The organism is Nodularia chucula CCY0103 (assembly GCF_963923915.1).
GTDB lineage: Bacteria > Cyanobacteriota > Cyanobacteriia > Cyanobacteriales > Nostocaceae > Nodularia > Nodularia chucula.
In genome coordinates this window covers 1-57,671 of the sequence record NZ_CAWUOL010000006.1, presented here as the reverse complement: position 1 = coordinate 57,671, position 57,671 = coordinate 1, and the positions used below count along the sequence as shown (strand labels likewise).

Sequence of the window (57,671 nt, the reverse complement as noted above, 5' to 3'; positions counted from 1 at the left end):
TCTCAGATGACCGCTCGCAAAATGGACCAGCGCGTTTCTATACCTTTACTCTTGACACAGCCACATCTGCGGTGACATTTACTAATGTCACTCCTTTACGAGATGCTGAAGGTAATTTCTTTGCAGCCTTGAGTGTTGACCCTGAAGGTATTGCTTTGAGTCAGGATGGGACAATTTTTGTTTCTTCTGAGGGTGAGGTCAATATCAATGCAAGTCGAATTACTGACCCCTTTATTAAGGAGTTTTCTTTCACAGGGGAGAAAATTCGCTCTTTACCAGTTCCCAGTAAATTTTTACCAGTTATAGAAGATACCAATGGTAACGGCATTATCGATGCTGGTGATACGCAAATTTCTGGGGTGCGGAATAATTTAGCTTTTGAAAGTCTGACTATTACACCAGACCAAAAGACTCTCTACACCGCTACCGAAAATGCTTTAATTCAAGATGGTGCTAGGGCTTCAGTTACTAGTAGTAGTCCTTCCCGAATTTTGCAATACAACTTGCTTTCAGGACAGCCAGAGAAGGAATATCTCTATATTACTGACCCGGTGGCGACAGAACCAATACCAACCACGGGCTTTAGTGATAATGGTTTAGTGGATTTACTGGCTATTGATAACCGTGGTACTTTGTTGGCATTAGAACGCTCTTTTTCTCTGGGTGTTGGTTTCACTATCAAAATCTATGAAGTTAGTCTGCAAGGTGCAACTGATATTAGCTTCTACAATGCTTTGAATGATTTAAGTCCAGAGGAATTAGCAGCTATTCAACCTGCACAAAAACGCTTGCTGGTGAATCTGGATGATTTAAATCTAGAGACTGGACTAGATAACATCGAAGGTTTAGCCTTTGGCCCTACTCTCCCGGATGGTCGTCAGTCTATTGTGTTGGTGAGTGATGATAATTTCAATCCGGCGCAATTTACCCAAGTTGTGACTTTAAGTGCAGACCTCATCCCTACTGCTGCACCTAGAGTTGAAACTCGTCCCGATTTGTTGGATGATCCCAGTTTACCTGTCAGTCAGCGTTCTGATGCTGATGATCCGGCTATTTATGTCAATGCCAACAACTCGGCTGATAGTCTAATTTTGGCAGCAGTGAAAAATGGGGGACTACGGGTTTATGACTTGTCTGGTAATTTATTGCAGACAGTTAACCCTGGTGGGATTCGCTACAACAACGTTGATTTGCAATACGGTTTTAATTTAGGTGGTGAGTCTGTAGATATTGCCGTAGCGAGCGATCGCCAAAATGATACGCTAGTATTCTTTAAGATTAACCCCAATCCCACAACACCGGGTGAATACTTAGAAGTCGTCACAGATAGCAGCGTTGGTACTCTCTTCCAAGAAACACCTTTCAACCCCCCTTATTCTGTATCGGCTCGTGGTGCTTACGGTATCGCTGTTTACCGCAGTCCCATTAGCAATGATTACTACGTCTTCGCCAATCGCCGCCAAACTGGAGATGTCGCCCAGTACAAACTGATTGATACAGGTAACGGCAAAATTGGGGTAGAACGAGTTAGAGAGTTCACTATACCCACCACAGCAGGATTTGACCCCCAAACTGAGGGTATGGTGGCAGACCAAGAAACAGGCTTCCTCTACATCGGTCAAGAAAATGTCGGCATCTGGAAATTCCAAGCCGAACCCAATGGTGGCACAACTGGCAAACTCATTGATCAGGTTAAAGAATTAGGTGGTAGCAATCTTACCCCCGATGTGGAAGGACTGACGATTTACTACGGTGCTAACGGCACAGGCTATCTACTAGCATCCAGTCAAGGAGACAACACCTTTGCTATCTATAACCGCCAAGGTAACAACGAATACTTGGGACGCTTTGCCGTTGGTAGCAATGGCGCAATTGACAGCGTGCAAGAGTCAGACGGCGCAGATGTGATTAACGTCCCCTTGGGCGCTAACTTCCCATACGGTTTGTTTGTTACCCAGGATGGTAATAACGACCCTGCCAAATTAGTTGAAGATGATGGCGAACTAGAAAACGTCAATAGCAACTTTAAGTTTGTCCCTTGGGAAAACATTGCTCATGCTTTCCCCAATCCACTCAATATTGACACCACTACTTACAATCCCCGTAATCCTATGGCACAACCCAGACTTACCAACTACGACTTTCAAGACCTACCCACATTAGGCACAACCAGCGTCGGAGAAGATATTCTCCTTGGTGGTTTCTCAGGGCTGTATTTCCAAGGAGTTGCTGCCAATGGCAACCTGAAGTTTGTCACCCACACAGACCGTGGTCCCAATGGCGAACCCACCGGTTTCAACAGACCATTTTTATTACCCGATTTCCAACCAGAAGTTATCAGCTTTGAACTCAATCAGTCCACAGGGGAAATTACCATTACCAAACGCATTGGGCTATTTCGCGAAGATGGTACAACTCCATTAACTGGATTGCCTAACTTACAAGCTGGGGCTGGTGGTCTGGCGTACACCGATGAAATTGCTGTGGATTTAGACAATAATCCCCTACCTAATGATCCTTTCGGTGCTGACTTAGAGGGAATTGTCGTCGCCCCAAATGGTGACTATTGGATGGTGGATGAATATCGTCCGGCGATTTACCACTTTGACAGCAACGGTAAACTCATTGATCGCTTTATCCCCCAAGGCACTGCTACAGCAACCGACCCAGACCAACCAGTCGGCACTTTCGGCACTGAGGTATTACCAGAAGTTTATGCCCAACGCCGCAATAACCGGGGTTTTGAAGCTGTGGCATTGGAAGGTAGTAAACTTTACGCCTTTATTCAAAGTCCCATTGATAATCCTGATGTCACCAATGATGCCACCTCCAGAAATTCTCAGAATTTAAGAATTTTGGAATTTGATGTCATTTCCCAAACTGTCACGGGTGAATATCTATATCTGCTTGATGATATTACAGGTAGTGGTAACGCCAGAACAGACAAAATTGGCGATGCTGTTTCATTAGGTAATGGCAAGTTTGCGGTGATTGAACGAGATGATAGGTCTGGTGCAGATGCTAACAAATTGATTTACGAGATTAATTTAGCCGCAGCGACCAATATTCATAACTCGGCTAACTTGACTTTGCCAGATGGTAAGACTATTGAACAACTTTCCCCGGCTGAGTTAGCTGCTGCCAATATTACCCCTGTAACTAAGAACCTCATTGCCAATGCAGCGCAGTTGGGTTACACCGGGGTGGAAAAATTAGAAGGTCTGGCATTGGTAGCACCCAATACTCTAGCCTTATTGAATGATAACGATTTTGGTGTAGCTGGGCCTACTCCTGCAAGACTGGGGATTCTGGAGTTACCCAATAACTTGACAAGTACACCCCAAGTTACACTCCTCGGTTTTGCTTCTCTCCCGGCTGATACCTTTGCCGAAGGGCCAGCATCGGGAAATGCCATTACAGGTAATACCAACGGACGTGATGTACCTTTTGCCCAGCAGCCGATTCAAGGATTTAGTGCTGTCCAAGTTGCTGATGATAATTCCTTCTGGTTTCTGTCTGATAATGGGTTTGGGAACAAGGCTAATAGTCCTGATTATTTATTGCGGATTTATCGCGTTGACCCCAGTTTCCGGGGTACAGAGGGCGGTGATGGTAGCGTCAATGTTTTGGATTTTGTGCAACTATCCGACCCTGACAATAAAATTCCCTTCCAGATTGTCAATGAAAATACTACTGAGCGTTTATTAACCGGTTCAGATTTCGATCCTGAGTCTTTGGTAGTTGCAAAAGATGGGACTTTCTGGATTGGTGAGGAATTTGGCCCTTATCTGTTACATTTCGATGCCAGTGGTAAGCTGATAGAGGCTCCCATTGATACACCGAATTTTGTCAGTTTAAATACTCTGGATGGTCAACCACCGATTGTGATTGGACACCGGGGAGCCAGTGGGGAATTACCAGAGCATACTTTGGGCGCTTACAAATTGGCAATTGAACGAGGTGCTGATTTTATTGAGCCTGACCTAGTTTCTACGCAGGATGGGGTACTGATTGCCCGGCACGAACCTAATTTAATTGCTACTACTGATGTGGCCTCACGTCCAGAATTTAGCGATCGCCTCACCACTAAAATAGTCGATGGCGTTGCCGAAGAAGGTTTCTTTGCTTCTGACTTCACCCTAGCGGAAATCAAGACCCTACGGGCAATTATGCCCCAAGGTTTCCGCCCTCAAGTGTTTAACGGTCTCTACGAAATTCCTACTTTAGCGGAAATCATTGAGTTAGTTCAGCAGATAGAAGCTGATACAGGTAAGAAAATCGGCATTTACCCAGAAACCAAGCATCCGACTTTCCACGATGATTTGGGTTTGTCTCTGGAAGAACCCCTGTTAGCAACTCTAGAAGCAACTGGTTTCACTGACCCCAGTCGGATTTATATCCAATCCTTTGAAGTCGGCAATCTCAAGGAACTGAGTCAACTAACTAATATACCTTTGGTTCAGTTATTCGATGCCATTGATATCAATCTTGATGGTTCACTGATTGAAACTCGCCCTTACGATTTCGTAGTTAGTGGCGACCCCCGCACCTATGCCGACCTACGGACAGCAGACGGTTTACAAGAAATTGCCACCTACGCCTCTGGTATTGGACCCTGGAAACGGATGATTATCTCGGTTCAGGGTGTGGATTTAAATGGTGACGGTCTAGCCGATGATGTCAACGGTGATGGCGTTGTTAACGATGCTGATAAAACCCTCACAGCACCCACAACCTTAGTCAAAGATGCCCACACCGCAGGGTTGCTGGTACATCCTTATACCTTCCGCAATGAAGGACCTTTCCTGGCTGCTGACTACAACGGCAATCCAGAACTAGAATACAGACAATTCATCGGTTTGGGTGTCGATGGCTACTTTACAGACTTTCCAGGAACAGGCGATCGCGTCCGTGATCAATTAACTGGGCAGTTTGTCATCTCTCCTGATAACCCTGCTTTAATTCCCCCTGAGTTTGCCACCTTAGATGGTTCTGCACCTTTGGTAATTGGACACCGGGGGGCTAGTGGTTCACGTCCAGAACATACTCTAGAAGCATACAAATTGGCGATCGCTGATGGGGCTAATTTCATTGAACCTGACTTAGTAGCTACGAAAGACGGATACCTAATCGCCCGTCATGAAAATGCCTTAGCCATCCTCAATGATGATGGTTCAGTGAATCGAACTGACACCAGTACTGATGTTAACGAACGTCCAGAATTTGCAGACCGTTTCACTACCAAAGTTATTGATGGTCGCACTATCAGGGGTTGGTTTAGCGAAGATTTGACCCTAGCAGAAATTAAAACCCTCAATTCCATTGAACGTATACCAGATTTACGGGGAACCAACTTTGATAATGATGGGTTGAAAGTTCCCACCCTGCAAGAAATCATTGATTTGGTGAAACAGGTAGAAGCCGAAACCGGGCGCAAAATTGGCATTTATCCTGAAACCAAACATCCCACCTTCTTTGCTTCAGAAGGCACACTGTTAGATGGTTCACCCATCAACATGAATCTAGGTCAGATGATTGTTGATACCTTAGTAGCCGAAAACTTCACTGACCCCAGCCGGACATTTATTCAGTCCTTCGAGGTAGGCAATCTCCAGGAACTAAAAGAGTCGATCATGCCAGCCGCCGGCATTGACATTCCCCTAGTTCAACTAATGGGTGGTGCTAATGGTAGACCTTATGACTTTATAGTCAGTGGTGACCCCCGCACCTACGGCAACCTTACCCAGCCCACAGAATTAGCTATAATTGCTACCTACGCCGCAGGTATTGGCCCCAACAAACGCTTAATTGTCCCAGCTGGTGCAGGTGGAGTTCTCCAAGCACCCACTACCTTAGTACAAGATGCCCATGCAGTCGGGTTAATTTTACACCCCTACACCTTCCGTGATGAAGGTATTTTCCTCGCACCAGACTACAACGGCGACCCGAAACTAGAATATCAACAGTTTATAGACTTAGGCGTTGATGGTTTCTTCAGTGATTTCCCTGGTACAAATAGCTTAGTCCTACAACAAATCATCGGCGATCCTGTTTTCTCTAACTTGGCAGGTTCTCGCGGTTTTGAAGGCATGGCTATCAGCCTGGACAAGAAAACCATCTATCCCATGTTAGAAGGTACTGTTTTGGGTGATCCGGCTAATTCCTTACGCATCTATGAATTTGATGTCGAATCCAAACAGTACCAGGGTTTAGCTGGCTACTACCGGATGGAACAACCCAATCATGCGATCGGTGCATTAACGGTCATCAATGAAAATGAATTTCTGGTAATTGAACGGGATAATAATCAAGGTGCATCTGCCCAGTTCAAGAAGATATTCAAGATTGATTTATCTCAAACAGATGCCAATGGCTTTGTACTCAAAGAAGAAATCGTTGATTTACTCAACATTAGTGACCCCAATGATTTAAATGGAGACGGTGATACTAAATTTACCTTCCCCTTTGTCACCATTGAAGCCGTCGTTGTAATTGATGAGAACACACTCCTACTAGCTAACGATAATAATTATCCCTTCTCAGTAGGCAGACCACCTAGCATAGACAACAACGAAATCATTCTCTTAGGTTTAGACAAGCCTCTTAATTTAGCCACTCCCGTAGTTAGTATAGTCGCCACAGCTCCCGATGCCGCAGAAACAGGTAATCAACCAGGAGTATTCCGTATCTCCCGTGTGGGTAACACCAGCAAATCCCTAACCATTAACTATAGTGTTGATGGTACTGCTACTAATGGTGTAGATTACAACAGTCTCAGTGGTACAGCTACTATCGCCGCCGGTCAAACCTTTGTAGATGTGACAGTAATTCCCGTAGATGATAACTTAGTTGAAGGTGATGAAACAGTTATCCTCAGTTTAGTAGACCAAGCTGAATACGTTCTTGATATCAACACAGCCACAGTCACCATTGCCGACAACGATTTTGTGCCACTGGTAAATAATTCTGGCAGCGATACCTTTACGATTCGCGGTAGCAGTGACACAGTACAACTCCAAGTTAGTCTCACCAGAACCAGACCAACTCAGGAGAATGAACTGGGTGTATTTACAGTGGATGATGCTGAAGGTACAATCAACGGTATTGCTCCAGGGGAAGCAGGTTATGCCGAAGCTGCATTAGAACGGGCGCAAGCAATTTTCTCTACTGTCCATAGATTACCTACTGGCTTTAGTCGAGATAGCATCACCCGGTTAGTACAATTCAACTCTGGGGATAACCTGAGATTTTATGTAGTACCAAATGGCACAACCGATGAAGTCCAGGCTGGAGTCGTCCCCATCACAGATGTATTATTTGCGGATGCTTCCACTCAAAGAATTACTGATTTAGGCAACGATGAATTTTCTCTAGCTTGGAAGGTTAAACCGTTGAGAAGCGAAACTTACCAGGATTTTGAGGTGAAGATTCAGGCTACTGACCAACCATTACCTTTAGGTGCTGCTGTGCAAAGTGGCGCACAATCTGAGTTAATTGATTTACGAGGAATTACCCAATCAGTGCAAGGGGAATTTATAGTCAACCGAGATGCAGCCTTAAACAACTACGTCAGTTTCTACCGAGTCACGGATGAAAATGGCGGTATCGACATCAACGGCGATGGTAACGCAGACATTCTCCCTGGAGAAGCGGGTTATGCCCAAGCTGCTGTGAGTGCGCGTGTTCCAGGTCTTGACCTCACAACCAATAACCGCCGGACAAGCACTTACACGGCGACTTTAGAGGCTGGCTCGTTGTTAGCACCATTTATTATTGCTGATGGTAGACCAGGAGATATGAATAGCCCTGTTTTCTTCCCATTCTTAGGTGCTAATCCCGGAGGAATCGATAACATTACCATGTTAGGAAATAACGTCTTTGCCTTTGAGGATATGCAACATGGTGACAAGGACTTTAACGATATGATTGTCCGCGTTAATTTGACTGTTGGCTAATTTGCAGTTAACTTGATAAACATTCATCAGAGTCAATACCAAGTATTATGGTGTGGCTCTGATTTTTTTTAGATGGGATAGTGCGAAACAACTTAATCTTTTGTATCTTGAACAAGAAAGAGATTATACGATAACTTTACGTTTAATGACTATTTATGGCGCCTATATTACAGATAAGGCGCAATTTTATAGTTATCGGTTAGAGTAGTTTCGATTGAGTCTTATTCAAATTGATTATTTAGGCATATTGTTAATGTTTGAACGTGATGCATTAGTGGCACAATTGGGTGAGCCTTACACTAATCATGTAATTGCGCGCTTTAATCGTTTTGCATTCATTCGGGATGAGTTGCTTGAAAACATAGTAGCCAGCGCACTTAGCGAGACTTGGGGCAACGACAATTTTGTGTTGAAGTACTACCTTGCCGTTCACGTTGCATGGAGCGTCGAACAAGGTAATTTTACTCATAGTGCTAATCAACTATATGTAACAGCAGGTCATTTACAAACAAGGTACGGGACTCCAATTTATTTGGTTTTTGAACAAAATAGAGTAAACCAACCACCTTGGTATTTAGTAACTGCTGGTTCTCAAATTTCTGCGCCTGAATTACCAGTTCCACCTGAAATTCCAGAACCTTTGATAATCAGACCAGGTGCGGAAATTGTGATGATGCATGACCATATTCTTACCGATCATCCAGAACGCATTCCGTTTCTTGAGAGTACACCCAGAGTTGCTCAAATGTGTGCTATTGCAGGATCTATACAATGGTCTATCAATCGCAATTTGCAGTTTTCATACTGGTACTACGGCAAAATGCACTATCTAGTACCACTCTATCTACAGACCCGCGAAGACATAACTCATGCTCCTGATGCAATTGCGCCAATACAAATTAATGCCAATAGCTTATTAGTTCGCACTGTGCTAGAACCACATATGGCATATGCAAAAGCTCGTGTAGCTGTCAAACGTCATGATCAGCTTCCTTCTTGGTTACTATCAGCATGGCAGCAATATGCAGAGCAAACATCTGAGGCTACGCTTGAAGATCCTGAAAATGCAGATGGAATATCTATTGAGAGTGCGAACGCAGCATAACAGGGAGCAACGCGGTTTTGTGAGGTGCGGAAAATTGGTAATAGAAGTGCAATCGCCTGTCTTACAAAATTGTGGCTTGAGGTGAGCATATCAGGTTACTTTGTTAATAAATAAGGAAGTTGAAAACAAAATGGAAGACGAATTACGACCTAAGTATGATTTCACCCAAATGAACGGAGGAGTTAGGGGCAAGTACGTCGAGCGATATCGTACAGGAACAAATTTAGTGCTTTTAGATCCTGATATAGCCCAAGCTTTCCCCGATGATACCGCAGTAAATGAAGCGTTGCGGCTATTGATTCAAGTTTCCCAGCGTCAACAGTCCAACACTGCGGTGTAGCAGACAGAATGAGAAAAGATATTTCAGTATTAAAACATACAATAATTATGCGATCGCGCCGCCAAAAAATCTTCTCGACTTGGCGGGACAAATTTATTAACGTGGGGTTAGCTACACTAGACTAAAACCAATTTTCCCATAGTTACCCTATGCAAATCACCCTCAATCTCGATGACTCCCTTCTCAACGAAGCCCTGCAACTTACCAATCTCACAACTCAAGAAGAACTGATTAAACTCGCTCTGCAAGAACTTGTGCGTTCGCGAAGTGGCTCCTCTGGAACATCGCGCCGCCAAAAAAACCTTCTCGACTTGGCTGGACAAATTCATTTTGATCCAAATTTCGACCATAAAGCTTTGCGCGAAACTCGTCATGTTGCTGATTGATACATCTGTTTGGATCAGTGTCTTCCGCGATCGCAACGGTCAAGTTCGTTCACAACTCGAAGCTCTGATTGCTGGGCGGGAAATTTTCCTCACCCGATTTACTCAGCTTGAATTGCTGCAAGGAACATTGAATGAACAAGAGTGGACTCTCCTCTCCACTTATCTCGAAGCACAAAACTACATTGAACTTACATCTCATTCCTGGCAAACGGCTGCTCGCATTTACTATGACTTGCGCCGAAAAGGACTCACCGTTCGTAGTCCAATTGATTGCTGTATTGCTCAAGCTGCGCTGGACAATAATTTACTTTTGCTCCACAATGACCGTGACTTTGAAACTATTGCCCAAGTGCGATCGCTCCAACACCTTCGCTTTCAACCTTAAGGCTTTCTTAAGAGTTCAGAAATATCAATTTTTAAGAGGGGATCGGAACTCATAAATACGCACAAGTTCTTGAGGATATTCCAAAGAAACCGCTATGCGATCGCATTAGCCATTCTTGACAAGACAATGCATTTGCATTACCTTGAAGATAGACTTTAAAGGTTCGCTATGGCTGTAAAACTATCCCCATGCTCAGAATCTACCCTAACTGACCGTTATCAGACTACAGTCCCTGATGCCGTTCGTAAAGTCCTTGGCTTGAAAAAGCGGGATAAAATCTGCTATACTATCCAGTCTGACGGTCAAGTGATGATTTCTCGCGCTGAACAGACGGAAAGCGACCCTGTACTGGGGAAGTTTTTGAATTTTCTAGCACGAGATATGGAAAAAAACCCTCAGCACTTAAAAGCAATTAGCTCAGATTTATTCAACCGTGTTCAGTCCTTGGTATCTGAAGTTGATATTGATCTTGATGCAGCACTCTCGGACGAGGATGAATAAGTGTGTCTGTAGATCAGCCACTGGTAATTAATGGGTGGAATATATTTGCCCATTCTCTATTTCTCAACCAGTTTGAAGAACTTCTGACGCAGGTTGAGCATTTGCGTCAAAGGTATCCCCAAGACTACAAGAAGAAAAACGCCACAAAACGTCTAGCGGCGATCGCAAAGTTGGCATTTGATATTATTCCTCAAGATCCAACACGTAGTGATTACCGCCAAGGCGCTACACTGGGAGATGATTACAAACACTGGTTTAGAGCTAAATTTTTTCAGCAGTACCGACTGTTTTTTCGATATCACCAAGAGAGCAAAATTATCGTCTTCGCCTGGGTTAACGATGAAAACTCTAAGCGAGCATATCATAGTAAGACAGACGCTTATCTAATTTTTCAGAAAATGCTGGAAAGTGGTCATCCTCCAAATGATTGGAATGAATTACTTCAAGAAGCAAAATATGAAACTAATCGTTTAGAGAAAGTAATCAACGTAGAAATATAGGCTTGAGACTTTGGGATTTGAAGAACGAATCGGATCAAAATCACAATACTAGACTGCGCTTCATTTCCCTGGTTGCAAGCAGGGTAAATTTATTTTAAGTATTATGGCTCTGTCTGAATATATACCAGAATTTAGTGCTATAAGTAAGTGAGCAGTATCTATAGGACTCCTATTTGAGATTTTAACAATCTCAGTACAAGATAAAAAGGGTTTTTCCCACTCCCTACCTATGCAAATAGGCTGAAAAATCAAAGTGGATTACTATATCTAGATAAGTCTAGAAAATTAGCATCAGTTGAGGTTGTGATGTTAAATGCACAAAACTAACTAATATACAAGCATTCAAATTTAACCAATTCATAATCTTTTCTCAAAGTATTTCCATTATCTTCTTAAGAGGGTTAATTGTAGTGGCAACAAACATTGAAGGTAACATGATGCCAGTTTTACAAGTGGGCGATCGCCAGATGACGGCAATAGAAGTATTACCATTGCTAGAAAAATACCAAATGCTGCCAGCCCTGATCAAAGAAATAGTGCTTGACCAAGCGATCGCACCAATTTCATGTACACCAGAAGAAGAAAAAATCGCTGGTGAAAAGTTAGCCCAACATTATCAAATTACCTCTGATGAACTGTTTCAGCGTTGGTTAAAACAAAATAATCTCAGTCTAGAACAGTGGAATGCGATCGCCATTCGCCAATTTAAAATCGAAAAATTCAAACATCTCACCTGGGGAAACGATTTAGAATCCTATTTTTCCCAGCGCAAACACCAACTGAATCGAGTAGTATATTCACTCATTAGAACCAACGACATTGGTATTGCTCAAGAAATATATTTTCGCCTCCAAGCCGGAGAACAAACATTTGCCGAATTAGCCAAAGAATATTCTCAAGGAACCGAAGCCCAAACAAATGGTTTAATCGGTCCAGTAGAATTGCAAACCATCCATCCAGCATTAGCAAAAATGCTATCTACAAGCCAACCACAGCAACTATTACCGCCAACCCAACTAGAAAACTGGATAGTTATAGTCCGCCTAGAAAAAATGTTACTCACACAGTTAGATAATTCCCTGCGTCAACGCTTACTTAATGAACGATTCAATACTTGGTTGCAAGCCCAAATCACAGAGCAAAATTGCCAGATTCGCCAACTAGATTCGGCAACATCTCAGGGATAAAACTAACAATATAAATTTATCTTTTAGGTGATGAAGACATTTCTATATATATTTATCAAAGCATGACTTATATTACCAGTTCCTTCCAAGAATTTATTTCCAAGTTAGACGGGTTTGAGCATCTACCAGAATCAGAAATTACCCAGCTATCTCAAAAAATCCAAGCCTTGCGATATCGCATCGGACAAAAAATTATTGGCAAAGAAAACCTCACCGAACAAATTACAATTATTTACGAAGGCAAAGTTAGACTATTAGGATATCATCCCCAAACTCAAACACCAACAACATTAAAATTGTTACCACCAGGTGCAATCATCGGTGAGATTAGTATATTACGAGATGTAGCCTGTGAAACTGCGATCGCATCCACCGAAGTTATCTGTCTCTCCTTAAGCAAAACCGAATATTTGCGCCTCCTCACTTCCTACCCCCACTTTAGCAACGCACGCTTAAACCGCAGTCATCTGATAGAAGTATTTGATATCCTGGGTTCACAAGTAGAAAAACAAGCCAACGCCATCCTTAATTTTACCGAACTTGCAGAACAGGCCTTATCCACAGCTAAAATACATTACATAAATCCAGGAACCACCTCCCTTAACCAACTAGATAGAGAAAATATCTGGTTTGTTAGCAGTAATAATTCAGTCACAAACTTTCCTTCCGGTTCCCCCTTAGAATTAACCAAAACCATAGAAGTTAAAGGCACAAATCCCGCACGTCTCATTGGATTATCTCCTGAAAACCTGTCATTTTTAGAGAACCATCAGCCCAAGGTTCCTGTTAATTATCCCCCAGCAAATAGCACCGAACAGCCAGAAATTCCCTACGCCGATTACCAAGAAATTCCCCCATCGGAAACCTCTCCAGAACCCGGTAGACAAAAATATCAAAATTACCCATTTGTCAAAGGTAAAGGCGAATTAAACAGCACCATTGCCTGTTTTCAAATGCTCTCCAAACACCTAGCAATTCCCCATCGCCGGGAAGTAATTCAGCGCTTCTTAAATGAACAAATCAAACGCCAAGGTAATATATCCTTTCCTGCTTGTGCTTACGTCGCCGAATTTATCGGACTCAAATCGCAATTAATCGACTTACCCGTTGCTGCAATCACTCGCATTCCCACACCAGCACTCATTTATTATGGTGATAGTTATGCTGTCTTATACGAAACCAATCCTCACACCATAGTTGCAGGTGTTCCATCCCAGGGAATTGTCAGATGTAAACCTGCGGAATTTGTCAGCAAATTAGATATAGATGAAAACAATTTACCTCCCCAGGTAAAAGTTTTATTACTCACAGCGACAAAAGAAACACCCCAAGAACGCTTTGGTATTCAATGGTTTCTTCCTTATCTCTCCAAATATCGACAAGTTCTGATAGAAGTATTTATTGCTTCCTTCTTTGTACAATTAGCCCAGTTAGCTAACCCCTTAGTTATTCAGTTAATTATCGATAAAGTCATAGTTCAAAATAGTATTAGTACCCTGAATATATTAGGCGTGTTACTGTTAGTAGTTGGCATCTTTGAAGCCTTACTGACTACATTAAGAACTTACTTATTTGTCGATACCACTAACCGCATTGATATGGGCTTGGGGTCAGAAATTATTGATCACTTACTCCGGCTACCATTGCGCTACTTTGAACGCCGTCCTGTAGGTGAACTAGCAACGCGGATTAACGAATTAGAAAATATTCGCCAATTTCTCACAGGTACAGCCTTAACTGTCGTATTAGATGCAGTATTTTCGATAATTTATATTGTCGTTATGCTGTTTTATAGTTGGCAATTAACCTTAGTAGGTTTAGGGACAATACCGATATTTATCATCATCACCTTAATTGCTTCTCCCACAATTAGTAAACAATTACGCACCAAAGCTGAACGGAACGCCCATACTCAATCTTATTTAGTTGAAGTTATGTCGGGTATCCAAACAGTAAAAGCGCAAAATATTGAACTGCAATCGCGTTTTTCCTGGCAACAACGTTATGCTAAATATGTAGCGGCTGGTTTTAAAACAGTTATTACGTCCACCTTGGCTAATTCTACCAGTAGTTTTCTGAATAAACTCAGTGCATTATTAGTATTGTGGTTAGGTGCTTATTTAGTTCTGCAAGGAGAATTAACTTTAGGGGAATTAATCGCTTTTCGGATTATTTCTGGTTACGTCACCAGCCCGATATTAAGATTAGCTCAACTGTGGCAGAGTTTCCAAGAAACTGCTTTATCCCTGGAACGTTTAAGCGATATTGTGGATACACCACAAGAAGGTGAAGAAGACCGCGAAAATATTCCCCTACCCGCAATTTCTGGAAGCGTGAAATTTGAAAATATTTCCTTCCGATTTGCGACTAGTGGACCTTTGCAACTTTCTAACGTTAATCTCGATATTCCATCGGGTAAATTTATTGGGATTGTTGGTCAAAGTGGTTCCGGTAAAAGTACATTAATGAAATTACTGCTGAGATTATACGAAGTCGAATCAGGCAGAATTTTAATTGATAATTATGATATTTCTAAAGTCGAACTTTATTCCCTACGGCGACAGGTGGGTGTAGTTCCTCAAGAAACACTGTTGTTTGATGGAACTGTTCAGGAAAATATCGCTTTAACAAATCCTGATTCCACCACTGATGAAATTATTGCAGCTGCGCGCATTGCTGTGGCTCACGATTTTATTATGTCCTTACCCAATGGGTACAATACACGAGTGGGAGAAAGAGGTGCAGGACTTTCAGGAGGACAAAGACAAAGAATTGCGATCGCACGTTCTATTTTACAACGACCCCAACTATTAGTCTTAGACGAAGCCACCAGCGCCCTAGACTATCCCACAGAAAGACAAGTTTGTTTAAATCTCGCCCAAGCCTTTCAAGGTAACACCGTATTCTTTATTACCCACCGCCTCAACACCGTCAGCCATGCAGATATGATTGTTGTCATGGATAATGGCAGAGTTATAGAACAAGGAAACCATCGAGATTTAATGGCTGCTAAAGGACATTATTTTTATCTTTATCAGCAACAAGAAGTGAATTTGTAACTCTCAGGACTTACGCACACTCCACCAATTCTTGGCGTACTTGGCGACTTGGCGGTTCATTAAATTAAGCCTTTTGGTAATTTCTGAGTAAGTCCTAACTCTATTAATCATTCTTTCCCCCACAAATAAAATCACCATGACTCTACTTAATGGCAATCATAACGGTAATTCTCAAAACGGTGTGAAAGCAGATTCCTCTAAAGCGACATCTTTCGCTAATGCTGAATATACCAACTTTGAACAATCAGTTGTCTTACGCCAATCGCCCATTTGGTCACGTGCAATTATGATGACCTTAATAGGTCTAGCTTGTTTTGGCATCACTTGGGCTTATTTCGCCAAAATTGAGCAAGTCGTCCCAGCTACTGGACAACTGAAACCAGAGGGGACAGTCAAAGAAGTTCAAGCTCCTGTAAATGGAGTAGTAAAATCTGTTCATATTAAAAATGGAGAAAAAGTCAAACCAGGAGATTTGCTACTGACTTTTGAGACTCTGGCTACAGTTGCAGAATTAGAGGCTTTAAAAGAAATTCGCACTGCATTAATGGCAGAAAATGCAACTTATCGGCAGTTAATGTCAACGAGTGATCCCACAGTAACCGACGGAGAATTTTCACAACTTCAGTTACCAGCAGATACCGAGTTTTTGCTCAAAAGTAGAACAGCATTACTTAAAGAAAATGAATTATTACGCTCTGAATTAAATAACATAAATACAGTTGCTGGCTTAGGAATTGATGAACAAAAACGATTACAATTTGCTCAAAGAGAATTAGACTCTCGCTCGGCTGCGGCACAGTTAGAAGTGGAGAAAACGAAGAAACAACTGGCTCAAATCCAAGAGAGAAAGAATAATACTCAATCTAGTTTAGTTATTCAACAGGGTATTTTAGATAAAATTAAAACTCTCGCGGAAGAAGGTGGTATTTCTCAGCTACAATATCTCAATCAACAACAACAAGTGCAAACCCTTAGTTCAGAAATAGCTCAATTAGATGAGGAAATGCAACGTTTACGGTTGGGAATTGAGCAAGGACAACAGGAACATAAAAATACTGTAGCTGCTTCTGGAAAAAATGTATTAGAAAAAATAGCTGATAATAAAAAACGTATTGCTGAAATTGATAGCCAATTCACCAGAATCCTATTAAGCAATCAACAAACATTGGCAGATATAAATAATAAAATATCTCAGGCTCAGTTAAACTTTGAATATCAAGAAATTCGTGCTACTGTGGCGGGGACAGTTTTTGACTTACAAGCAAAAAATCCAGGTTTTGTCGCTAATGCTAGTCAAACTTTACTGCAAATTGTCCCTGATGATCAGTTTATTGCCGAGGTATTTATTACGAATAGAGATATTGGTTTTGTGCGGGAAGGAATGAAAACTGATGTGAGAATTGATTCTTTTCCTTTTAGCCAGTTTGGTGATATTAAAGGACAAGTAGTTAGTATCGGTTCAGATGCTTTACCCCCAGACGAAACACACAGATTTTATAGATTTCCGGCAACGGTGAGTTTAGATAAACAATATTTAGATATTAATGGTAGGAATATATCTTTGCAGTCGGGAATGTCGATTGTGGCTAATATTAAGGTACGGGAAGAAAGGACTGTGATGAGTTTATTTACGGAAATGTTTACTAAACAGGTTGATAGTTTGAAAGAGGTACGTTAAATAGATAGGATTTATACCAATTCTTGGTGAGGCTGCATATTATTTTGACCCCACCAGGGGAACTGGATTTCTGTTTAATAGGACTTACGCAAAAATTGCCGAAAAGCTTAATTTATCGTTCTCGTAGCGTGCGCGAAGCGCATACCGCCAAGTCGCCAAGAACGCCAAGAACTTGTAGAGTGCGCGTAAATCCTGTTTAAAATGTATTTATGCATCTTTATCTTAAATTGGTATAAGATAGAGACTATTTTTAATACTTAAAAATCAGGAAAAATACCAGATTATGCCTAGTTGTGCAATACCTCGCCTAGTATTGATTTCTTCTGCTTCTCCTTTAGGTGATGTGTTGCTGGGGGAGCAACAAGTACAAGCTACAAATGGCAAGATTTTTGAGTTAGATATTTTACCTACACACGATATTCAAGATGGTATTATTACACCTGCTCAAGTTTTAAAAATTATTGGTGCTGCTAAAGCAGTAATGTTCGATTTGCGGGGTACACCAGATAAAGTTGTAGCTTGCTTACAACAGGCGTTTGTGGCTACTCAACAACAAGATATTGCCTTTATTCCTGTGTTTGGTGGTGGGCCGAGTGTGATGGCGCTGACACGGATGAAGGAGTTCGCCTATACTAATTTACCAAGTACAGATTATCGTCGCATCAAACAATTTGGAGATTCTTTGACATCTACAGCAACTCAGATGTCACCGCAAAAAATATATCATTCTCAAAATTTAGCTAAATGCGTTAGTTATTGGACAAATGCTGGTGTGGAAAATCTAGCAAATTTGTTGCGCTTTGTAGCTAGTGAGTATGCCGGTGTGGAAGTAACGGCAAAAGAACCAATTATTTACCCAGATGCAGGGTTTATAAATATTGCTATAGGTCAGCGTTATCCATCCTATACAGATTATATTACTGCCCATCCCCTCAACCCAGACCTACCCACGGTAGCAGTGCTGTTTTACGGTGGGACAAGTATGAGTGCAAATTTAGCTGGGGGAGAGGAATTTTTTAATGAACTGGCGAAACAAGCCAATGTTTTGCCATTCTTTGCTGATGGGATTAAAACTACCGAGGCGATCGCACATCACTTTTTTCATGATCATAAACCGATTTGTGATGCGATCGCTTCCTTATTATGGTTTCGTTTAGATGGTGGCCCTTTGGGTGGAAATGCCCATAAAACCATTAGTCTTTTAAAACAACTTGATGTCCCTTACCATGTCGCCTCTACTTCCAATAATCGGGAAATTACGGATTGGAAAAACAGTCCCCAAGGACTTCCCCCTGTAGAAACTTTATCAACAGTAGCCTTTCCCGAAATGGATGGTGCTATTGATCCCGTATATCTTTATGGACTGGACAGCGAAAATACCAAGATTGGTCAAACTCATTCGCCAGTTCCAGGTAGAGGAACAAGATTTGCTAACCGCATTCTCCGCCGCATCGCCCTACGTCGTAAACCCAATTCAGAAAAACGCATTGCTATTGTTATCTTTAACTATCCACCCAGCGAAGGTACTTTAGGTACTGCATCTTTTCTGGATGTTTTCGCTTCTGTAGAAAATATTCTTGGGGAATTAGCAAACGCAGGTTACAAAGTCACCCCACCCGATAGCGGAACTCTCAAGGATATGTTTCTCCATCGAGGACTGGTGCATAATGGCGAATTTACTGGACATCAGCTGACAGCCCAAAACGCTTTACGTATTCCGTTAAAAACTTATTTAAACTGGTACAATAAGTTACCTGAAAATCTGCGAGATCAAACAGAGAAACTCTTTGGTATGCCCCCAGGAGACTTAATGGTGGATGGCGAAGATATCCTAATTGCAGGTATAGAATTTGGCAATGTGGTAGTTGCAGTCCAACCTTCACGGGGGGTACACGAAGACCCGGCTAAGGTACATCATGATGAAAGTTTACCAGCCCATCATCAATATAATGCTTTTTATCGTTGGTTAGAAGAAGCCGACGGTTGGAATGCTGATGCAGTGGTACATATTGGCACTCACGGCACATTTGAATTTTTACCAGCCAAACAGGTGGGGTTATCTGGAGAATGTACCACAGATGCACTTTTGGGAGATTTACCCAATACTTATGTTTACCACGTAGTCAATGTTTCTGAAGGCACAATGGCTAAACGGCGCAGTTACGCCCAATTAGTCAGTTATGCTTCTCCCACTTTTGTACCGGCGGGTTTGTACGAACATTTTAACCAGTTGGAAGATTTATTAGATGAATACTCAGAACAACAACGCCATAGCTTACCGCGTATTCTGAGTATTTTACGGCAAATTATCGCTGTGTGCGAGCAACACGATGTCCCTTTAGATTTAGCAGATGAATTGTGGAGTCAACTTCAGGAAGAAGTACCAGCACAATTCGACTTGATACCCTATGAAGCAGCGTTAGAAAAGCTGCACGTTGATTTATTTGAACTGAAGCGGGTGGCAATTCCGATGGGTTTACACACCTTTGGACAAAAGTTACAGGATGAGGAATTAGTTGATTATTTACATTTAATTGCTCGTTATGACCGTAGTGAAACTCCAGCTTTACCCAGATTATTAGCTCAAAAATACAATCTTGATTATGACCGATTATTAGATACGGCTGATTCTCGTTGGCAAGGATTATCTGATCAAAGTCGAGAAATTATTCACGCCATGTTACAGGGAACATCTGCGCCTGATGAAAAATTAACACCAGCCCTGACTTATTTACAAAATATAGCCAATTTAGTCAGCAGTACCGACGAAATTAAAGGACTTTTACACGCCCTAAATGGCGGTTACATTGAACCTGCTTGTGGTGGTGATCCCGTGCGAACTCCGACAACTTACCCCACAGGACGCAATACCTTTCAATTTGACCCCACCAAGTTACCTACAGATAGTGCTTATGAAAGAGGCGCTGCGATCGCAGATGAAACAATTCAGCGTTATTATCAACAACATCATACCTATCCTGACGCTGTAGGGGTGATACTTTGGGGATTTGAAACCTGTAAAACTTTAGGGGAAACCATCGGTCAAGTATTACGTTATATCGGCGTTAAGGTGGAACGGGGTCAAGGCTACTTCATGAAACCCGTAGTCATTCCTTTAAGTGAACTAGGTCGTCCCCGTGTTGATGTCACTGTCAATATTTGCGGCTTTTTCCGTGATTTGTTTCCTAACTTGGTGGGTTTAATTGATTTGGCTTTTCAGACTGTAGCCCAGTTGGATGAACCCTTAGAGATGAACTTCGTCCGTCGTCACACTCAAGCCTTGGCGGAAGAAATCCATGATCAACATTTAGCCGCTTCCCGAATTTTCGGCCCTCCTCCTGGGGAATATGGAAATAGCCTGAGTACCTTAATTGAAACTGCTGCTTGGGAAAGTGAGGCGGATTTAGGTGATATGTATATCAAGCGCACACAGTATGTTTACGGAAACAATATCAATGGGTTAGCAGCACCGGAAATATTCAAAGCAGCTTTGAGTCACAACAAATTTATTACCCAGGTGCGAGACTCCCATGAATTTGAAGTTACCGACTTAGATCATTACTATGAATATTTTGGGGGAATGGCACAAGCTACAACTGTAGTCAGTGGTCATCGTCCTGATGTCGTCATTGCTGATACTACCAAAGAACGTATCCAGGTAAAAACCATTGCTGAAGCAGTACGCCAAGGGGTTGTTAGTCGGTTGCTAAATCCCAAATGGATTGACGGAATGCTCAAACATGACCATCAAGGAGGACAGGCGATCGCAGATCGAGTAGAGTATCTTTTAGGCTTAGATGCCACTACCCAAAGTGTCGGTACTGCTACCTGGAGTAAAGTAGCACAAAAATTTGTATTTAATACTGAGATGCGCGATCGCTTACGGGCAAATAATCCTTATGCTGAAGCGGAAGTAATTAAGAAATTATCTGAGGCTAATTATCGCGGCTATTGGCAAGCTACACCAGAGGAACAAGCACAACTCAAAGCAGCCTATACAGATATTGACACTTGGATTGAAAATCATCAGTAACTGGGATGAGAGAATTGTTCAATTTTGCTACTAATGACTGCTCAAACACTAAAATTAACTCCGCACAACTCAATTTACACCATACTAACAAGTGGTTGTTAAAACTCGCCCAATTTTTTCTAATGCCCAGTCTATTTCATCTTGAGAAATAACTAAGGGTGGGGCAAAACGAATAACATTATCTCTAGTCTCTTTGGCTAATAAACCCTCTTTAGCTAAAGCCTTACAAAAACGTCTAGCACCACCAGCTTCTGGATATAATTCCATGCCAATTAATAAACCTTTGCCACGGACTTCTTTGATATATGAACTCTCAATGGATTGTAATTTCTCTAGAAAATATTCCCCTAGCTCTAAGGCTTTTTCTGGTAATCTTTCTTCAAGAATTACATCAAGTGCTGCAATTCCAATAGCAGCAGCTAAAGGATTTCCACCAAAGGTACTACCATGATCTCCTGGCTGAAATACACCCATAACTTCCTCTGTAGAAATAAAGGCAGAAATGGGATAAAATCCGCCAGATAAAGCTTTGCCTACAGTTATGCCATCAGGCTGGACATCCTCGTATTGATAAGCAAACATTTTACCTGTTCTTCCCAAGCCAGTTTGGATTTCATCAAAAACTAATAAGACATTATGATGGCGACAGATTTGTTCAGCTTGCTTTAAAAACCCATGAGGAGGAACAATAATGCCTCCCTCACCCTGAATTGGTTCCACCAAAAAAGCAGCAGTATTAGGAGTAATCGCTTGTTCTAATGCTTGGGAATCACCAAACGGAATAACTTTAAACCCAGTAGTTAAAGGCCCAAATCCATCTTGATATTGTTCTTCTGTAGAAAAGCTAATCAAACTAATAGTGCGTCCCGAAAAATTATTTCTACAAACGATAATTTCTGCCTGATTTTCTGGTATACCTTTAACTCTATAAGCCCATTTCCGAATTGCTTTGATAGCTGTTTCCACAGCCTCGGCTCCCGAGTTCATAGGTAGCACTTTAGGCAAACCAGAAATCTGGCAAAGCTTCTGATAAAATTTTCCTAATTGGTCATTACGAAAAGCTCTGGAGGTTAGGGTAACTTTTTGAGCTTGTTGGATCATCGCTTCCAGAATTTTGGGATGACAATGCCCTTGATTTAATGCTGAATAAGCCGAAAGAAAATCGAGGTATTTTTTACCTTCTATATCCCATATCCATACACCTTCTCCTTTAGTAATAACTACATCTAAAGGATGGTAATTATCAGCACCATATTGTTGTTCTAGTTCAATATAATCCTGGGTGTTAATAATATTGAAGTCGGAAATTCCCAGCATTAAGTTTGCTGCTTGCATATTTGCTCCGGATAGTTTTAAGTTGTTGAAATCAAATTTAAAAACATCTGAAAGATTATCAGTCGAATCAAAGATTCAACAGATATGAGGAGAAGAAAGAAAAAATTTAGCTTTGTCTTTCGTTTTATAGTTCCCAATTCCCGGATACTATTCACGTGACAGCAAAGACTTTACTCCTAACATTAGTCAGTCAAGTCAAAGACGAGCAATATTATTCAAAGTATAGGGATTTTTTCTTGAAATCTCACCTAGCCAGTAATCATTGACCAGCCATTTGCTCATCTTCCAGATACGCAACTTGTGTAGAAAATTTTTGTCTAGTTTTAGTGAATAAAACCAGTTGCCCACTCTGTCTGAATGTAAAATTTTACTGGCATAAAAACCGATAGGTAAAGTGTCACGTTTTCGTTGCTAACTGTGTCTTCGTCTGCATCTTGCGGACAAAAATTTTCATATTCTAATGAAATATTTCAAGTTAGTCAAAAAAGCAGTTTTTCCCCTGCTTTGACATTCAGAATATCATTAAATCCCTAGTCTTTCAATCCTGGGGAGGGGGATAAAAAAATTACAACACCAAATTAGCACCTGCTCTGGATTCCAAAGTAAGATGTGTATCTATCATTATTTGGGAAGCTTAATCAAGCACTAACTCGGTTTCAGCAAGATTTATTTACAATGTGTTATGTCTTACCGTTATCTTGGTGGACAGCCAATAACAAAAGAAAATGAAGACGTAAGATTAAATAATAGTAAAAATACTGGTTTACTCAGAAATAATGTAATATGTAAACTAACATAAATTAGTTAGGACTTACGCAAGAACTCTCTGAAACTCTCTTAACTTAGTGTCCTTTGTGGTTTGTTTCTTCTTAATTTTGCGTAAGTTCTGTTAGTTATTAGGGGTGTAATTAGTGCAAATAAGAAATATTTTTAGTAATCTAGCGATCGCAGGTACTTTATCAGTATCTATTACTCAACCAGTTTGGGCGAATGTCAATCAAATTACTGATGTAGCAATTAACGAAACACCTGATGGAATTGAGGTAATTCTACAAACCAACAACGGCGAACTCTCATCAATTCTGACATCAACCGACGGGGAAAACTTTGTCGCCGATATCATTAATACCCAGCTAAACCTAGAATCTGGTACAGATTTTACCATCAATAATCCTGCACCGGGAATTGTACTTATAACTGTCACTGCTCTAGATACTAATAGTGTCAGGGTAACAGTAACTGGAGAAACCGCACCACCAGTTGTAAAGATTGACCAAATTAATCAAAATTTCCAGCTAAATATTGCCACCACAAAAGTTACAGAATTAGATACAGATATTGAACTTGTGGTTACAGCCTCTCGTCGCAGCACACCACTAGAAAATACTCCAGCCACGGTAGACATTAAAACGCAAGCAGAAATACAACGGGAACAACCCTTAAATAGAACTGTAGGTGATGCCCTGCAAACTCTACCAGGAATTGTGATCAACCGCTTGGGTTTATTAAGTGGTTCTGCCAATATTCGTGGTTTAACTGGGGAACGTATAGGAGTATTAGTTGATGGAGAACGCCTTCCTAATTTAGAATTTGGGCCGGACTTGGGAAGTGTAGACCCCTTTCGTGTCCAACGCTTAGAAGTTCTCAAAGGGCCAGCTTCATCGGTATATGGTGCTGATGCTTTTGGTGGCGTAATTAATATTATTACCACCACACCCCGACCCGATGCGCCGTTTGGAGTGCGTAGTTTCGCCTTTGCAGGTGGCTTTGCTGAATACGGCGGGAATTTGGAAATTACAGGCCCCAACTATGTAATTGGTACTTCTCGACGCGTAGCGGGTGACGCGAAAGATGGCGCGGGTAACTTGATTCCTCCCCAGGGAACAGCTTATGAAGTTTTTGATATTTACGGGACTGGTAGAGTTGATTTAGATGAAAATCAACGATTAGAGTTGCGTTTTGACCGCTATCGTCAAGACAACGCTGATTTAAACGGATTTCCCACTCCACCATTTATCTCAGCCGAAAATGTATTTAGAAACCGCGATCGCTATTCTCTCAGTTATATTAATGAAAACCTAGATGGTGGTACAAGTTTTAACTTACGCACTTATTACCAAAAAAGCGCCCGTCGTTTCGACAACGCCACCCAAGTAACAATCGCCATACCTCCCACCTTTCAACCACAGACAATTACAACACCAAGTTCTACATTCACTCTAACTGAAAGTTATGGTTTTTCTGGTTCTGCTGATACACCCTTGGGTGAAGCCGGAATTTTAACCTACGGTATTGATATTAGCCAAGATAATTCCATTTCTGATAACCTGATTAACAACACCACAGGGCCATTAGGAACAAGCAACTTTTACGGTGCTTTTGTCCAGTCAAATTACAACCTAGCCGATAATCTCACGCTGGCTGGTGGTTTACGCTACGATATCTTTAACTTTCGTGAAAGTATAGATTCAGAAAATAACACTAACGCTATAACTTTTAATCTTGGTAGTGTTTATCGCTTCACTGATACTTTAGCTGCAAGAATTAACTTTGCCCAAGGCTTTCGTCCTCCCAGACTATTAGACTTATTTGGGAGTGATAGCGACAGAACATTTTTTGCTCCAACTCGCGGTAGAGTTTTAGCAGACCCCAACCTCAAACCTGAAAGAGCAAATAATTTTGATATTGGTTTAAATTACGCTAGTAATACAATCAGAGGTGGAATAACTTATTTTCGCAACGATATTTCTGACTTTATCGGATTTAATAGTATTACTCCACCACCACCCACAGGATTTGGACCTCCTCCGGCGACAATTCAAGTTGCGAATAAAAATGTTTTATTACAAGGAATTGAACTTAGCACAGCTTATCTGTTAAGTCGTAATTTGAGTGTAGAAGGTAATCTGACTTATGTAAACGGTGAAGATAGATCAGGTACGCCTTTGAGTCAGTTAGAAGTATTTCCAGTGACGGCTTTATTACGTTTATTATACGACGACAATCAATTTAGTGGTTATCTACAATCACGTTTTTATGGTGGTCAAGGAAATGTTTTGTTATCAAATAATCAAATTGGGTCGGGTAGTCCAGCAGCAACAGTATTTGATTTAGCTATTGGTTACAGAGTTACGCCTAGTACACAACTATCTTTAAATGTGGAAAATTTATTTAACGCCGAATATATCTATCCCACAGTTAATTTTCCGGCACCAGGAATTAGAGTTTTAGCAGGTATACGTGCTGAGTTTTGAGGAATAAGATGAAAGTTGGTTTGTGTTCAGTTTATGGATTTTTTAGTCTAATGCTTTGTCTCATTATGATGGGTTTAAAAACGAACCGCCTTCGCGCAGCGTATGCCCCTTGGGCTTTAGACGCAAAGTACGCCAAGAAAGAAAAGAAGGAAAATTGAATAATTAATTTACCCAACAAAATTAATGACATAAACTACTATGTTCCTCACACTTTTTTAACTCTTACTCTCTGCGCCTCTGCGTCTCTGCGTGACACCATAAAATTTTCAACTATGAAAACACCAATTTCCCATACTCAAAACAAACAACTTTGGCAATTAAAAGATTACGTATTTGCGGCGTTTATGACTATTGGTATTGCCATTTCTTCCATCCTTACCGTACCTCTAACTCTTGCTATTCCCTTACCAGGAATTAGGACGATTGTCTGGGCCCCTTTAGCGGGAATTTTCTTAACATTGGGTATGGCGAGGTTACAACGTCGGGGAAGTGTGGCTTTAATGATTGGTAGTTTAGCAATACTATTAAGCCGCATCTCTTTAGTAATTACTGCTTTTTTAGTTGCAGCATTACTATTAACTGAATTAATTATGTGGACAAGAGGCGGTTACAAAACCAAAGCTAACCGTTTACTGGGAAACATTATTTTTTTCAGCACAACCACAGTCGCAGGTGCTTTAGTTGGTGCTTATGTCGCTGGAGAAAATTTTGCTGCTTGGTTAACTCAATCTTGGATATTAATCCCCATGACATTATTATCTGGTGTAGCTGGTGGGGTTGGTTGGTGGTTAGGTGAATTAGTCATCAAGCAATTACAACGTGCTGGGAAGTTAGATGTTGATATCTAAATCTGTAGTTCATAGGGAAGGATTTCTAACCAAGGTTAATCCCTTACTAAAAATCACTTTCACCATGATTACAGTTAGTATTGCTTTTGCTTTACGAGATTTATTAGCTGCATCTTTACTGGTGGGAGTATTATTGCTTTTATTGCTGTTATCTGTGCGAATTAAACTCAAAATTTTACTCACAGCAATTTTAGGTTTGATTTTATTTACAGCCTTAGCAACATGGACTTTAGGGGATTTTCGCGCAGCTATGATTAATTCCCTGAGACTTTTAGCAATTTTGTTACCCACTCCTTTACTCTCAGCCACAACCTTACCTGCGGATTTAGTTAAAGCTTTACAAGCGATACGTTTACCAGCTTTTTTAGTATTAGGAATTATGTTAACTTGGCGATTTTTGCCAATTATCTATCAAGAAGCGCAACGCATTATCGAAGCTAATCAATTACGTGGAGTTGATTTACCTCGTCAACCCCAGCGTTGGTTTAGCAGTTTATTTGTGCCGTTGATTTTTCGCATTGTCACCTATGCTGATGATGTGACTGTTGGTTTAGAAACTAGAGGCTATGATCCCAATTCTCCTAGAACTCAAGCTAAACCCCTACAATGGCGATTTGGTGATACTATATTTACAGTGGGTGCAGTATTCCTACTGGTAATTGTGGGATGGTTGCAGTGGCAAAGTTATTAGAAACGGTAAATCTCTGTTTTACTCACATTGGTAAAAATCAACCCACACTCCAAGATATCAATTTAGAATTATATCCGGGGGAAATAGTCTTTTTAGGTGGTGCTACTGGTAGTGGAAAAAGTACACTGCTTAACTGTTTGACGGGAATTTCACCCCATCACATTGGCGGTAAGTTAACTGGAGATATTTTATATGAAAATAATTCAATTTTAGAGCTTTCTGTGAGAGAGCGATCGCACTATATTGGTACAATTCTCCAAAATGTGGAAACCCAAATTTTTACCGATAAAGTTATAGATGAGGTAATTTTTGGCTTAGAAAATCTCAGTATATCTCCAGATATTATTGCACAGCTAACTCATCAAAGTTTACAAGAATTTGGTTTACTCCCCCAGGAAAACTGGTTAATTAGTCAACTATCCGCCGGACAAAAGCAACGTTTAATCATTGCTTGCGTTTTAGCTATGAATCAACCAGTGTTGTTATTAGATGAACCTTTTGCTTATCTTGACCGTGGAGGAAGTGAATTATTACTACAATTACTAAAAGAGCGATCGCACCAGGGACAAACAGTGTTACTAATAGAACATCGCTGGGATTTAGTCAACGAGATATGCCATCGCACTTACTATTTTGATCAAGGTAAAATTCATTCAGGAACAGTTAAAAGTTTTTTTCCTCAACTTTCTGTAACTTCATCACCAACTTTATCTCATATCATCCTGCGAACCCATCAACTCAGTTGGGGAGGATATCTACCTTTTCCCGACTTAGAATTATACAGTGGGGAAATTATCTTACTTCAAGGTGAAAATGGTTGTGGAAAAACAACGCTCCTCAAGTTATTAAGTGGATTACTCAAACCTACCACAGGAAATATAGAAATCTGCGGTCAAAGTATCATCAAAAAAACCGTTGTCCAAATAGCTAAGAATATAGGATTTGTACTGCAAAATCCTAATCATCAATTATTTGCGGAAACTGTGTATCAAGAAGTGGTACAAGCAAGTGTTTCCGCTCATTTAGGGGAAGAAATTTTAGAAAAACTCAACTTAAGAAGTTTATCTGAATTACATCCTCAGTCTCTTTCCCAAGGACAGAAAAGACGATTAGCTTTAGCCGCAGTATTAGCCAGAAGACCAAAAATCTGTCTACTGGATGAAATCACCGTAGGACAAGATCCCCAATCTTTGACACTAATGTTACAAGTGTTAATTGATTTTACTAAACAAGGAGCAGGTTTAATATTAACCAGTCATGATCTACAAATTGCTAATTATCTTCCAGCTAAAACTTGTGAATTAGTCCCTTCTCAAAGTAGTAGTCTGCCAAATGATAGTAACGGTCATATTGATTAGGACATCATCATTATGGTTTTCAGGGAACAGGGGATGTCCTAATTACCTTGGCGGCTGCTAAGTAGGTCGGTTTTCAGCCTATTTTCTGATTCGCACTCTATAGGCACAATTACACGGACAAAATCAAAGGTATTTTTGCAGATTTAAGGCACTTCAATAGGAATTAAACCGTTTTCTGGTATGTAGTCGCGGTAATTTCCTTCATCTGCTAGGACTAAGACTAAACGCACGGGATAATCTGGGGAAATTTGCAAGTCAGCCCAGGGTACTGCAATTTCTAAACAATTATTTAAAGCTACTTGGGCGCGACTACAACGGGGATGCCATTGATCATATTCTCCTGCTTCTTGAAACTGAATTGATTGGGTGAGTAAATTAATCGCTAAATGGTGATGATAATGGTAATTAAGTGGGGCGATATCTGGGACATCTGCAATGGGTATGGGGCTATTGTGCATTGTTCTGTCGGGATAGAACCATAACAAGTTCAATTCTTCAGGTAAATCTCTCCCTGGAATTACACCATTTTTCAGGTCTACGCGCAGATAAAAGTTGAGGTGATCTACTCCATACCACAGGCGCTGAATGACGCTGCTGTTGTGCATGGTTCCCCTTGCGCCGCCGATTTCTATCCGTCCGGCTTTGTCCCAATCCTGTTCATCGCCTTTACCATCAATGCTGGGATGAATAAACCCTTGGGGTCTATGGTCGGCTTTTTCTTGATGACGTTCTAGGGGTTGGCGCAGATAAGATGGGGCGGGTTCATTGAGGGCGTGATAAATTCCTAACAGGTGTTCCCGAAATAATTGGTCGAAGATGGCATCCTGATTGGAGGAATGTCCTTCACCAAACCACCAGAACCAATCGGAACCTTCGGCGGCGTATAGGGCTTCCCAGGCTTCTGGGTTGGTTTCTTCGGTGGCTTCGGGATGTTTGGCTAGTGTTTCCCTGGCGTGGGTTAGGTAGTCCCAGGCGCGATTTTTTACGGGGTCGCCTATCCAGGTGGTGAAGCTACCATCTACCCAAGAACCACTGTGTAGTTGTGCTGCGGGAATGGTGGCAGTGGGGGGAAATTGTGCGATAAATTCGGAGACGGTAACGAGTTTAAGATGGGGTTCGTTGCTGAGGGTTTGATACAATGCTTCTAAGAAGGGTTTGCCGTCTTGGGGATAATATTCCCAGCAGTTTTCGCCGTCTAGGGCAATGGTGACTAGCCAAGGTTCTGTGCTGTGGCTTTCTCTTTGCATTTTGGCGATCGCCTGTAGGTGTCCCACTAAGTCTTTTGCTGCCTCTTTAGGCGACATGGAACCGTAGGTAAAGCCAATTAAATCAGATAATCTATGATCACGAAAAACAATAGACACATCACCGGCGGGAGTTTCCAGGCGATAGGGTCTGTATAATATTTCTGGTTGTTGGACGTTTCCGGCTCCATCCCGGTTAAAAAAGTGTTTTAGTGACCAGCCTAAAACTGCTTCGTCTGAGCAAATCCACTTAAATCCTTGTTTAATAATATACGGCAATATTTCTGGGCTAACTGATTGCTCTGAAGGCCATAAACCCCGTGGTTCTTGTCCAAAACGCTCTATATATAGTTCCCACGCTTTCCGCAAGTGCCGGGGAATGTCTTCTGCCCACTGAAACCGATGCTGAGGTAATGTCATTCCAGGCACAGCTACTCGGCCAGAGTGGGTATCAGCTAATAAGGGTAAAATTGGGTGAGTGTAGGGCGTGGTTGTTACTTCTAGCTGCCCTGTGCCTTGCATTTTCCGGTGTTGGGGGATAATGCGACTGAGAATTTCGCGCTGTTTGGAATATATGCGCTGGCGATCGCCTAAAGTAAAATTACGACCTTTTTCTAACCAAGCCGCAATTTCCGGATCATCCCAAAATAAAGGATCAATCCATGCCAGATTATGCCATGCCAGCAAATCGCTGTAATCAGGTAATTGCCAATTAGCCAAACACCAATCTTGTCCCCTTTCCTGTCTTTGATAATACAACTGAGCATACCGGGGATGGGGGTCAATCAGAGTATGGTGATTAGCATCAAAAAAGTGTTGAATAATAAATTGTTTTTGTGCCTGATTTATTTGCTCATCAGGTGTCAAACTCGCAGTTAAATAGGGGTCAAAAGCAGTACCTGCAATATAATCTTCTAATTGCAATATTAGAGATGGGACTAAATTTACAGTCTGGTGTAACTTCGGATACTTCTCCAGAATTAATATTAAATCTAAATAATCTTTCGTACCATGCAATCTTACCCAGGGTAGGCGGTAATCTTGACTGCTAGAAACCGTAGCGCTGCTGTTAGGGGATTTATACAGAGGCTGGTGTTGATGCCAGATAAAAGCAATATGTAATGGATGAGACATATAGCAAAAATCAAAAGTGAAATGCTGGCTATTTATTTGAGAATTTTGTCATGTCCCCAGCACCCTGTTTGTTGCTAGAGAAAAGAAGAATTAGGTCTGGGGTAAGGAGTATGGGTAATGCCCGTTTTTACCGAATAGGCAGAGGGGAAGGTGGCTTTCTAGCAGTGGTACAATCTCCGTCTGGGTATTCCCCCTTGCTCCCTGCTCCCTGCTCCCCTGCTTCTTTTTACCCATCACCCCATCCCCGCACCATTAGATTACTTGCTCAATTTCCGCGATTTCAGGAATCATTTCCTTGAGGCGACGTTCAATACCCATTCTCAAGGTCATAGCAGAACTAGGGCAAGAGCCACAAGCACCTTGTAAACGTAGTTTCACAATTGGTCCATCAAGTTCTACCAATTCCACGTTACCGCCATCAGACATCAAGTAAGGGCGCATTTCATCCAAAACTGTTTCCACGTTGTCAATTGTTAGTTCCATTATTTCAGACCTCTTGTGTCAGGAAAATATTGATATTCCCAGTTTAATAACTCAATTTTAGATACAAAAACCCCTAGATTGTGTGTTGACAAGATTTCCAAGGTTGAGATGTCAACAACTGCTGGTATCTTATACCATTTCTTTATAAAACCGCGCTGAATTTCCGGCTTTCTTTGTGTACTTTGCGTACTTTGCGGTTAGTTAATCAATAATTCTAATCGTTATCATTACCAGAAAGTAAGACTGGTTGTTGATAAAGAGGTACTGTAAAAGTGACTGTAGAACCCAGTCCTTCCCCCAGACTATAAAAATGTACCTCACCGCCCATCGCCTCTATCAGCTTCTGGGATATTACCAGTCCCAAACCAGTACCACCATACTGCCGAGTCCGGGAACCATCTACTTGAGAAAATAATTGAAAAAGTTTGTCTTGCTTGTCTAGAGAAACACCAATACCTGTATCTGCAACTCTTACCCGCACCATCCCTGGAAATCCTTCCCCTTGGAATTGCGTGGGCTTGAAGACTAAATCAGCGCTGACGGTAATTCCTCCTTCCTGCGTAAATTTAATGGCATTGTTCGCCAAGTTGAGCATAACTTGTAACAGACGTTGATAATTACCTTGGACAATAATTTCATCCGAAGTGGGCAACATCTGCATCCGAAAACTCAGGTTTCTGGATTCTGCTTGGGGACGCATAAAATTTTCAACATCATCAAATACCTCATTTAGCTTGACTGGAGAGCAAACTAGCTCCATTTTTCCGGCTTCGATTTTGGCTATATCTAAGATATCGTTGATAATATTTAGTAAATGTATAGAAAGATGATGGGCTTCTGAGACGAACTGATGTTGTTCTTCCGGATCATCTGTGATTCCTTCTAAAATCAGCTTCAAAAATCCGATCATGCCATTGAGGGGAGTCCTAATTTCATGGGAGACATTAGCCAGAAATTCGCTTTTGAGACGGGATGCGGCTTCGGCTTTTTGACGGGCTGCTTCTAGTTCTTTATATAAAGTAGCATGGGCGATCGCCGTTCCTAACTGATCGGCAAACTCTTTAGCTAATTCCAATTCTGCATCTGTCAACGGATAAAATTCTTCTCTGAGACTAATGGCAATCAGTCCGTTAGGTTGGTCTTGATAGCAGGTTGCCACTACTAAAATTTTGTGGTGAGAACACAGATTATACCCCGACACTTCCATTACAACGGGTTCTAAGGTTGCCAATGCCTTAGCAAAAGCTGGCTCAGAATTAATATCTATTTCTAAGCCAAGCATGGAGCTACGCTCTGGATGATGATATTCTGCAATCACCCGGATTCTAGAACTAGAAGGGTGGTATGGACAGATAATGCAACGCTCTAGCCGCAGCGCTTTTCCCAAACTGTCTACTGTTTGTTGCCAGATTATATCTAAATCTAACGTCCGCCGAATATTTCTGGTAATTTTATTTACCAGTTTCTGATATGGTTGGGTTCCCCCAGCATTCCGCAGTAAATGTAAAGCTAATTCTACCTGTGTTAGTTCCGGTGCGATCGCCTTCGGCAGTGCGCTCTGCGCGATCGCCTCAACTTCTGGTTTATTGCGAGTAACTTGTAACAACCGTCCCATCACTAAAACTGTAGTCGCGGCAGTTCCCAACGGTGGCATCATCGGGGAAATTACTAACTCCAACTCCCACAAATCTTGGCGGTAGCTAAACCAGCATTGAAACTTCTCCGGTACTAAACTAGCTAAAATTCGCTGTATTCGTTCCAAATAAACACCATTGTCTACTGGGACAAAAACTTTGTCCTCCTGGCATTGATTAACTATTTGCTTCGGATTTAATCCCCACAATTCGCCCTGCTGCCAATAAAATGTCAGATAGCGTCCAGACTCATCTTGGGTGTATACCAACTCAGAACCGCAAGTTGGCAAAGAATCATCACTTTTATTAGTGGAATACTCCAGACTATGGGGAAACAAGTTAGCCAATTGGGAGTTAGCAATAATAGTCATTAATCAGGTGGGATAGACAAATGGCCACTCAGAACAGTTTGGCTCCAGCTGGGCAAAAAAATTTAGCGTAATTTATTACAGCTTTTGCATGGTTATATTCGGTATTTTGCCGTTGATTGCATCGAAATTGACAAACTTTACATGATTTTTATTTTCTATTCATTGTTTGTTTATTCATGTCAATCATTCCATTCACCCCGTGGCGGCACAGGTACACGTCGAGGAGTCCTTGTCAGCTCATCATCTCTGGGAACCTCACCCCGCAGCCATTGACGAATTGCCACCTCAATCACTTTACTGGGATCATTAGTGAGATGCTGAATTTGCTCTAGCAACTCCGAATCCAGACGGACAGCGATTTCTACCTTATCGGCTCGTTGTTGCCCCGCTCCGGTAGCTTTCTCTCTCATATTCATAGCTTTATATAGTCAGAGATTGTTACTTCTCAAGCTTTGTGGTGGGGTGATCATCTACCATGACAGTGTAAATTAACTACAAAGTCAATTTTTTGCCCAAAATCCTCCTAAAATAGCAGAATTTAGTTTTTCATGATAAATTGCATCAAACTCGCTCAACAACAGCTCTAGAATTTGTGTCAGTAAATCAGTAGTTATAAGCAGTTAACTTGTGTAACAGCCCACGGTGTCTACATCATTTACTTATATATATTTATTGTACGCTCCTGATTGGTCAATCCCATCATGTAAAATAGACTTTATATATTAAAGATTTATATTGGCGAAACCATACCTCTTATCCCCCACTTCCCTAGTCTAAATATGCTGCAAAGATGGTAAATCGCAAATTCCCCACTGTTTCCATCTGACAAAACAGCCTCTTGGCTAATAAAGCATTAAAATATATGAAGTAAATTTCTCGTTTAACCTTGGTTGCCACTTCAGCAAAGATAGTATATGACTGACGTTCCCGCAGATCGCATTCGCAATTTTTGTATTATTGCTCACATTGACCACGGGAAATCTACCCTCGCAGATCGCTTGCTACAAGCTACTGGCACTGTAGATGAGCGCAAAATGAAGGAACAGTTCCTTGACAACATGGATCTTGAACGGGAGCGCGGCATTACCATTAAGCTGCAAGCTGCCCGGATGAACTACACAGCCAAAGATGGTCAGGAGTATGTATTAAATTTAATTGATACCCCCGGACACGTCGATTTCTCTTATGAAGTCTCCCGCAGTCTTGTGGCTTGTGAAGGGGCGTTATTAGTAGTAGATGCCTCTCAAGGTGTGGAAGCGCAAACTTTAGCCAATCTGTATTTGGCTTTAGAACATGACCTAGAAATAATTACAGTATTAAACAAAATCGATTTACCAGGAGCAGAACCAGACCGGGTAATTAGTGAAATAGAAGAAATTATCGGTTTAGATTGTAGTGGTGCTATTCTGGCCTCTGCCAAAGAAGGAATTGGCATTAGTGAAATTTTAGAGGCTGTGGTAGAACGCATACCACCACCAAAAGACACCCTAGATGCACCTTTACGGGCGTTAATTTTTGATAGCTATTACGATATCTACCGGGGAGTAATTGTTTATTTCCGGGTGATGGATGGCAAAATCAAAAAAGGCGATCGCGTTTACTTAATGGCATCAGAGAAAGAATACGTCATTGATGAGTTAGGCGTGCTTTCTCCCACCGAAAAGCAAGTAGAAGAACTCCACGCCGGGGAAGTAGGTTATTTTGCCGCCGCCATTAAAGCTGTAGCTGATGCGCGGGTAGGAGACACAATCACCCTATCTAAAGCTAAAGCCACAGCCCCTTTACCTGGTTACACAGAAGCCAAACCAATGGTATTTTGTGGGATGTTTCCCATCGATGCTGACCAATTTGAAGACTTGCGGGAAGCCTTAGAAAAATTAGGACTCAACGACGCAGCCCTACAATATGAACCAGAAACCTCTAGCGCTATGGGTTTTGGCTTCCGGTGTGGGTTCTTGGGGTTACTGCACATGGAAATTGTCCAGGAACGCTTAGAAAGGGAATACAATCTCGACTTAATTATTACAGCACCTTCAGTAGTTTACCGTGTAATTACTCTCAAAGGTGAAGAACTGTATATAGATAATCCCAGTCGCTTACCCGCTCCCAACGACCGGGAGAAAATTGAAGAACCCTACGTCCAGGTAGAAATGATTACGCCTGAAACCTACGTGGGCAGCTTAATGGAACTGTCACAAAATCGGCGCGGTGTTTTCAAAGATATGAAATATCTCGCCCAAGGACGCACCACACTGACTTATGAATTACCTTTGGCGGAAGTTGTCACTGACTTTTTTGACCAGATGAAGTCAAGGTCGCGTGGTTATGCCAGTATGGAATATCATCTCATCGGCTACCGCGAAAATCCCTTGGTGAAACTGGATATCATGATTAACGGTGATCCTGTTGATTCCTTAGCCATGATTGTTCACCGAGATAAAGCTTATAACATGGGGCGGTCAATGGCTGAGAAATTGAAAGAACTCATACCCCGCCATCAATTTAAAGTACCAATTCAGGCATCAATTGGTAGTAAAGTGATCGCCAGTGAACACATCCCCGCTTTGCGGAAAGACGTACTAGCTAAGTGCTACGGTGGCGACATCAGCCGGAAAAAGAAACTTTTGCAGAAACAAGCCAAAGGTAAAAAACGCATGAAATCTGTGGGAACTGTCGATGTACCCCAGGAAGCATTTATGGCTGTGTTACGCCTAGACCAAAGCTAACTCCTGCACACCTGAATATGTACAACCTGTCCCTTTCCTGAATCAGGAGAGGGAAATATTTTTTTATCGTTGTTTTTAGTGAGAAATATCTTCCCCTTCACAAGAAAATTTAACAGTTTCATTGTTTTGGCTGTTTAGTCTTAACCCATTCCCTACTCCCCACTCCCCACTCCCCAGCCATAAAAAGCAGAAAATTTTTTCTCCTCTTTCTCTGGTTGTGTTATTTTGATTTATCGGCTCTGTCCAAAAAATTGTAGTAAATATACTCACTACAATTAGCATCTTTGTATTTTTAGATAAATGTAGTTGTTGAGATATTTAGAGTGGATAGGAGAATTTAATGAAAATACTGGTGCTGAGTTGGGAGTTTCCGCCGAGGTTAGTGGGTGGAATTTCTCGTCACGTGGCGGAATTATACCCAGAACTAGTGAAGCTAGGTGATCAAATCCACCTGATTACTTCAGAGTTTGGTGAGGCGGCAAAGTATGAGAAAGTTGAGGGGATTCACGTCCATCGAGTCCCAGTTTCACATAGTAACGACTTTTTGCACTGGGTGGTCAATCTTAACCAGAGTATGGGACATTACGGTGGTAAATTAATTCTGGAGGAAGGCGGATTTGATTTAATTCATGCTCATGATTGGTTAGTAGGAGATGCGGCGATCGCCTTAAAGCATAACTTTAAAATCCCCCTCATTGCTACCATCCACGCCACCGAATACGGGAGACATAACGGTATTCATACCCCTATTCAAAGTTATATTCACCACAAAGAAAATTTACTAGCTTATAATGCTTGGCGAATTATCGTCTGTACAGACTATATGCGGCGAGAGATCCAACAAGCCCTCAATAGTCCAACCGACAAAATAGATATTATTTATAACGGTATTCGACCAGAAAAAAAACAACACGACGACAGCTTTCATGCTCAAGATTTTCGCCGTCAATTTGCCGCCGACCATGAAAAAATTGTTTATTATGTTGGTCGCATGACCTATGAAAAAGGTATTTCAGTATTAATTAATGCCGCCCCTCGACTCCTGAACGCAATGGGAGGAAATGTCAAATTTGTGATTATTGGTGGTGGAAACACAGATAATTTTCGGCATCAAGCCTCAGCCTTGGGAATTTACCACAAATGTTATTTTACCGGATTCCTTTCGGATTCATACTTAGATAAATTTCAAACCATTGCCGACTGTGCCGTATTTCCCAGTCTTTACGAACCCTTTGGGATTGTGGCTTTAGAGAGTTTTGCCTCTCGCGTTCCCGTTGTCGTATCAAATACCGGCGGATTTCCCGAAGTAGTACAGCATACCATAACAGGCATAGTCACCCAAGTCAACAACCCCGATTCCCTGGCCTGGGGAATTTTAGAGGTTTTGCAAAATCCTGGTTATCGCCAATGGTTAATTGATAACGCTTACAAAGATTTAGCCCACCGCTTCAACTGGACAAAATTAGCCCAGCAAACACAGACAGTTTATCACCGAGTCCTGCAAGAGCGATCGCAAACCCACTGGCAATAAAACTTACAAGAAACGCCAAGATTATAGACACATAGCCTAGAGAATTAAAGATTACTCTATATTATTTAGCAGAAAAAAACAGTACAATCCCTGTACGCTGGAAATTTCCCCCTTTCTGGTGCGAGAGTTAGCAATAATTGTGGTTTGCACCAGCAACTTATGATGACAAAGGTATTCCCAACCATAGCAAAGTGGTTAAAGACAGTCAGAACCTCATGGATGAAGATGGGAAACCGAATCATATCCCGTCTCAAAGCATTCCTAAAACCCGACCATCAACAGACAAATCTTGATTTACGTCCCCCGTCATCTCCACCCCTCGCCGGGCCTGTGCATATTTTAGGTGGAGGTGGCCCCGATGTAGAAGAAGCTATTCAGTGGATGATTCATCAAGTCAGAGGATCTGCCACCTACTCCCACAAAGTTAACGTTGTCGTCCTTCGCACCTACGGTAGTGACGATTACAACCGTGTAATTTATGATATGCAAGGCGTAAACTATGTAGAAACCCTCATCATTAGTAATCGTCAAGATGCAAACAGACCAGAAATTTTAGAGAAAGTCAGAAATGCTGGCGTAATTTTCTTTGCTGGGGGCGACCAATGTGAATATATCCGCAGTTGGAAAAACACCAAATTAGAAAGTGTCATTAAATCAGTTTATGCCAAAGGCGGTGGCATTGGTGGCACTAGTGCCGGTGCCATGATTCAAAGTGATTACGTCTACGATGCTTGTGCTTCTTCAGAAGCAGGTATTGAAACCAGACAAGCCCTAGAAGATCCTTATCAAGACATCACATTTACTTATAACTTCTTCCCTTGGAGTCACTTAAGGGGAACCATCATCGATACCCATTTTGACCGCCGGAAAAGAATGGGTCGAATCATGGCTTTTATCGCCCGTCAGATTCAAGATGGCGTATCTAAGACCGTTTTAGGTATAGCCATTAGTGAAGAAACATCAGTTGTAGTCGATAAATCCGGTATAGCTAAAGTCATGGGTAGAGGTGCAGCATATTTTGTCTTAGGAGACCACCCACCAGAAGAATGCAAACCCCGCACACCCTTGACATATTACGATTACAAAATTTGGCGCGTTCCCCGTGGCGATACCTTTAATTTAAGGGATCTACCCACCAGAGGTTATTATCTCCGCAGTGTCAAACGCGGGCGGTTTGATTCAGACCCCTATTAAATCAGTGAACAGTTATCACGCCGATTTAGTCGGAAATTTTGACCTGATAATTGATAATTGTTGATTGGGAACTGGAAAACATTATTCTAAACTCTTGTGGTGCGGGCATCTTGCCCGCTTTTGGATTTACATTAAATTTTTAAGATAGACTGTAAACTTTCAACAGTAGAAATTACCTGCTGTGCTACCGTGTCTATTTCTTCAGCAGTATTAAACCGCCCAATTCCAAACCTTACCGAAGCATAAGCTAACTTTTCCGAGTGTCCCAAAGCTGTCAATACATGAGAGGGTGCAGTGGTAGTTGAAGAACAAGCAGAACCAGAAGAAACCGCCATTATTGGCTGCAAACCTAACAATAACGCCGCCCCATCTACACCCTCAACACTAATATTTAAATTTCCCGCTAGTCGCTGGGTAGGATGTCCATTCAGATGAACTCCTGACAACTGTGAAAGCTGTTCCCATAACCTTTGTCTCAGTTCCATCAGGCGTTGATTTTCCGTCTCTTGTGCAGCTAAAGCGATTTCTACAGCTTTTCCGAAACCCACAATTTGCGGCGTGTACAAAGTCCCAGAACGCCTTCCCCGTTCATGTCCACCGCCATGCTGCTGGGGTGCAATTTGCACTCTAGGGTTACGCCGACGCACGTATAAAGCCCCGATACCCTTGGGACCATATACCTTATGTGCAGTCAGCGACATCAAATCAATTTTCATCGCCTGCACATCTAAGGGAATTTTACCAATAGCTTGGGCTGCATCTGTATGGAAAATTATATTATTTTCCCGGCACATTTCCCCAATTTCTGCCAAAGGTTGAAGTACACCTATTTCATTATTTGCAGCCATCACCGAAACCAAAATTGTTTCTGGACGCAAGGCTTTTTTCAACTCATTTAAATTAATAATTCCATCTGGCTGAACTGGGAGAACAGTAATCTCAAAACCCAGAGATTTTAAATAAGTACAAGGGTCAAGCACTGCACTATGTTCTGTCGCCACAGTAATAATATGCTGACCCTGAGAAAAATAACCTTCAGCGACACCTTTAATAGCTAAATTGTTCGCCTCAGTTGCACCACTTGTAAAGACAATTTCTTCCGGTGTAGCGTTAATAGCTGCGGCTAATATTTCCCGTGATTGTTTTACAGCCGCTTCCGCTTCCCAACCGTAAACATGACCAATACTAGAAGGATTACCAAATTGTTCTGTAAAATAGGGAATCATTGCTGCTAACACCCGTTCATCTACAGGTGTAGTCGCGTGACAATCGAGATATATAGGACGAATAGACATAAATTAACTTAAAGTTTGGCTGAGGTTTTTTAAAATACTTAGGACTTCATACAATTCATTTTTTCTTTTCAATAATGTAAATTGGTCAGATAAAGCATATTGGGAAATATTTTCCTGAATTAACTTTAGAAAAATAAACTCACTACCATTAGTCACACATCCAAACACAGGTTTTTCTAGACGAGGATTAGCTAACATATAACTTAGAGCTTGGGGTATAGCTTCTAAAAGAGAAAAACTAGAGCGTTTAGACTCAATAACTAACAACCAAAATTGTTCTTGAATTACCAGAACATCAATTCTACCTCGAATAACTTCTCCTTTATCCTCCACCGAAATTTCAATTGATTGTTCACTTCTCATAAAAAAAGGTTCATCATAAAAACCAGCCAGATTTAGCAAAGGTGATAAAACAACTAATTTTACTGTTTCTTCGGATAAGGGAGGATATTTTGCTAAACGCAGAAAATGAGCTTTTATTTTGTCTAACTCTTGTTTTTCTGAATCTGTAATTCCTGGTAAATTCTCCCACCATTCGGGAAAAAATACCTCATCTTTAGCCTGTCGCAGACCAAATTTTTCTTCTAAATAGGCAAGTCCAACATTTTGCGCTTGAATAAATTGAACCATAGTTTTCTCACAGTATATAATTGGGTTAATTAGAAAAAAGGATCAGCTAAAAATTTGACCTAATTTAGTTAAAATCTGTAAAACCTTATATAATTCATTTTCACGTCTATATAAACTGAATCTATCAGATAAGGCATATATTACGGCTTTATTTTGTTTAATTAATTTGATGAATTGAAAATCTTCCCCATTCATGATTAACGAATATACAGGATAATCAGAAGTAGGCGCAGCTATCATATAAGTAAGTGCTTGAGGTATTGCTTTAGCTAACGAAAAACTAGAGAGTTTAGATTCTATAATCAATATCCATAACTTATTTTGAATAACTAATACATCAATTTTACCCTTAATAATTTCCTTGGCTGTTTCTACCGATTCTTCAGGATTAATAATAATGGTTTCACTAATCTCTATAAATTCTTCTGTAGCGATATAAAAAGGATAACGATAAAACCCAGCTAAATCTAGTAAGGGAGACAATACTACCGTTTTTACTGCTTCTTCTAGCAGAGGAGTAGTTTCAAATAAGCTGAGATAGTTGCTTTTAACTCTATCTAAGTATTGCTTTTCTAATTCAGAAATTTCAGGTAAATGGTCAAACCACTCTGGAAAGAATTGCTGATCTTCAGAGTTCTCTAAAGCAAAATTTTCTTTTAAGTAGGCGAGGGTGATGTTTTGTGCTGGAATAACTTGAACCATGTTTGTGGCAACTGGCGAAAAGTGTTATACCCTACTTCGATGATAGCGCTATTAGGCTCACTGGGGATTTGAGGTGGCTGCTAATTCTTGTAATTCAGTTAATACTGCTTGTGCATGACCTTTGGTTTTGACATTCGGCCAAGTGTAGGCAATTATGCCATCAGGTGAGATGAGAAATGTTGACCGGGCGACACCCATATATTCTTTACCCATGAATTTTTTTAAGCGCCAAGCACCATAGGCTTCTATAAGATGATGTTCCGGGTCACTTAAGAGGGTGATGGATAAATTATGTTTGTCTATAAATTTACAATGGGCTTTTTCGGTATCTGGACTCACACCTAATATTTTTGCTCCCAGGGCGCTGAAGTCTGGAGACAAGTCTGTAAAGTCTTTGGCTTCGGTGGTACAGCCTGGGGTGTCATCTTTGGGGTAAACGTACAGTACAACCCACTGACCGCTAAAATCACTGAGGCTAACGGGCTGATTATGTTGGTCAGGTGTGGGGAAGTTAGGCGCAGGTTGTCCAATTTGGGGAATGTTGGTCATGATTGATGTTATGTAGGGATGGCTTCAAAATTTTACCTGTATTCGGCGACTATGAATTTTTGATCACGCAGAGGCGCAGAGTCGCAGAGAGGAATATTTAGAGAGATGTAATTTTGGCATTTTATATTTAAATTTAACAATGTCCACTTTTCTATCTCATGTCACACTATTTATATCTTGCTTTGCTGATGCGTGAGCCTTTTAGCCAAAATTAAACGCCGCTAATATTAAAATGACATCTGAATTTAACTTTTTTCAACAGTGGTATCCTCTCTTACCTGTAGAAGATATTGACTCCACAAGACCAAATCCTGTTACTCTTTTGGGGATTCGTTTAGTTATTTGGAAACCTAAGTCATCTAAGACTTACGAAGTATTTTTAGATGAATGTCCCCACCGTCTCGCTCCTTTAAGTGAAGGACGTGTGGACGAGAAAAGTGGTAATTTAATGTGTAGTTATCATGGTTGGCAATTTGATTCTCAAGGGATTTGTACTCACATTCCCCAAGCTGAGAAGCCAGAAGTTGTTACTAAAAATGAAAAGAATTTCTGTGTGGTTTCACTACCAGTACGCCAAGCTAATGATTTACTTTGGGTTTGGCCTGATGCTAAGTCAGCAGAACTCGCAGCTAATACGCCGTTACCACTGTCACCTCAAGTAGATGCTGAGAAGGGATTTGTGTGGTCTTCTTATGTGCGAGATTTAGAATATGACTGGGAAACTTTAGTGGAAAATGTCGCAGATCCTAGTCATGTACCTTTTACTCACCACGGGGTACAGGGTAAGAGAGAGAATGCTAGACCCATATTTATGGAAGTTGTGCAATCAACTTGCAAATTAATTGAAGTAGTTATTGATAGAAATTTGCAAACTACTATTACTTTTGAACCTCCTTGCCGTTTAGAATATTCAATTAGCTTGGGGGACTCTAAAGATAGGAAAATTGGACTTGTGACTTACTGCATTCCTGTATCTCCAGGTAAGTCCAGAATTGTCGCCCAATTTACCCGCAACTTTTCTAAAACATTGCATCGTTTAATACCCCGGTGGTGGAGTCATATCAATACCCGTAATCTGGTGCTGGATGGAGATATGATTCTTTTACATCAGCAAGAAAAGTTTTTACAACAAAGACAAGCTGTTGAAAGCTGGAAAAGTATCTACAAGTTACCGACAAGTGCAGACCGTTTGGTAATTGAGTTTCGCAATTGGTTTGATAAGTATTGTTCTGGTCAGTTACCTTGGAGTGAAGTGGGAATTACGGTTCTACCTAGTCCGCAAATTAATGATGATCGTTCTGTATTGCTGGATCGTTATTCACAACATACTCAGCATTGTAGTAGTTGTCGTAATGCGTTAAAGGTTATACAGCGCTTACAGGTGCGACTTTTAATATACAGTATGAGTATTATTGCTGCTGTGGCTTTACTTCCTGATGCACTGAGAATTAAGTTGGGTTTACCTTTGGTAGTTACATCTGCTTTAAGTATGGGTGCTTATTCTTGGCTGAAATTCCGGCTAGTTCCTAAGTTCTACTTTGTAGACTATATCCATCCAGAAAAACAATAGTTTACCGAATTACGTAAAGCCTTCGGCATAGCTGCGCTTAGAGCGAAGCTCCTCTGTTCGCGTAGCGTTCCGCAGGAAAAGAGGCATTACGAATTACGAATTACGAATTAAAAATATGCGCCGTGATTTTAAGAACCGCGATGAGTTAATAGCCTACTTACGGGAACAATTCCCCAATGCGGTAGAACGGGATGATCATATTAGTGAAACTGTGGGGGGACGTAAAGCTGCTGAGAAAGCACTGCAAAAAGTTAATCCTGTAGCTTATGCAAAGACACGCAACTCTTTAACTGGTGCTGTAACCCGACTTTCTCCATATATTCGTTATGGGGTTTTAAGTTTGCGGGAAATTAAAGATTATGTCCTAGAAAAAGTACAAGACCCCAATGATGCTAGTAAACTGATTAATGAGTTGGGATGGCGTGACTATTGGCAGAGATTATATGTCAAACTAGGCGATCGCATCTGGGAAGATCAAGAAGAATACAAAACTGGGTACACCCCCAAAGATTACGCTGACAAACTACCAGCAGATATCACCGCAGGGACTACAGGAATGGTTTGTATTGATAACTTCAGCCATGAATTGCGGCAAACTGGCTACTTACACAACCATATCCGGATGTGGTTAGCCGCTTACATTGTCCATTGGCGGCGGATTCGTTGGCAAGCTGGAGCCAAATGGTTTCTAGAACACCTGCTAGATGGCGACCCTGCAAGTAATAATATGTCATGGCAGTGGGTCGCCAGCACTTTCAGCCATAAACCTTATTTTTTCAATCGTGAAAACTTAGAACGCTATACCAAAGGTGTTTATTGTCGCCAATGTCCCCTCTACGGCCATTGTGACTTTGAAGGTAGCTATGAACAATTAGAACAACGACTATTTCCCCAAGGTGAATTTACCCAAAAACCCAATAGTCAAAGTTGGCAAAAAGGCAAAAAATGAATAAACCAATAGTTTGGGTACATGGAGACTGTTTGAGTCCTGACAACCCCGCTTTACAAGAATACCCCCAAGCCCCAGCCATCTGGGTATGGGACGAAGAATTAATTGCAGAATCGCAACTCAGTCTCAAACGGATCACATTTATTTATGAATGCTTATTAGAACTACCCGTAATCATTCGTCGTGGTAACGTAGCCCAAGAAATCTTAGCATTTGCCCAAGAACAGAATGCTGATTTAGTCGTGACATCCACCAGTCCCAGTCCCCGATTTAATCATATTAGCGACCAAATCGAAAAACACTTACCCCTAGAACTCTGGGAAACAGACCCATTCTTTGAATACGATGGCTACATAGACCTGAAAAGATTCTCTCGTTATTGGAAAATAGCCGAAAAACACCTCCTCCCCTAACTCTTCCCTCCGCGTACCTCTGCGCTAACCTCCGCGCCCCTTTGCGTTAAAATCTTAGGGATTTCCAGAAAATAAATTGCCCCATTTCATTAAACCATCTTTGTTCTTAATCCCCCCTGCTCCCCTGCCTCTTAATCCCCCAAATGCTAACCACCCTCACCGACACCCAAAACATCCTATCCGACCTCATCACCCGCTACTCATCCCGTGTAGATTACCTAGTTATCCGCCTCGAACAAGCCGAAGCAACAGATATTTTCTTACGGAGCAACCAAGTAGAAACACTGAGTGAAGGCATTTCCATTGGTGGACATATTCGCGCTTGTTATAAAGGTGGGTGGGGATTCAGCAGCTTTAACCAACTAGCAACCATTAAAGAACGCATTGAAGAGGCGATCGCCGCAGCTAGAATGGTAGGTGATGAAAAAACTATCCTGGCCCCCATTGATCCAGTCCAAGCAATTTGCCAACTCCCCCTCACAGGTAGTGATCCCCGCAAAATTCCGATTAGGGAGAAAAAAGAACTGTGCGATCGCTATACGGATTTATTAAAAAGCGTACATCCCCGCATCACCACCACCTCAGTCCGCTATGGTGACAGCAGTCATAAAGTGATTATTGCTACTTCAGAAGGAACCTTAATCGAACAATCTTGGGTAGATATGGAAATGCGCTTCGCCGCCACCGCCAGAAACGGTGAAACAGTGCAAACAGGTAGGGAAACTACAGGTTCTCGCAAAGCCTACGAAGATTTAACAGCTTTAGATCAACAAGTCGAAAGTGCCGCCCAAAGAGCGATCGCAGCCTTAACTTTACCACCAGTCAAAGGCAACACCTACACAGTAGTCATAGACCCCATTCTGACAGGTTTATTTGTTCACGAAGCCTTTGGACATCTTTCCGAAGCTGATATGGCTTACGAAAACCCCGATTTATTGGAAGTCATGACCATAGGACGGCGGTTCGGCACAGAAGACCTCCAAATTTTTGATGGTGCTGCCCCAGAAGGTCATCGCGGTAGCTATTTTTACGATGATGAAGGTACACCCAGTACAACTACGCAACTTATTCAAGATGGAATTTTAGTCGGGCGTTTACATTCCCGTGAAACCGCAGGCAAATTAAACGAAGCACCCACTGGTAATGCTCGTTGTCTTAATTATCACTTTAATCCCATTGTCAGGATGACAAACACCTGGATTCAACCCGGTAAAACACCAGTAGCGGACTTATTTTCTGGGATCAAATCCGGAGTATACGCCCGTAACTGGCTAGGGGGGATGACCAACGGCGAAATGTTCACCTTTAGCGCTGGGGAAGCCTGGATGATTAGAAACGGTGAAATAGCCGAACCTGTACGGGATGTTACCCTTGCCGGTAATGCTTTCCAAACCCTAGCCGATATTGAAGCCATTGGCGATGACTTTTATTGGGATGAGTCTGGCGGTTGCGGTAAAAATGGACAAAATGGCTTACCTGTTGGTTGTGGTGGTCCCAGTCTGCGGATTCGGGATGTAGTAATTGGGGGAGAAGCCTAAAAGATGGGACTTCCAACTAAAAAAATATCCCATCGTTTTGAAGGCAGGGGGACAGGGAGCAGGGAGCAGGGGGAGGGATAGTCGTTTTGAAACAGTGAAATTGGATAATTTATTTTCTGGAGTTCCCTGTCCCCCAATCCCGATTATTCTGGACTAGAATCTTCTCTTTTTTCTCGCACTTGGCGTAACTGTTGGATCAGTTTTTGACCAGATTCTAGAGTAGAAGAGAGTGAATTATTGTTGACTTTGGGTGTATTCGATGACTGGGGAATTACCACTGCGCCCGGTTGCTCATTGGTAATTTGCAGGTCTGGTAATGGTTTGACACTAGCTGCGGGTGTCTGCTCTTGGTTCCCCTCAACAGTGGTGTCCTTATTTTGGAAACGAAGACTAAAAGGATAGCTGCTGATTTGCTGATTGCCTTTCAGAGTCCGACCACTAAAATATTCTCTGGTTTTTGACTGCAACTCAGCAGATACTGATTCCCCTTGGAATTTAATATCTAAAACCTTACCGTCACGATCTACCACTAAGAAACCCAAGACTGTGCCTTGAAGGTTGGGTTGATTGGCAAGAATGGTTTCGCGGATAACTGGTTTTTCTTGGGAATTTGGGTAGGTTTCCTGAATTTTTGCTCTCAGGTTTTCGTAGGAAGTTAACTGAGCTGTGACTTCTGTTTGCTGATTCACTTTTTCAAAGGGTAACTCAGGTATTTTGGCTGTAGTTCCTGGTTGCCATTTGGGAATACTTTGATTTGATAGGACTAAGTTATCTTGAGCTTTTGGGGTGGGTTGTAGCCGCGCGATTAGCTCTCGGTTGGCATTATTTGCAGCTGTATTATTAGCAGGCGGTGGGGTTTGGTTGGCTCTGGGGGGAGTATTGGGTAAATCCGCAGGTAGTTGAGCCGAATTTACTCTGGGTAATCCTTCTACAGGAATTGCTTGACTGGCTATTCTGACTTCGCTCTGATTAAAACTGCGCCCAGATGGGGTAAATCTTTGATTACTGGCGTTGAAACCGGAGGTATCAAATGCAAATTCCTGACTAGGCGCTGTAGCTACCTGGGTAGGAGGCGCTATGTTGGGTACAGGTCTAGCAACAATGTTAGGTGCTGGGATGGGTCGCCCTGGGGGTAAGGAGACATTGCGATTCGGCACAATGCGATAGTTAGATGTGATGTTTGGCGGTAATACAGGCTGCCTATAGACAGGAGGTGGTAAGGGAGGTAATACAGTTGTCGGGTTCGCCAGATTGGGAGGCAGAAGCGTTGGCTGTTGGGGTAGTTCCGGTTGCAGAGCCAGTTGGGATGGAAATGTAGTAGCAATTTCTGGCAGTCGGTTTTGGTCAGCTTGGCTTAATTCTAAGATACCAACTGTTTGGGGTGAAACTGATGCTTGAGATGATGGCTTGGAGTCTACAGGCATCAATGGCACAATCATCGCAATAGCACCGTGGATGCCCAGAGAGGCTAGTGCTGCGATTCCAGTGGGTTGACTGAGGATTTCTGGTATATTTTTTAGCAGGGAGACGTAAGACATAGCTGTTATCGTTCACTCAACTCGGTTACGGTTGACTAGCAAAGCAATTTTATCTTAATGAAAAAAGATGCATCCTGCGAAGAGTCATCACTTTCGATACTGGTACTGAAAAATGGCAGGATAGGTTTTTTCCAGTTGTTAATTTTTCTGTGAGAAAATATTTCTCTGGTGAAGTCGGTACTGGAAAATTATCACTTTTCAATTGTCATTTTTATGAGGAGTTGCACAATATGGACTGGAATCTCAGATATTTGCCATTCCTTGCGATCGCTAACCCTGATGCAGGCATCCCATCAACTATATTTTTTATGGCAGTTGCTGGTGGGATTAGCCCACTATTTGGACGTTTTTGGGCTTTTTTTAAGCAATAGCAAGGTGGGTTTTAAAACAGAATTTAGTTTAGCTTAATCTTACCACATTCACCCGATTTTGCACTGTAGCCAAATTGGCTATTTAACGGGATTTTCCAGGCAGAACAATGGTAGTCCCCACAGGAAATTTACTCTCGCTCAACCACATTCACTAAAAATGCCATTACCCACAATTATTGTGCCTGGATATCTAGAAAGTGCGATCGCCTATCGCCAGTTAGAACAATTATTACTGCACTTAGGCATACCCACCCGGACAGTACCACTGCGGCGACGTGACTGGTTATCCACTATTGGTAGAGCTGTGACACCCATTGTGCAGCAACTCGACCTCACAGTAAAACAGATGTTGGCTCAACATAACGCGCCTCAAGTTAATTTAATTGCTCACTCCGCCGGCGGTTGGATTTCTCGCATATATATGGGAGATCAGCCTTATGCATTAACTGCTCAGGAAACATCCCTCTGCTGGAAAGCTCACCCTTTAGTTGCGAGTTTGATTACCCTGGGTACACCCCATATTAGCCAAGAACGTTGGACTCGGCGCAATTTAAATTTTGTCAATCATAATTACCCTGGCGCTTTTTACCAAAGTGTGAATTACGTTTGTGTTGCTGGTAAAACTATCTTTGGTGAAAGGAAACCCGGTGGCTGGTTAGCTTACAACAGTTATCAACAAACCTGCGGTCAAGGTAATACCTGGGGAGACGGGATCACCCCCATTGCGGCGGCTCATCTGGAAGGGGCAGAAAATCTGATTATTCCTGGTGTCAAGCATTCTCCTAGAAGTCCCGGTATTTGGTATGGCTCCCCGGAACCTTTAAAGTCTTGGGTGCAGTATTTGTAGTGGGGAGTAGGGAGTAGGGAGTGGGGAGTGGGGAGTGGGGAGTGTGGGGAGTGTGGGGAGTTGGGTTGAAAAAATTTACTTTTCTTTGAGAAAAGGTAAATAAATTAATTTTTCTTAGTTAAGATCGTCATAAAAATACATATTTAGCTAAAAAGAGCAAGGGGAGATCATGGAAAGTACCCGGTTCGATAGAGTTATGCGGCGACTGGCGACGATTTTAGCAGTAGCGATGCTGAGTTTGTGCTTAATTTACATCACTACAGGAATTTTGATTTCTTTTTACTACGAACCCACAGCCGGCGGAGCGTATGAATCCCTGAAAACCATTAATACGCAAGTACCCTACGGGTGGTTGTTCCGCAGAGCTTATGATTTGGCTGGGAATGCAGTCATCGTGGTGGCGTTGGTGCAAATTGTTGTGATGTTTTTAGGGCGACAATTTAGCAAAAGTTGGCTGACTGCGTGGATTAGTGGAATTTTCTTAACTTTAAGCGTCATTGGTCTAGATTGGACTGCCATGCTTTTAGACTGGACTCAAGAAGGCTACTGGCGTTTTAGCATTGAGCTAGGAACCATCGAAGCAATTCCATTTATAGGTGGGCAACTACGAGACATCCTTACAGGTGGTGGAGCTATTAGCACAGTCACTGTTGCACACCTTTACACAATCCACAGTTATATTTTGGCGGTTGCTGCCATCATTTTGGCTGTCGTACATTTATCTGCGCTGATTTGGCAAGAACAACAAATGTATAAAGTCAGAGCATTCACGTCTTAGGAGCATCACCGCTAAAAATTTGAGATAATTTTTCCAAGGGTAGTTCTTCCATCTCTGGTAAAGTTTCCAGAGATAGGCGAGTTGATTGGCTACCACCGGATAAACGCTTTAATAAATTGGGTCTGGGGTCATGCAACAAGTATATGATGCGATCGCCCACTAACCACTCTTGACTGGCTGACATCACCTGTAAACTATCTTGTCGTTCTACCAATAACGGAATCAAATCTCCCGTCTTAATCTTTTCTTGGATGCGTTCTTGTTGCTTACTAAATTCCGGCTCATTCAGTGTAGTTGTCCCCAGTTTCACCCTGCCATCATTCAGATACTCATTCCAAGTTTTAATCACTAACTCCGTACTAAAAGCTTGGTTAACCTTCTGATTATTACTGGAATTAGCTTGGGGGTCACGGGGAAAAACTGCCAAAACACGGGGCGGACTAAATTCTTCAGCCGCCCTTTGCGCCAAGACAAAATTCACCTCACCATTATTCGTCATTGCCAAGAACGTTCCCATAGAAGCCAGTCCCGCCTCTTCTAAAACCGAAACATCCAACGCACTGCTAGAAATCACCCGAATATCTTCAGCTGCGGCTTTAGCACAACGTTCCGGGTCAGTATCAATCATCACCACTGTTTCTCCCTTTTCTAGAAAGAAACGGGCAATCAATAAACTTAAAGGATTACAACCCACAATCACCGCTCCAGTGGCATCCTTAGAAGTAATTCGGAGCCATTTAGCAATGGTTCCAGCCGTTAATCCTTGACAAACCACCGTCATAATAATTGTCAAAAATACCAAAGCTTTAATGGCATCACCACCGTTAATCCCGCGCTGTGTTAACGAAATCGCAAACAAAGAAGCCACAGAAGCCGAAACAATACCTCTAGGCGCTACCCAACTTAAAAACAGTTTCTGTCGCCAATTTAAATTACTGTTCCAAGTACAGGAAAGAATATTAATGGGGCGAACTACAAACATGAGAACTAAAACAGTAAATACACTCCCCCAACCCAAAGCAAACACACTGGCAATGGAAAGGTCTGCTGCTAGGAGAATGAATAGCACCGAGACGCTAAGAATTGTTAGCTGACCTTTAAAACTTCGCAGTAACCGCTCTTCTGGGACTGAGGAATTAGCAAATACCGCCCCAGCGATAACTGTGGTCATCACTCCCGATTCACTGCGAATCGTCTGCGCCAGAGTAAATAAACCCCACAGAATCGCTAAAACTACTAAATTTTTTAACTCCGATGAGAGAAAATTGGCGCGCTTAAAAATCAAGCTCATCATGTAGCCCCCTGCGCCACCAATGGCTGCACCAACACCCAGACGCATCACCAAACCAGTGATGGCATTAATCGGGTCAGAATCGCCGTTAATAATAGTGTCCAGAACCACGAAGGCCAGAATAGCTCCCACGGGGTCAATTAAAACCCCTTCTCCTTCTAAAATCGTGGCTACTTGCCGATCTACATTGATTTGTTTCAGCAGAGGACTGATGACAGTGGGACCGGTGACTACAATGATCGAGCCATAGAGAAAAGCGATATTCCAAGGAAATTCACCCAGCCAATGGGCTGCCATACTACCGCCAATTAAGGTGATCAGTGTTCCCAGGGTGACAAGCAATTGGAGACTGACGGAAACTCTGCCCAGTTCCTGTACATCCAGGTTGAGTCCGCCTTCAAATAAAATTATTGCCGTTGCTAGGGAAACAATCACTTCTAGACCTGTACCCAGAACATGAGGATGCAGCACCCCCAGACCATCAGAGCCAAGGAGAATGCCTAGCAGCAATAACAAGACAATACTGGGCAAGCGGAAGTATGCAGCCAGCACCTGGGCGGTAATGCCTGCAACAACTACGCTCACAATCTGTAGGGTTATTTCAAAAGATGCTTCCATGTTGTAGATTTTGAGCTATAGATTTCAAAATCTTTTGTAAATAATAGTAAATATCACTTCTACAGAGTACAGCATCATATCCCTTCTCCCCAGGGAAATCCAGAGTTTTTTTATACTTAGTTATTCATATTACTTTATTATAAGTAGCAGGGGGAAAGGAAATAGTGCCAAATAGGGTATGTATTGCCGCCAATTTGAGGCTAGAAAAAATCTTTTGGAAAAACTGTTGACATCAACTGGAAAATTAGTTATTTTATATAAAGTCTGAGTCTTACGCCCCCATCGTCTAGAGGCCTAGGACACCTCCCTTTCACGGAGGCGACGGGGATTCGAATTCCCCTGGGGGTATTTCCAGAACACTAAAGTTAAATCATATTTTTAACCAGCCTTTTCTCAGATGATTAAATCGAGGAAAGGCTTATGATTTTGAATATAGCCGCTATAACTGCTCTAAACGTTGGTGAATAGCTAACAGATTTACCCGCAAATCATTGCTGAGGCGACGTTCAATGATGCTGATGGGCATAGTTAGTTTAGGCCAAACTTGAATGGTGTAACAGACTGTAGTTCCTTGTTTGTCACCGTGGAAATAAGGTTCAAAACACCATTTACCAGAAAAGCCTTTGAAATCTCCCTCTACCATGCAGAAATTAATTTCTTGGGGGAAGTATTCTTCTAAATCCAACACTACACGAGCAGAAAAGTTGAACTTGAGTAAGCGCTGGGAGCCGATTTGTTCCAGTCGGATACCACCTTCGGGATGCTGAAGCAAAGAACTCTTAGCTAAGTTAGGAATGAACTCAGGTAAGGCTTCGTAGTCTGTGAGGAGTTTCCAAATGGATTCTACAGGATGAGGAATCTGGATTTTAGCGCTAATTTTCCTCTGCCTTTCGGCTATTTTCTCGACTTCTATCACTACATCTGGTAAACCAACTGCATCAATGGTCAAATCGGTTTCTAGCTGTGTTAGATCACTAGTGGCGGTGAAATCAAGATTTTCTGTGATGTTTTGTTGTTCAGTCACTGTGAGTATATGCTTTGCTTTGATGGGAAAATTGGGGCAGAGTTAAGGTAAAACAAACTTCGCTGACTGGCGAGTCGGAAATTTCTACACTATCAACGGCGATCGCCCCACTTAAATGCTGCACTAAAGATTTAACAAGGGCTAGTCCTAGTCCAGTACCAGGATGCCAACGTCCTTTACCACGACGGAATTTGTCGAAAATATAGGTGGCTTCCTCTGGGGAAATCGCACGTCCTGTATTAATCACCTTAATGATAACTTGATCGATTTGTGATTCCACTTGCTGAAATGCCTGGAGATGAATCACCGTATCACGCTCAGAATAGGTATAGGCGTTATTTAATAATTCTTGCAGAATCCTGTCAAAACTATCTATTTCTGTTTGTAGTGTTAAAGGTTCTTTAGGTAAATCTACTGTAATACTTAAACCTTTATCTCCTAACCTTTGAGAAAAGCTGGCACTTAGTTCCTGAATTTTACTCTTTAAATCGATGGTTTCAAATTGGATGGGTTCTTGATCAGACTCAAGTTTTTGCAAGGTGAGCAAGTCGTTAATTAAATTAATCTCTTTGGTACATTCTTGCTCTAAAATGTCTAAGTATCTAGATTGACGCTCTGGTGCTATTCCTGGCAGACGTAAGTTTTTAATTGACATCAGCATATTTGTCAGGGGGTAGCGCAGGCGATCGCTCATATTGCTCAAAAACTCATCTTTGAGTTCGTTAATTTCCCGCAGTTGTCCCACATATTGCCGGGTTTTATCATGCAATTTGGCTTGTAGTTCCAGACTGCTTTGTAATTTCGCCGTCCTTTCATCAACTACAGTCTGTACTTGTTTTAATGTCTGTGATTGAATAATGGCATTGCTGATTTGGGCGCAGACCATTTCTACAAGATTCAACTCTGCTGGTTGCCAATTCCGTGGTATGGCTTGTTGTAATACTAGGAATCCTAAAACTTTGCCTTGACTCTCTAATGACATTAATAGTACCGTCGGCAACGCCTCAATTCTAAACAATGGGGCGACTTTACCAGGTGAGTTTATCTCCATATATTCACTGATAATCACGGGATTGCCCAGGTTTTTAAACACCTGTTGACATAAACTACACTCATTTACAGAAAATGTCTGAGTTAACGTATCCCCTTTCACCTTGTGGAAATTTTGGCTTTCCCTGTTCCATTCACCAGCCACGGTAACTTTAGCATTGGGAATTTGCTTTTTAGGTTGATTTTTAAATAATGGATCTGTATATTTCAGTAATATCAACAAACCCCGATCTGCTTGTAGCGATTCGGCAGTAGAGGAGATTGCTAACTGGAGCATTTGATTTAATTCCAAGTTAGTCCGGCTCAGTAGAGTTAACTGCTTGATTAAGCCTTGATGATAATTATTTTTTTGTATATACTGTTGCTGAGTAGCAATTAGCTGGGCTTGTATTACTTGAGCAAAGGCGATCGCACAAGAAGATTCTATATTTTTTAATAATTCTTTTTCGGACTCTTGCCAATCGTAACGCTGAAATTTAATCAAACAAATCACACCATTATTTTTGCCCCTCAACCGTGTAGGGATAGCCAAAACGGCTTTAATTGGTAATGGTAGACATTCACAACCAACTACCAAACTGTTTTGAATATTGGAAATATCCTCTATTGTTAACGGTTCAGCCGCAGATTGCACCACCGGCAAGTCTATCATTAACTGTTCCATAGGTAACATCTCACCCAGGTGATTCCTTCTGATATACTCCTCAGAACACCAATTAGCAGCAGTCACATTCCCTGTAGCCTCGTTAGTCACAGTAACTAAGCAGCAAGAGTCAACATTAAAGGTGACACCCAGCAATTTAGCAATATCTTGTAACATCAATGCAGTCACAGAACTGTTAGCAAGGATGTGGTTAATTTTTTGTGCCAGATCATTGACTGATTGTTCCTGATGCTGCATTAACTTAACTGGGTACGATTGTAACCGCTCTATTTCATCCGTGTATTTTGTTGGTAATGATAGATAATTGTTCATTTATGGCACACTTTTGGATAATTACCCCATTCTTCGCCCAATCAATTTATGCAAATACCCTTCATTTTTAATCACACTGTGACACTTTGAATAGTGGCCAATGCTGGATGAAGAATTTATCCCACCTGTTATAGTCTTTTTTATTTCAGATGATCAAGTTACTGATACATTCACCTGATGTCTATAGCAGCATAAAAATATTGAGAATCTACTGAAATGATGCACCCAAATACAGTTTAACTGTTTCTGAAAATTTAATTAACTAACTAGGAACTAGGATATCTGATCCATAACTATACATAAACCGTATTTTCTCTTGATTTTCGATAATAAACCCAGAAATATAACTGTATTAACACTGGCATTTTTAGTCCTTTAAAAGATTTTTTGCCAAGAGGATGTTTGAGAGACTAGTAACTTTACTATTGGTCTGACAAAAACTCAAATATTATAATGGGTGTGGTGCAAAGACGATCTGAGTGAAAAACTGGCGATAATCACGCAGATAAAGGCAATAACCCTTTGAGCTTCATAAACCAGGATCAAAGGAACAAAACATCTAAGCAGATATTAGACACATACTTGATCCGAGTTGAATAGAATTTGAATCTAATTCCAGAGAGATATAAAATAGCAGATATTTTGTGCTGATTAAATCTATCCATAGCTAGAAGAAAATTCAATTTTTCATATAGCCCATTTCACGAGTTGAAATGGGCTTCACTTATCTGTATAAAAACTAAGATGCTAAACTGGCGACACTGAGAGGAACCATATCACCATTCCTCGTCAGTCCTAATAACATTGGTTGTTGGGGTGGAATTAATTGACCTGTGAGTACACAACGTTCTTCTTGCTGCGCTGTTGCTGTAATACTCGCCCGAATATCGGCTTGGGAAAATCTGGGTTTCCACTCACCTGACTTTTGTTGTACATAATTCCAGAGGATATCTCTGATTAAAGCTTGATATCCTTGATTCCCAGAAATTTCTTTGAGTTTATCTTTCAGTTCCCGTTCCAGGCGAATACTGGTAACTTCCATTTCGGTGGTGGGGGTGCGAGGGATTATATGCATGACTTTGGCTCCTAAAAAGAGTGGACAGTATAGTAATACAAGTGTAGTATGTTTAAATAAATGTTCAAATAGGTGAATTTTCCTGTGAATAGCTCCACCATCTCTGCTGATATCTGCTAAATCAGTGGGGAATTATCCATGATAAAAGTGCAGTATTTAATGAAACTCATGGGGGATGATGAGGGTAAGGGCTAAAAAATATGTATATTTGACTATTAAATTGATAAATTCTATTAGACAGAATTAGTAAATGTGTATACTAAATAAAAAAAGAAATCTTACTTGTTTATTCCCAATAATTACGTATAGATGCTGGGGATTGGGGATTGGGGACTGGGGACTGGGGACTGGGGACTGGGGACTGGGGATTGGGTATTGGGTATTAGATAGTAAAAATCTTTCCCCACACCTCCCACACCTCCTGCCTCTTCTTCTTCTCCACCTGCACCCTGCACCCCTGCCTCTTCTCCCCTGACTGATTACAAACCTTGAATGGTTCATACCGCCCTATTTATACATTGAATTAGATAGGAATCTATCAAAATGGATTCTATCTGGAGATTGATGTAAATGTGAGTAATTTAGAGGTATAAGTGTAATAGATGAAATTAACTGACAAGTATTTGGTCAAGCAGGATAATTAATCAGGTATTGAAACGCTGAAATGCCAATTTGGTCAAATTTTACATATTCCCAGGAATGAAAACAACACCTATTAATAAGTTAATTGTGTTTTGGGAATGTTATTAAAGTTATTATTGGGAGCTTAAAATGAAGGTTTTGAATTTTGTTTTATCTATGTTGTTACGCCCAGTACAGTTTTTAATTGTGGCTTGTGCGTGTACGTTGCTATTTTTATCAAGTGCAGCACCTGCTTTTGCTATCAGTAGCTATCAAAGTGATATTGAGGAAGGTACAACCCAACTGCTGGAGACTCAAAAAAGAACTGACGAAGTGGCTAAATCTCAACCTTTGAATCAGAAACAAACTCAAGAAAGGACAAATCAAGGACTAAATGAGGTTCAGGGAGATGCTGATATTGATCAGATGAAGAATCCAGGAAATTCATCTAGTTCAACTTCGGTAGAGGATAATGTTCAGAATTTCTTAGAAAAAGTGACTGGGAAAAAGTAAGTTTCTTCTGAAATTTGGCTAGCTATCAGTAGCTGTACAGATCCCCGACTTGTCGAATAAGTTGGGGATATTTAGTAATCTGGTTTGATTTCTGAAAAAAATTGTAGGTCAGGTTGAGGTAAGGAAATCCAAATTGGTCGCGTTGGGTTGCGCTGCTTAACAAAACCTACATTTAAGGCACTTTTTTAGGCTTGTCAATCCACTACTTGTTTGTTCAATAATCAAATATTATTCCCATATAGCCTTTCCCAGTCTGATGAAGTACACATCAATTTATTCCCTGTTCCCTGTTCCCTAAAACTAAAAAACTTTGTACCTCACGAGCATGGGAACTGCTATACAGCGTTTCCGGCTGTTATGAGGTACAGTAGCAGCAATTAGCAAACCAGTT

40 protein-coding genes and 1 tRNA gene (1 of these 41 running past the window's edge) are annotated in these 57,671 nt (G+C 41.5%); 27 read left to right on the top strand and 14 right to left on the bottom strand.

Annotated elements, in window-relative coordinates; translation table 11 throughout:
• The 11 genes from ACM0OP_RS03570 to bchH form a co-directional block, all read left to right on the top strand.
• Window positions 1-7,955 carry the 3' portion of a phytase gene (locus ACM0OP_RS03570; RefSeq protein WP_414527011.1) on the top strand. The gene continues 1,327 nt to the left of window position 1, outside the view, so the window shows 7,955 of its 9,282 coding nt (coding positions 1,328-9,282); its start codon lies off the left edge, out of view; its stop codon occupies window positions 7,953-7,955.
• 214 nt (window positions 7,956-8,169) lie between these two features.
• Entirely contained in the window at window positions 8,170-9,060 is an 891-nt protein-coding gene (locus tag ACM0OP_RS03565) for a DUF3825 domain-containing protein (protein WP_414527010.1), read from the top strand.
• A gap of 106 nt (window positions 9,061-9,166) precedes the next feature.
• Window positions 9,167-9,400 (top strand): hypothetical protein, encoded by a 234-nt coding sequence (locus ACM0OP_RS03560; protein ID WP_414527062.1) that lies wholly within the window; start codon window positions 9,167-9,169, stop codon window positions 9,398-9,400.
• 149 nt (window positions 9,401-9,549) lie between these two features.
• Entirely contained in the window at window positions 9,550-9,786 is a 237-nt protein-coding gene (locus ACM0OP_RS03555; RefSeq protein WP_414527009.1) for a type II toxin-antitoxin system VapB family antitoxin, read from the top strand.
• The gene (vapC, locus tag ACM0OP_RS03550) at window positions 9,773-10,171 is read left to right on the top strand and encodes a type II toxin-antitoxin system VapC family toxin (protein WP_414527008.1); all 399 of its coding nucleotides are present in this window, start codon (window positions 9,773-9,775) and stop codon (window positions 10,169-10,171) included. The genes ACM0OP_RS03555 and vapC overlap by 14 nt, the downstream gene beginning before the upstream one ends.
• Window positions 10,172-10,339: 168 nt before the next feature.
• Window positions 10,340-10,672 (top strand): type II toxin-antitoxin system PrlF family antitoxin, encoded by a 333-nt coding sequence (locus ACM0OP_RS03545; protein WP_414527007.1) that lies wholly within the window; start codon window positions 10,340-10,342, stop codon window positions 10,670-10,672.
• Window positions 10,673-10,674: 2 nt separating this feature from the next.
• Window positions 10,675-11,172 carry a type II toxin-antitoxin system YhaV family toxin gene (locus ACM0OP_RS03540; protein WP_414527006.1) on the top strand — a complete coding sequence of 166 codons (498 nt, stop codon included), beginning with the start codon at window positions 10,675-10,677 and terminating at the stop codon, window positions 11,170-11,172.
• A gap of 434 nt (window positions 11,173-11,606) precedes the next feature.
• Window positions 11,607-12,359, top strand: coding sequence for a peptidylprolyl isomerase (locus ACM0OP_RS03535; protein ID WP_414527061.1), 753 nt, complete (start codon window positions 11,607-11,609; stop codon window positions 12,357-12,359).
• A 62-nt stretch (window positions 12,360-12,421) separates the two neighbouring features.
• Window positions 12,422-15,418, top strand: a complete 2,997-nt coding sequence (locus tag ACM0OP_RS03530) for a peptidase domain-containing ABC transporter (RefSeq protein ID WP_414527005.1) — start codon at window positions 12,422-12,424, stop codon at window positions 15,416-15,418.
• A 136-nt stretch (window positions 15,419-15,554) separates the two neighbouring features.
• Window positions 15,555-17,096, top strand: a complete 1,542-nt coding sequence (locus ACM0OP_RS03525; RefSeq protein ID WP_414527004.1) for an HlyD family efflux transporter periplasmic adaptor subunit — start codon at window positions 15,555-15,557, stop codon at window positions 17,094-17,096.
• A 283-nt stretch (window positions 17,097-17,379) separates the two neighbouring features.
• A complete protein-coding gene (gene bchH / locus ACM0OP_RS03520) occupies window positions 17,380-21,129 on the top strand; it encodes a magnesium chelatase subunit H (RefSeq protein ID WP_414527003.1) in 3,750 nt (1,249 codons plus the stop codon).
• 84 nt (window positions 21,130-21,213) lie between these two features.
• Here the strand turns inward: bchH and rocD are convergent, their stop codons facing one another.
• Window positions 21,214-22,464 carry an ornithine--oxo-acid transaminase gene (gene rocD, locus ACM0OP_RS03515; protein WP_414527002.1) on the bottom strand — a complete coding sequence of 417 codons (1,251 nt, stop codon included), beginning with the start codon at window positions 22,462-22,464 and terminating at the stop codon, window positions 21,214-21,216.
• Window positions 22,465-23,375: 911 nt separating this feature from the next.
• On the opposite strand from rocD, the gene ACM0OP_RS03510 reads away from it, so the two are divergent.
• From ACM0OP_RS03510 to ACM0OP_RS03495, 4 genes are all read left to right on the top strand, one after another.
• Window positions 23,376-25,718: a TonB-dependent receptor domain-containing protein gene (locus ACM0OP_RS03510; protein ID WP_414527001.1), complete on the top strand. Its 2,343-nt coding sequence runs from the start codon at window positions 23,376-23,378 to the stop codon at window positions 25,716-25,718.
• 272 nt (window positions 25,719-25,990) lie between these two features.
• Entirely contained in the window at window positions 25,991-26,566 is a 576-nt protein-coding gene (locus ACM0OP_RS03505) for a hypothetical protein (RefSeq protein ID WP_414527000.1), read from the top strand.
• Window positions 26,553-27,257 (top strand): energy-coupling factor transporter transmembrane component T family protein, encoded by a 705-nt coding sequence (locus tag ACM0OP_RS03500; RefSeq protein ID WP_414526999.1) that lies wholly within the window; start codon window positions 26,553-26,555, stop codon window positions 27,255-27,257. Before ACM0OP_RS03505 ends, ACM0OP_RS03500 begins: the two co-directional genes overlap by 14 nt.
• On the top strand, window positions 27,233-28,615 hold the full coding sequence (locus ACM0OP_RS03495; protein WP_414526998.1) for an ABC transporter ATP-binding protein: 1,383 nt from the start codon (window positions 27,233-27,235) through the stop codon (window positions 28,613-28,615). Before ACM0OP_RS03500 ends, ACM0OP_RS03495 begins: the two co-directional genes overlap by 25 nt.
• A 143-nt stretch (window positions 28,616-28,758) precedes the next feature.
• On the opposite strand, the gene ACM0OP_RS03490 is transcribed toward ACM0OP_RS03495, so the two are convergent.
• The 4 genes from ACM0OP_RS03490 to ACM0OP_RS03475 form a co-directional block, all read right to left on the bottom strand.
• Window positions 28,759-30,993, bottom strand: a complete 2,235-nt coding sequence (locus ACM0OP_RS03490) for a glycoside hydrolase (RefSeq protein WP_414526997.1) — start codon at window positions 30,991-30,993, stop codon at window positions 28,759-28,761.
• Between the two features lie 252 nt (window positions 30,994-31,245).
• Window positions 31,246-31,476: a NifU family protein gene (locus ACM0OP_RS03485; protein WP_190564644.1), complete on the bottom strand. Its 231-nt coding sequence runs from the start codon at window positions 31,474-31,476 to the stop codon at window positions 31,246-31,248.
• A gap of 214 nt (window positions 31,477-31,690) precedes the next feature.
• The gene (locus tag ACM0OP_RS03480) at window positions 31,691-33,481 is read right to left on the bottom strand and encodes an ATP-binding protein (RefSeq protein WP_414526996.1); all 1,791 of its coding nucleotides are present in this window, start codon (window positions 33,479-33,481) and stop codon (window positions 31,691-31,693) included.
• Window positions 33,482-33,660: 179 nt separating this feature from the next.
• Entirely contained in the window at window positions 33,661-33,897 is a 237-nt protein-coding gene (locus tag ACM0OP_RS03475; protein WP_414526995.1) for a hypothetical protein, read from the bottom strand.
• A gap of 498 nt (window positions 33,898-34,395) precedes the next feature.
• Between ACM0OP_RS03475 and lepA the strand changes: the two genes are divergently transcribed.
• The 3 genes from lepA to ACM0OP_RS03460 all read left to right on the top strand — a co-directional run bounded on the left by lepA (window position 34,396) and on the right by ACM0OP_RS03460 (window position 38,932).
• Entirely contained in the window at window positions 34,396-36,207 is a 1,812-nt protein-coding gene (gene lepA, locus ACM0OP_RS03470) for a translation elongation factor 4 (protein WP_414526994.1), read from the top strand.
• A gap of 340 nt (window positions 36,208-36,547) precedes the next feature.
• The gene (locus ACM0OP_RS03465; RefSeq protein ID WP_414526993.1) at window positions 36,548-37,738 is read left to right on the top strand and encodes a glycosyltransferase family 4 protein; all 1,191 of its coding nucleotides are present in this window, start codon (window positions 36,548-36,550) and stop codon (window positions 37,736-37,738) included.
• A 162-nt stretch (window positions 37,739-37,900) separates the two neighbouring features.
• A complete protein-coding gene (locus tag ACM0OP_RS03460; RefSeq protein WP_414527060.1) occupies window positions 37,901-38,932 on the top strand; it encodes a cyanophycinase in 1,032 nt (343 codons plus the stop codon).
• Between the two features lie 131 nt (window positions 38,933-39,063).
• Here ACM0OP_RS03460 and ACM0OP_RS03455 read toward each other — a convergent pair whose 3' ends face one another.
• The 4 genes from ACM0OP_RS03455 to bcp are packed head-to-tail and all read right to left on the bottom strand — an operon-like array spanning window position 39,064 to window position 42,108.
• Window positions 39,064-40,227 (bottom strand): cysteine desulfurase family protein, encoded by a 1,164-nt coding sequence (locus tag ACM0OP_RS03455; protein WP_414526992.1) that lies wholly within the window; start codon window positions 40,225-40,227, stop codon window positions 39,064-39,066.
• 3 nt (window positions 40,228-40,230) lie between these two features.
• Window positions 40,231-40,857 (bottom strand): type I restriction endonuclease, encoded by a 627-nt coding sequence (locus ACM0OP_RS03450; protein ID WP_414526991.1) that lies wholly within the window; start codon window positions 40,855-40,857, stop codon window positions 40,231-40,233.
• A 42-nt stretch (window positions 40,858-40,899) separates the two neighbouring features.
• Window positions 40,900-41,559: a restriction endonuclease subunit R gene (locus tag ACM0OP_RS03445; RefSeq protein WP_414526990.1), complete on the bottom strand. Its 660-nt coding sequence runs from the start codon at window positions 41,557-41,559 to the stop codon at window positions 40,900-40,902.
• A 57-nt stretch (window positions 41,560-41,616) separates the two neighbouring features.
• Window positions 41,617-42,108 carry a thioredoxin-dependent thiol peroxidase gene (gene bcp, locus ACM0OP_RS03440; protein WP_414526989.1) on the bottom strand — a complete coding sequence of 164 codons (492 nt, stop codon included), beginning with the start codon at window positions 42,106-42,108 and terminating at the stop codon, window positions 41,617-41,619.
• A gap of 232 nt (window positions 42,109-42,340) precedes the next feature.
• On the opposite strand from bcp, the gene ACM0OP_RS03435 reads away from it, so the two are divergent.
• From ACM0OP_RS03435 to ACM0OP_RS03420, 4 genes are all read left to right on the top strand, one after another.
• Window positions 42,341-43,678, top strand: a complete 1,338-nt coding sequence (locus ACM0OP_RS03435; protein WP_414526988.1) for an aromatic ring-hydroxylating dioxygenase subunit alpha — start codon at window positions 42,341-42,343, stop codon at window positions 43,676-43,678.
• 115 nt (window positions 43,679-43,793) lie between these two features.
• Window positions 43,794-44,627 carry an FAD-binding domain-containing protein gene (locus ACM0OP_RS03430; protein ID WP_414526987.1) on the top strand — a complete coding sequence of 278 codons (834 nt, stop codon included), beginning with the start codon at window positions 43,794-43,796 and terminating at the stop codon, window positions 44,625-44,627.
• Window positions 44,624-45,040, top strand: a complete 417-nt coding sequence (locus ACM0OP_RS03425) for a hypothetical protein (protein WP_414526986.1) — start codon at window positions 44,624-44,626, stop codon at window positions 45,038-45,040. Before ACM0OP_RS03430 ends, ACM0OP_RS03425 begins: the two co-directional genes overlap by 4 nt.
• Window positions 45,041-45,183: 143 nt before the next feature.
• On the top strand, window positions 45,184-46,578 hold the full coding sequence (locus ACM0OP_RS03420; RefSeq protein WP_414526985.1) for a TldD/PmbA family protein: 1,395 nt from the start codon (window positions 45,184-45,186) through the stop codon (window positions 46,576-46,578).
• Between the two features lie 143 nt (window positions 46,579-46,721).
• On the opposite strand, the gene ACM0OP_RS03415 is transcribed toward ACM0OP_RS03420, so the two are convergent.
• Window positions 46,722-48,116, bottom strand: coding sequence for a hypothetical protein (locus ACM0OP_RS03415; protein WP_414526984.1), 1,395 nt, complete (start codon window positions 48,114-48,116; stop codon window positions 46,722-46,724).
• A gap of 230 nt (window positions 48,117-48,346) precedes the next feature.
• Between ACM0OP_RS03415 and ACM0OP_RS03410 the strand changes: the two genes are divergently transcribed.
• From ACM0OP_RS03410 to ACM0OP_RS03400, 3 genes are all read left to right on the top strand, one after another.
• A complete protein-coding gene (locus ACM0OP_RS03410) occupies window positions 48,347-48,487 on the top strand; it encodes a hypothetical protein (RefSeq protein ID WP_414526983.1) in 141 nt (46 codons plus the stop codon).
• A gap of 157 nt (window positions 48,488-48,644) precedes the next feature.
• Window positions 48,645-49,334, top strand: coding sequence for an esterase/lipase family protein (locus ACM0OP_RS03405; protein ID WP_414526982.1), 690 nt, complete (start codon window positions 48,645-48,647; stop codon window positions 49,332-49,334).
• A gap of 169 nt (window positions 49,335-49,503) precedes the next feature.
• Entirely contained in the window at window positions 49,504-50,112 is a 609-nt protein-coding gene (locus ACM0OP_RS03400) for a cytochrome b N-terminal domain-containing protein (RefSeq protein WP_414526981.1), read from the top strand.
• Here the strand turns inward: ACM0OP_RS03400 and ACM0OP_RS03395 are convergent.
• Window positions 50,102-52,021, bottom strand: coding sequence for a cation:proton antiporter (locus ACM0OP_RS03395; protein ID WP_414526980.1), 1,920 nt, complete (start codon window positions 52,019-52,021; stop codon window positions 50,102-50,104). The two genes, ACM0OP_RS03400 and ACM0OP_RS03395, sit on opposite strands and share 11 nt — an antisense overlap.
• Before the next feature lie 275 nt (window positions 52,022-52,296).
• Between ACM0OP_RS03395 and ACM0OP_RS03390 the strand changes: the two genes are divergently transcribed.
• Window positions 52,297-52,369: transfer RNA gene (locus ACM0OP_RS03390), tRNA-Glu, on the top strand.
• Window positions 52,370-52,460: 91 nt separating this feature from the next.
• Here ACM0OP_RS03390 and ACM0OP_RS03385 read toward each other — a convergent pair.
• From ACM0OP_RS03385 to ACM0OP_RS03375, 3 genes are all read right to left on the bottom strand, one after another.
• On the bottom strand, window positions 52,461-53,045 hold the full coding sequence (locus ACM0OP_RS03385; RefSeq protein WP_414526979.1) for an SRPBCC family protein: 585 nt from the start codon (window positions 53,043-53,045) through the stop codon (window positions 52,461-52,463).
• On the bottom strand, window positions 53,038-55,071 hold the full coding sequence (locus tag ACM0OP_RS03380; RefSeq protein WP_414526978.1) for a GAF domain-containing sensor histidine kinase: 2,034 nt from the start codon (window positions 55,069-55,071) through the stop codon (window positions 53,038-53,040). Before ACM0OP_RS03380 ends, ACM0OP_RS03385 begins: the two co-directional genes overlap by 8 nt.
• A 739-nt stretch (window positions 55,072-55,810) precedes the next feature.
• Window positions 55,811-56,146 carry a ribbon-helix-helix domain-containing protein gene (locus ACM0OP_RS03375; RefSeq protein ID WP_414526977.1) on the bottom strand — a complete coding sequence of 112 codons (336 nt, stop codon included), beginning with the start codon at window positions 56,144-56,146 and terminating at the stop codon, window positions 55,811-55,813.
• Between the two features lie 771 nt (window positions 56,147-56,917).
• Between ACM0OP_RS03375 and ACM0OP_RS03370 the strand changes: the two genes are divergently transcribed.
• On the top strand, window positions 56,918-57,280 hold the full coding sequence (locus tag ACM0OP_RS03370; RefSeq protein WP_414526976.1) for a hypothetical protein: 363 nt from the start codon (window positions 56,918-56,920) through the stop codon (window positions 57,278-57,280).
• Window positions 57,281-57,671: the final 391 nt, after the last annotated feature.

What these genes read in the sequence shown, in the direction of transcription:
- ACM0OP_RS03450 (WP_414526991.1), bottom strand. Translation starts at nt 40,857, where the DNA reads ATGGTTCAATTTATTCAAGCGCAAAATGTTGGACTTGCCTATTTAGAA.
- ACM0OP_RS03490 (WP_414526997.1), bottom strand. Translation starts at nt 30,993, where the DNA reads ATGTCTCATCCATTACATATTGCTTTTATCTGGCATCAACACCAGCCT.
- ACM0OP_RS03415 (WP_414526984.1), bottom strand. Translation starts at nt 48,116, where the DNA reads ATGTCTTACGTCTCCCTGCTAAAAAATATACCAGAAATCCTCAGTCAA.
- ACM0OP_RS03495 (WP_414526998.1), top strand. Translation starts at nt 27,233, where the DNA reads ATGGTTGCAGTGGCAAAGTTATTAGAAACGGTAAATCTCTGTTTTACT.
- ACM0OP_RS03475 (WP_414526995.1), bottom strand. Translation starts at nt 33,897, where the DNA reads ATGAATATGAGAGAGAAAGCTACCGGAGCGGGGCAACAACGAGCCGAT.
- rocD (WP_414527002.1), bottom strand. Translation starts at nt 22,464, where the DNA reads ATGCAAGCAGCAAACTTAATGCTGGGAATTTCCGACTTCAATATTATT.
- ACM0OP_RS03525 (WP_414527004.1), top strand. Translation starts at nt 15,555, where the DNA reads ATGACTCTACTTAATGGCAATCATAACGGTAATTCTCAAAACGGTGTG.
- ACM0OP_RS03370 (WP_414526976.1), top strand. Translation starts at nt 56,918, where the DNA reads ATGAAGGTTTTGAATTTTGTTTTATCTATGTTGTTACGCCCAGTACAG.
- ACM0OP_RS03505 (WP_414527000.1), top strand. Translation starts at nt 25,991, where the DNA reads ATGAAAACACCAATTTCCCATACTCAAAACAAACAACTTTGGCAATTA.
- ACM0OP_RS03465 (WP_414526993.1), top strand. Translation starts at nt 36,548, where the DNA reads ATGAAAATACTGGTGCTGAGTTGGGAGTTTCCGCCGAGGTTAGTGGGT.
- ACM0OP_RS03485 (WP_190564644.1), bottom strand. Translation starts at nt 31,476, where the DNA reads ATGGAACTAACAATTGACAACGTGGAAACAGTTTTGGATGAAATGCGC.
- ACM0OP_RS03380 (WP_414526978.1), bottom strand. Translation starts at nt 55,071, where the DNA reads ATGAACAATTATCTATCATTACCAACAAAATACACGGATGAAATAGAG.
- bchH (WP_414527003.1), top strand. Translation starts at nt 17,380, where the DNA reads ATGCCTAGTTGTGCAATACCTCGCCTAGTATTGATTTCTTCTGCTTCT.
- ACM0OP_RS03405 (WP_414526982.1), top strand. Translation starts at nt 48,645, where the DNA reads ATGCCATTACCCACAATTATTGTGCCTGGATATCTAGAAAGTGCGATC.
- vapC (WP_414527008.1), top strand. Translation starts at nt 9,773, where the DNA reads ATGTTGCTGATTGATACATCTGTTTGGATCAGTGTCTTCCGCGATCGC.
- ACM0OP_RS03420 (WP_414526985.1), top strand. Translation starts at nt 45,184, where the DNA reads ATGCTAACCACCCTCACCGACACCCAAAACATCCTATCCGACCTCATC.
- ACM0OP_RS03500 (WP_414526999.1), top strand. Translation starts at nt 26,553, where the DNA reads ATGTTGATATCTAAATCTGTAGTTCATAGGGAAGGATTTCTAACCAAG.
- ACM0OP_RS03530 (WP_414527005.1), top strand. Translation starts at nt 12,422, where the DNA reads ATGACTTATATTACCAGTTCCTTCCAAGAATTTATTTCCAAGTTAGAC.
- bcp (WP_414526989.1), bottom strand. Translation starts at nt 42,108, where the DNA reads ATGACCAACATTCCCCAAATTGGACAACCTGCGCCTAACTTCCCCACA.
- ACM0OP_RS03535 (WP_414527061.1), top strand. Translation starts at nt 11,607, where the DNA reads ATGATGCCAGTTTTACAAGTGGGCGATCGCCAGATGACGGCAATAGAA.
- ACM0OP_RS03375 (WP_414526977.1), bottom strand. Translation starts at nt 56,146, where the DNA reads ATGCATATAATCCCTCGCACCCCCACCACCGAAATGGAAGTTACCAGT.
- ACM0OP_RS03435 (WP_414526988.1), top strand. Translation starts at nt 42,341, where the DNA reads ATGACATCTGAATTTAACTTTTTTCAACAGTGGTATCCTCTCTTACCT.
- ACM0OP_RS03425 (WP_414526986.1), top strand. Translation starts at nt 44,624, where the DNA reads ATGAATAAACCAATAGTTTGGGTACATGGAGACTGTTTGAGTCCTGAC.
- ACM0OP_RS03395 (WP_414526980.1), bottom strand. Translation starts at nt 52,021, where the DNA reads ATGGAAGCATCTTTTGAAATAACCCTACAGATTGTGAGCGTAGTTGTT.
- ACM0OP_RS03480 (WP_414526996.1), bottom strand. Translation starts at nt 33,481, where the DNA reads ATGACTATTATTGCTAACTCCCAATTGGCTAACTTGTTTCCCCATAGT.
- ACM0OP_RS03545 (WP_414527007.1), top strand. Translation starts at nt 10,340, where the DNA reads ATGGCTGTAAAACTATCCCCATGCTCAGAATCTACCCTAACTGACCGT.
- ACM0OP_RS03430 (WP_414526987.1), top strand. Translation starts at nt 43,794, where the DNA reads ATGCGCCGTGATTTTAAGAACCGCGATGAGTTAATAGCCTACTTACGG.
- lepA (WP_414526994.1), top strand. Translation starts at nt 34,396, where the DNA reads ATGACTGACGTTCCCGCAGATCGCATTCGCAATTTTTGTATTATTGCT.
- ACM0OP_RS03460 (WP_414527060.1), top strand. Translation starts at nt 37,901, where the DNA reads ATGACAAAGGTATTCCCAACCATAGCAAAGTGGTTAAAGACAGTCAGA.
- ACM0OP_RS03555 (WP_414527009.1), top strand. Translation starts at nt 9,550, where the DNA reads ATGCAAATCACCCTCAATCTCGATGACTCCCTTCTCAACGAAGCCCTG.
- ACM0OP_RS03410 (WP_414526983.1), top strand. Translation starts at nt 48,347, where the DNA reads ATGGACTGGAATCTCAGATATTTGCCATTCCTTGCGATCGCTAACCCT.
- ACM0OP_RS03455 (WP_414526992.1), bottom strand. Translation starts at nt 40,227, where the DNA reads ATGTCTATTCGTCCTATATATCTCGATTGTCACGCGACTACACCTGTA.
- ACM0OP_RS03445 (WP_414526990.1), bottom strand. Translation starts at nt 41,559, where the DNA reads ATGGTTCAAGTTATTCCAGCACAAAACATCACCCTCGCCTACTTAAAA.
- ACM0OP_RS03400 (WP_414526981.1), top strand. Translation starts at nt 49,504, where the DNA reads ATGGAAAGTACCCGGTTCGATAGAGTTATGCGGCGACTGGCGACGATT.